54 protein-coding genes, 2 pseudogenes and 5 other annotated features (1 of these 61 only partly in view) are annotated in these 57,671 nt (G+C 36.4%); of the genes and pseudogenes, 11 read left to right on the top strand and 45 right to left on the bottom strand.

Annotation, left to right across the window (positions count from 1 at the left end; translation table 11 throughout):
- The 9 genes from ACYVEC_RS19805 to zapA all read right to left on the bottom strand — a co-directional run.
- The coding region (locus ACYVEC_RS19805) for an NEAT domain-containing protein (protein ID WP_460507998.1) at nt 1-1,418 on the bottom strand (1,418 nt) is incomplete at its 3' end.
- A gap of 24 nt (nt 1,419-1,442) precedes the next feature.
- Complete coding sequence (locus ACYVEC_RS19810; RefSeq protein ID WP_460508001.1) at nt 1,443-1,901, bottom strand: NEAT domain-containing protein; 459 nt, start codon at nt 1,899-1,901, stop codon at nt 1,443-1,445.
- A gap of 23 nt (nt 1,902-1,924) precedes the next feature.
- Nucleotides 1,925-2,635 (bottom strand): heme uptake protein IsdC, encoded by a 711-nt coding sequence (gene isdC, locus ACYVEC_RS19815; protein WP_063224754.1) that lies wholly within the window; start codon nt 2,633-2,635, stop codon nt 1,925-1,927.
- Nucleotides 2,636-3,136: 501 nt separating this feature from the next.
- Nucleotides 3,137-4,462 (bottom strand): branched-chain amino acid transport system II carrier protein BrnQ6, encoded by a 1,326-nt coding sequence (brnQ6, locus tag ACYVEC_RS19820; RefSeq protein WP_460508004.1) that lies wholly within the window; start codon nt 4,460-4,462, stop codon nt 3,137-3,139.
- A gap of 114 nt (nt 4,463-4,576) precedes the next feature.
- Nucleotides 4,577-4,832 (bottom strand) — a binding site (T-box leader).
- Nucleotides 4,833-4,940: 108 nt separating this feature from the next.
- A complete protein-coding gene (locus ACYVEC_RS19825; protein WP_460508007.1) occupies nt 4,941-5,630 on the bottom strand; it encodes a 23S rRNA pseudouridine(2604) synthase RluF in 690 nt (229 codons plus the stop codon).
- Between the two features lie 195 nt (nt 5,631-5,825).
- Nucleotides 5,826-8,186, bottom strand: a complete 2,361-nt coding sequence (locus tag ACYVEC_RS19830; protein ID WP_063224751.1) for an endonuclease MutS2 — start codon at nt 8,184-8,186, stop codon at nt 5,826-5,828.
- 19 nt (nt 8,187-8,205) lie between these two features.
- On the bottom strand, nt 8,206-9,924 hold the full coding sequence (gene polX / locus ACYVEC_RS19835) for a DNA polymerase/3'-5' exonuclease PolX (protein ID WP_063224750.1): 1,719 nt from the start codon (nt 9,922-9,924) through the stop codon (nt 8,206-8,208).
- 55 nt (nt 9,925-9,979) lie between these two features.
- A complete protein-coding gene (locus ACYVEC_RS19840) occupies nt 9,980-10,519 on the bottom strand; it encodes a CvpA family protein (RefSeq protein WP_000565409.1) in 540 nt (179 codons plus the stop codon).
- 1 nt (nt 10,520) lies between these two features.
- A complete protein-coding gene (gene zapA, locus ACYVEC_RS19845; RefSeq protein WP_000082701.1) occupies nt 10,521-10,790 on the bottom strand; it encodes a cell division protein ZapA in 270 nt (89 codons plus the stop codon).
- 124 nt (nt 10,791-10,914) lie between these two features.
- Here zapA and rnhC point away from each other — a divergent pair, with 124 nt between their 5' ends.
- The 3 genes from rnhC (at nt 10,915) to ACYVEC_RS19860 (ending at nt 12,485) form a co-directional block, all read left to right on the top strand.
- Entirely contained in the window at nt 10,915-11,850 is a 936-nt protein-coding gene (gene rnhC / locus ACYVEC_RS19850) for a ribonuclease HIII (protein WP_063224748.1), read from the top strand.
- A gap of 117 nt (nt 11,851-11,967) precedes the next feature.
- Entirely contained in the window at nt 11,968-12,237 is a 270-nt protein-coding gene (locus ACYVEC_RS19855) for a hypothetical protein (protein WP_063224747.1), read from the top strand.
- Nucleotides 12,234-12,485, top strand: a complete 252-nt coding sequence (locus tag ACYVEC_RS19860) for a hypothetical protein (RefSeq protein WP_063224746.1) — start codon at nt 12,234-12,236, stop codon at nt 12,483-12,485. The genes ACYVEC_RS19855 and ACYVEC_RS19860 overlap by 4 nt, the downstream gene beginning before the upstream one ends.
- Nucleotides 12,486-12,525: 40 nt before the next feature.
- Here ACYVEC_RS19860 and ACYVEC_RS19865 read toward each other — a convergent pair whose 3' ends face one another.
- The 5 genes from ACYVEC_RS19865 to ACYVEC_RS19885 form a co-directional block, all read right to left on the bottom strand.
- Nucleotides 12,526-12,660, bottom strand: a complete 135-nt coding sequence (locus ACYVEC_RS19865) for a YuzL family protein (protein WP_000039590.1) — start codon at nt 12,658-12,660, stop codon at nt 12,526-12,528.
- A 92-nt stretch (nt 12,661-12,752) separates the two neighbouring features.
- A complete protein-coding gene (gene asnS, locus ACYVEC_RS19870; protein ID WP_063224745.1) occupies nt 12,753-14,144 on the bottom strand; it encodes an asparagine--tRNA ligase in 1,392 nt (463 codons plus the stop codon).
- A gap of 52 nt (nt 14,145-14,196) precedes the next feature.
- Nucleotides 14,197-14,448, bottom strand: a binding site (T-box leader).
- Between the two features lie 153 nt (nt 14,449-14,601).
- Nucleotides 14,602-17,022 (bottom strand): phenylalanine--tRNA ligase subunit beta, encoded by a 2,421-nt coding sequence (gene pheT, locus ACYVEC_RS19875; protein WP_063224744.1) that lies wholly within the window; start codon nt 17,020-17,022, stop codon nt 14,602-14,604.
- 18 nt (nt 17,023-17,040) lie between these two features.
- The gene (gene pheS, locus ACYVEC_RS19880) at nt 17,041-18,075 is read right to left on the bottom strand and encodes a phenylalanine--tRNA ligase subunit alpha (protein ID WP_000388220.1); all 1,035 of its coding nucleotides are present in this window, start codon (nt 18,073-18,075) and stop codon (nt 17,041-17,043) included.
- Nucleotides 18,076-18,119: 44 nt separating this feature from the next.
- Nucleotides 18,120-18,348 (bottom strand) — a binding site (T-box leader).
- Nucleotides 18,349-18,410: 62 nt separating this feature from the next.
- Nucleotides 18,411-19,208, bottom strand: coding sequence for a TrmH family RNA methyltransferase (locus ACYVEC_RS19885; RefSeq protein ID WP_142332792.1), 798 nt, complete (start codon nt 19,206-19,208; stop codon nt 18,411-18,413).
- An 82-nt stretch (nt 19,209-19,290) separates the two neighbouring features.
- Between ACYVEC_RS19885 and sspI the strand changes: the two genes are divergently transcribed.
- The 3 genes from sspI (at nt 19,291) to ACYVEC_RS19900 (ending at nt 21,086) form a co-directional block, all read left to right on the top strand.
- Complete coding sequence (gene sspI, locus ACYVEC_RS19890) at nt 19,291-19,500, top strand: small acid-soluble spore protein SspI (protein WP_000009509.1); 210 nt, start codon at nt 19,291-19,293, stop codon at nt 19,498-19,500.
- A gap of 175 nt (nt 19,501-19,675) precedes the next feature.
- Nucleotides 19,676-20,233: an HD domain-containing protein gene (locus ACYVEC_RS19895; protein ID WP_000554798.1), complete on the top strand. Its 558-nt coding sequence runs from the start codon at nt 19,676-19,678 to the stop codon at nt 20,231-20,233.
- A 139-nt stretch (nt 20,234-20,372) separates the two neighbouring features.
- The gene (locus tag ACYVEC_RS19900; protein ID WP_063224742.1) at nt 20,373-21,086 is read left to right on the top strand and encodes a CPBP family intramembrane glutamic endopeptidase; all 714 of its coding nucleotides are present in this window, start codon (nt 20,373-20,375) and stop codon (nt 21,084-21,086) included.
- Between the two features lie 27 nt (nt 21,087-21,113).
- On the opposite strand, the gene ACYVEC_RS19905 is transcribed toward ACYVEC_RS19900, so the two are convergent.
- Together ACYVEC_RS19905 and ACYVEC_RS19910 are read right to left on the bottom strand one after the other, a co-directional pair.
- Nucleotides 21,114-22,139 (bottom strand): DUF4179 domain-containing protein, encoded by a 1,026-nt coding sequence (locus tag ACYVEC_RS19905; RefSeq protein WP_063224741.1) that lies wholly within the window; start codon nt 22,137-22,139, stop codon nt 21,114-21,116.
- A 21-nt stretch (nt 22,140-22,160) separates the two neighbouring features.
- Nucleotides 22,161-22,704, bottom strand: a pseudogene (locus ACYVEC_RS19910) (sigma-70 family RNA polymerase sigma factor).
- A 146-nt stretch (nt 22,705-22,850) separates the two neighbouring features.
- Here ACYVEC_RS19910 and ACYVEC_RS19915 point away from each other — a divergent pair.
- Nucleotides 22,851-23,221, top strand: a pseudogene (locus tag ACYVEC_RS19915) (DNA-binding protein).
- Nucleotides 23,222-23,259: 38 nt separating this feature from the next.
- A complete protein-coding gene (locus tag ACYVEC_RS19920; RefSeq protein ID WP_063224740.1) occupies nt 23,260-23,616 on the top strand; it encodes a hypothetical protein in 357 nt (118 codons plus the stop codon).
- A gap of 22 nt (nt 23,617-23,638) precedes the next feature.
- Here the strand turns inward: ACYVEC_RS19920 and ACYVEC_RS19925 are convergent, their stop codons facing one another.
- Nucleotides 23,639-25,438 (bottom strand): DHA2 family efflux MFS transporter permease subunit, encoded by a 1,800-nt coding sequence (locus ACYVEC_RS19925; protein ID WP_063224739.1) that lies wholly within the window; start codon nt 25,436-25,438, stop codon nt 23,639-23,641.
- A gap of 12 nt (nt 25,439-25,450) precedes the next feature.
- Nucleotides 25,451-26,104 (bottom strand): HlyD family secretion protein, encoded by a 654-nt coding sequence (locus ACYVEC_RS19930; protein WP_063224738.1) that lies wholly within the window; start codon nt 26,102-26,104, stop codon nt 25,451-25,453.
- A 295-nt stretch (nt 26,105-26,399) separates the two neighbouring features.
- Here ACYVEC_RS19930 and ACYVEC_RS19935 point away from each other — a divergent pair, with 295 nt between their 5' ends.
- A complete protein-coding gene (locus tag ACYVEC_RS19935) occupies nt 26,400-27,017 on the top strand; it encodes a TetR/AcrR family transcriptional regulator (protein WP_063224737.1) in 618 nt (205 codons plus the stop codon).
- A 39-nt stretch (nt 27,018-27,056) separates the two neighbouring features.
- On the opposite strand, the gene ACYVEC_RS19940 is transcribed toward ACYVEC_RS19935, so the two are convergent.
- The 19 genes from ACYVEC_RS19940 to ACYVEC_RS20030 form a co-directional block, all read right to left on the bottom strand.
- Complete coding sequence (locus ACYVEC_RS19940) at nt 27,057-28,142, bottom strand: M42 family metallopeptidase (RefSeq protein WP_063224736.1); 1,086 nt, start codon at nt 28,140-28,142, stop codon at nt 27,057-27,059.
- 69 nt (nt 28,143-28,211) lie between these two features.
- The gene (locus tag ACYVEC_RS19945) at nt 28,212-28,703 is read right to left on the bottom strand and encodes a dUTP diphosphatase (protein ID WP_000365050.1); all 492 of its coding nucleotides are present in this window, start codon (nt 28,701-28,703) and stop codon (nt 28,212-28,214) included.
- Between the two features lie 473 nt (nt 28,704-29,176).
- On the bottom strand, nt 29,177-29,533 hold the full coding sequence (gene rplT / locus ACYVEC_RS19950) for a 50S ribosomal protein L20 (RefSeq protein WP_001138362.1): 357 nt from the start codon (nt 29,531-29,533) through the stop codon (nt 29,177-29,179).
- Between the two features lie 37 nt (nt 29,534-29,570).
- The gene (gene rpmI / locus ACYVEC_RS19955; protein WP_001125945.1) at nt 29,571-29,771 is read right to left on the bottom strand and encodes a 50S ribosomal protein L35; all 201 of its coding nucleotides are present in this window, start codon (nt 29,769-29,771) and stop codon (nt 29,571-29,573) included.
- Between the two features lie 21 nt (nt 29,772-29,792).
- A complete protein-coding gene (infC, locus tag ACYVEC_RS19960; protein ID WP_000973215.1) occupies nt 29,793-30,296 on the bottom strand; it encodes a translation initiation factor IF-3 in 504 nt (167 codons plus the stop codon).
- 62 nt (nt 30,297-30,358) lie between these two features.
- Nucleotides 30,359-30,479: a sequence feature (ribosomal protein L20 leader region), on the bottom strand.
- A gap of 210 nt (nt 30,480-30,689) precedes the next feature.
- Nucleotides 30,690-32,627 (bottom strand): threonine--tRNA ligase, encoded by a 1,938-nt coding sequence (thrS, locus tag ACYVEC_RS19965; protein ID WP_060632485.1) that lies wholly within the window; start codon nt 32,625-32,627, stop codon nt 30,690-30,692.
- Between the two features lie 47 nt (nt 32,628-32,674).
- Nucleotides 32,675-32,903, bottom strand: a binding site (T-box leader).
- A 31-nt stretch (nt 32,904-32,934) separates the two neighbouring features.
- Complete coding sequence (gene ytxC / locus ACYVEC_RS19970) at nt 32,935-33,816, bottom strand: putative sporulation protein YtxC (RefSeq protein WP_063224735.1); 882 nt, start codon at nt 33,814-33,816, stop codon at nt 32,935-32,937.
- 276 nt (nt 33,817-34,092) lie between these two features.
- Nucleotides 34,093-35,031: a primosomal protein DnaI gene (gene dnaI, locus ACYVEC_RS19975; RefSeq protein ID WP_063224734.1), complete on the bottom strand. Its 939-nt coding sequence runs from the start codon at nt 35,029-35,031 to the stop codon at nt 34,093-34,095.
- A gap of 33 nt (nt 35,032-35,064) precedes the next feature.
- Nucleotides 35,065-36,477 (bottom strand): replication initiation and membrane attachment family protein, encoded by a 1,413-nt coding sequence (locus ACYVEC_RS19980; protein WP_063224733.1) that lies wholly within the window; start codon nt 36,475-36,477, stop codon nt 35,065-35,067.
- Nucleotides 36,478-36,629: 152 nt separating this feature from the next.
- Nucleotides 36,630-37,091, bottom strand: a complete 462-nt coding sequence (gene nrdR / locus ACYVEC_RS19985) for a transcriptional regulator NrdR (protein WP_001203687.1) — start codon at nt 37,089-37,091, stop codon at nt 36,630-36,632.
- Between the two features lie 285 nt (nt 37,092-37,376).
- On the bottom strand, nt 37,377-37,760 hold the full coding sequence (speD, locus tag ACYVEC_RS19990) for an adenosylmethionine decarboxylase (protein ID WP_002003660.1): 384 nt from the start codon (nt 37,758-37,760) through the stop codon (nt 37,377-37,379).
- A 387-nt stretch (nt 37,761-38,147) separates the two neighbouring features.
- A complete protein-coding gene (locus ACYVEC_RS19995) occupies nt 38,148-39,176 on the bottom strand; it encodes a glyceraldehyde-3-phosphate dehydrogenase (RefSeq protein ID WP_000198973.1) in 1,029 nt (342 codons plus the stop codon).
- Between the two features lie 109 nt (nt 39,177-39,285).
- Nucleotides 39,286-39,888 carry a dephospho-CoA kinase gene (coaE, locus tag ACYVEC_RS20000; RefSeq protein ID WP_063224732.1) on the bottom strand — a complete coding sequence of 201 codons (603 nt, stop codon included), beginning with the start codon at nt 39,886-39,888 and terminating at the stop codon, nt 39,286-39,288.
- Nucleotides 39,889-39,941: 53 nt separating this feature from the next.
- On the bottom strand, nt 39,942-40,574 hold the full coding sequence (gene ytaF, locus ACYVEC_RS20005; protein WP_000281740.1) for a sporulation membrane protein YtaF: 633 nt from the start codon (nt 40,572-40,574) through the stop codon (nt 39,942-39,944).
- A gap of 72 nt (nt 40,575-40,646) precedes the next feature.
- Nucleotides 40,647-41,477: a DNA-formamidopyrimidine glycosylase gene (gene mutM / locus ACYVEC_RS20010; protein ID WP_063224731.1), complete on the bottom strand. Its 831-nt coding sequence runs from the start codon at nt 41,475-41,477 to the stop codon at nt 40,647-40,649.
- A 12-nt stretch (nt 41,478-41,489) separates the two neighbouring features.
- Nucleotides 41,490-44,123, bottom strand: coding sequence for a DNA polymerase I (gene polA, locus ACYVEC_RS20015; protein WP_063224730.1), 2,634 nt, complete (start codon nt 44,121-44,123; stop codon nt 41,490-41,492).
- Nucleotides 44,124-44,406: 283 nt separating this feature from the next.
- Entirely contained in the window at nt 44,407-46,170 is a 1,764-nt protein-coding gene (gene phoR / locus ACYVEC_RS20020; protein WP_063224729.1) for a sensory box histidine kinase PhoR, read from the bottom strand.
- Complete coding sequence (phoP, locus tag ACYVEC_RS20025; protein ID WP_063224728.1) at nt 46,163-46,882, bottom strand: two-component system response regulator PhoP; 720 nt, start codon at nt 46,880-46,882, stop codon at nt 46,163-46,165. The genes phoR and phoP overlap by 8 nt, the downstream gene beginning before the upstream one ends.
- A gap of 148 nt (nt 46,883-47,030) precedes the next feature.
- Complete coding sequence (locus ACYVEC_RS20030) at nt 47,031-47,267, bottom strand: hypothetical protein (RefSeq protein ID WP_063224727.1); 237 nt, start codon at nt 47,265-47,267, stop codon at nt 47,031-47,033.
- A 90-nt stretch (nt 47,268-47,357) separates the two neighbouring features.
- Here ACYVEC_RS20030 and ACYVEC_RS20035 point away from each other — a divergent pair, with 90 nt between their 5' ends.
- Nucleotides 47,358-47,489 carry a hypothetical protein gene (locus tag ACYVEC_RS20035; RefSeq protein ID WP_001241581.1) on the top strand — a complete coding sequence of 44 codons (132 nt, stop codon included), beginning with the start codon at nt 47,358-47,360 and terminating at the stop codon, nt 47,487-47,489.
- A gap of 56 nt (nt 47,490-47,545) precedes the next feature.
- On the opposite strand, the gene ACYVEC_RS20040 is transcribed toward ACYVEC_RS20035, so the two are convergent.
- From ACYVEC_RS20040 to ACYVEC_RS20060, 5 genes are all read right to left on the bottom strand, one after another.
- Nucleotides 47,546-48,019, bottom strand: a complete 474-nt coding sequence (locus tag ACYVEC_RS20040) for a MaoC/PaaZ C-terminal domain-containing protein (protein ID WP_063224726.1) — start codon at nt 48,017-48,019, stop codon at nt 47,546-47,548.
- A 216-nt stretch (nt 48,020-48,235) separates the two neighbouring features.
- Entirely contained in the window at nt 48,236-49,174 is a 939-nt protein-coding gene (gene mdh, locus ACYVEC_RS20045) for a malate dehydrogenase (RefSeq protein ID WP_000153242.1), read from the bottom strand.
- Nucleotides 49,175-49,193: 19 nt separating this feature from the next.
- Nucleotides 49,194-50,486: an NADP-dependent isocitrate dehydrogenase gene (icd, locus tag ACYVEC_RS20050; protein ID WP_000206898.1), complete on the bottom strand. Its 1,293-nt coding sequence runs from the start codon at nt 50,484-50,486 to the stop codon at nt 49,194-49,196.
- A gap of 160 nt (nt 50,487-50,646) precedes the next feature.
- Nucleotides 50,647-51,795 carry a citrate synthase gene (citZ, locus tag ACYVEC_RS20055; RefSeq protein WP_142332791.1) on the bottom strand — a complete coding sequence of 383 codons (1,149 nt, stop codon included), beginning with the start codon at nt 51,793-51,795 and terminating at the stop codon, nt 50,647-50,649.
- Between the two features lie 387 nt (nt 51,796-52,182).
- The gene (locus ACYVEC_RS20060; protein WP_063224725.1) at nt 52,183-52,644 is read right to left on the bottom strand and encodes a DUF441 domain-containing protein; all 462 of its coding nucleotides are present in this window, start codon (nt 52,642-52,644) and stop codon (nt 52,183-52,185) included.
- Between the two features lie 422 nt (nt 52,645-53,066).
- On the opposite strand from ACYVEC_RS20060, the gene ytvI reads away from it, so the two are divergent.
- Nucleotides 53,067-54,185, top strand: a complete 1,119-nt coding sequence (gene ytvI, locus ACYVEC_RS20065; RefSeq protein ID WP_063224724.1) for a sporulation integral membrane protein YtvI — start codon at nt 53,067-53,069, stop codon at nt 54,183-54,185.
- Nucleotides 54,186-54,695: 510 nt separating this feature from the next.
- Here ytvI and ACYVEC_RS20070 read toward each other — a convergent pair.
- From ACYVEC_RS20070 to pfkA, 3 genes are all read right to left on the bottom strand, one after another.
- Nucleotides 54,696-55,085, bottom strand: a complete 390-nt coding sequence (locus ACYVEC_RS20070) for an FxsA family protein (RefSeq protein WP_063224723.1) — start codon at nt 55,083-55,085, stop codon at nt 54,696-54,698.
- A gap of 202 nt (nt 55,086-55,287) precedes the next feature.
- Nucleotides 55,288-57,045: a pyruvate kinase gene (pyk, locus tag ACYVEC_RS20075; protein WP_063224722.1), complete on the bottom strand. Its 1,758-nt coding sequence runs from the start codon at nt 57,043-57,045 to the stop codon at nt 55,288-55,290.
- 53 nt (nt 57,046-57,098) lie between these two features.
- Nucleotides 57,099-57,671, bottom strand: the 3' portion of a protein-coding gene (gene pfkA / locus ACYVEC_RS20080) for a 6-phosphofructokinase (RefSeq protein ID WP_000821156.1). Its footprint extends 387 nt past the window's final position; the window shows 573 of its 960 coding nt (coding positions 388-960); the start codon falls outside the window, past its right edge; the stop codon is at nt 57,099-57,101.

The raw sequence follows: 57,671 nt of genomic DNA on the forward strand, positions 1-57,671 counted from the left end.
TCGTTTCCGCCTTGGTTATCTAATGGTTTAATGCTACCTTTATCAAATGCAAATTGAATGTCATAGAAATGGTGATAATTCATTGAATCGATATCTACTTTTACTTTTGCATTTAACTTTTTCGATAAATTTGGTACTTCTACTTCCACTACGCGTGTATCAGCTTTTTTATCTTCACTTATTACATTTGCATCAACAAACGAACCATTTTTCTCAAATTCAAATTTTGTAATCCAAGAACTGTTCGTTAACGTAAATGATACATACTTCTTACCATCTTTTACTTTTAGCACACCTGGACTTTTTGTATATGTGTTCATCATTGAAATTTCGTCTGTTTGATCTTTTAATGCTTTAAAATTGATGCTGTATTCACCATCTTTAATTGTTTCAGCATCTGGTTTTTTATTTTCATCTGGTTTTTCTACTTCCGGTTTTTCTACTTCTGGTTGTTTCTCTTCATTTTTAATTTGTTCAAGTTTATCTTGTTCAAATAAAAGTTGTACATCATGCGTTTGCTTATAATTTCTTGATGCCATTTCGATAAATACTTTTGTATTTAGTTTTTTAGATAAATCGTTTACTTCAAACTCTACTACTCTTGTATCTTTTTCCTTATCCTCACTCACTACTTTTGCATCAACAAATGCGCCATCTTTTTCCGTTTGGAAATTTTTAATTAATGAACTACTTTTTAATGTTACAATTGCTTTTTTCTTACCGTTTTCTACTTTTAATACTCCTGGATTTACCATGTAAGTATTCATCTTAGATTCTTCATCTGTTTGATCTTTTAACACTTTAAATGGAATGCTGTACGCACCATCTGTAATTGTGTTAGAATTTGGTTGTTGATCTGGGTCAGGCTTTTGGTCGGGCTTCTGACCTGGATCGGTAGTTTCATTTGGATCTGGCTTATTAGCTGGGTCCTCTTTTTCATTTGGTTTTTCTACATGAATTGGTGTAATGCTATTTTGATCAAATGCAATACGAACGTCGTACTCATGATGATAATTTAAAAAATCAATATCTACTTTTACTTTTGCATTTAATACCTTCTCTACATCTTCTACATCAAATTCTACTACTCTTGTATCTTTTTCTTTATCTTCACTAATTACATTTGTTGCAACTAGCTTACCTGCTTTTTCTGTTTCAAACTTCGTAATCCATGAACTATTCGTTAATGTAAAGGATACTTTCTTTTTCCCATCCTTCACTTTTAAAGTTCCCGGGCTTACTGAATATTGATTCATCATCGATTCTTCATCTGATGTATCTTTTAAAACTTTGAAGCCAATTGAATATTCACCGTCAGCCAACTTGGTAGCTGCTTGAACTGCAAGTGGTTGTAATGTTGATACGAATGTAAATATCATTAAAAACATAGCAACAATAATTTTTGTATACCTGTTCAATGGAACGACTCTCCCTTTTGAAAATTATTTAATACTGTTCCCATCAAATACAAAGCGAATATCATACGAAGCATTATAATTAATAATTGGAATATTAATTTTCACCTTTCCATTTAGTTTTTTTGACAAGTCAGCAACTTCAAATTCTACAACTCTAGTATTATCTTTTTTGTTTTCACTTAACACTGTTGTTTCTACAAATTGACCATCTTTTTCTACTTGGAAACTTTTAATAGAAGCACTATCTTTCACTTTAAATGAAACATATTGTTTTCCATTTTTAACTGTTAATGTTGCTGGGCTTTCAAAATAACTATTCATTCTAGACGATTCATCTTTATTGCCTTTCCATACAGTAAAAGTAATATTATATTTTCCATCAGCTAGTTTTGTAGCAGCCTTTGCATCTTGTAAACCTAGTGTTGCGATAAACGTAAATAAAACAGCAAATACGGCAATAATCATTTTAAATTGTTTAAACATATATTCATCACCCTTCAAAAGATTTATTTACTCAACTTCACTTTACGAATTAAGAAAGCACCTGAAATAAGGATTAACGCTGCAAATAATCCGATGCGTGCTTCATCGCCTGTTTTTGGGTTATCTGTTTTTTCAGTTTTACCACTTTCATTTGTTCCTTTGTTCGCCTCTTTATTTGCTTCTTTACTCTCTTCTTTTTTCACTTCTTCTTTTACTTTTGTATCTGTTTTTGTTTGATCATTATTCTTTGTTACAGCAGTTGCCTTATTTTCTCCACCTACCGCTTTTACATTTGCATCAAACGCAAAGCGAATTGTATAGTTATGGTCATAATTTACGTTTGGTACAACAACATGAATTTTTGCAGCTGCTGGTTTAGATAAATCGTCTATTTTAAACTCTACAGTTCTTTTATCTGCTGATTCGTCTTTACTAACAACTTTTGCATCAACAAAATTCCCGTTCTCAGGTGCTTTAAATTCTGTAATCCAAGCACTATGGTTCATCGGAATTTGTACTCTCATCTCACCATTTTTTACAACTAACTTAGCTGGTTTTTCAAAATAATCATTTGCCATTGAAGCTGAATCGTTTTCCGCTTTTTGAATGACGTAGTTAATATCATAAGTACCGTCAGCTAGTTGTGCTGAAGCTTTCCCATATGGCATAACAAGAAAAGCTAGCATACATACGAACGTTATAATAAAAGCGGGTAATACAGAAATCTTTCTCATTTGGCTTACTTCCTCCTTGTTTATCTTTCATCCATACTTTTTTTGAAAATGATAATTATTCTCAATTTATAAGAAAAAAATAATAATCCTCTACCATTATTTAATTGTAATTTATTTATGTACTGTAGATATTATTGATTATCATTCTCACTTCATGTTAAAAATAATATCCCTCTCTATTCCGTATAAAGAGCGATTCACATTTTAACATAAGTCCCTATCTCTTTCGTTGATTATCATTCTCAATGAATCTCAAAAAAAATAAAACTATCCATTTTCCTACTCTATCACCTCTATTTACAAAAATGATATCGTTATAGAAAACTTTATACCTTTCACTCCTCACTTTCCTTCCAATATTTCCACAACTAAGTCAATCTTAGCCTACTCATAATTTTTTTGTCAACTATATTACGTATAAAATTTCAAATATCTAAATCTCTCCATATGCGGCTTTTTCTACAAAAAAAGAGGCTTTCTTTCATAGAAAGCCTCTTTACTTTATTTTTCTACAGCAATTTCCTGCTTTTGAAACTTAGAAACTATATAACCAAATCCTATACCGATTATGCCTGGAACTAACCAACCAATGCCTACACTATATAATGGAATCTTATCTAAAATAGGGGCTAGCGCTGCAATTTGAAGGTTTGCATTGTGTAATCCATCAAAGAAACTTATTGCAAATGCTCCTACAATACCGCCTACATACATCGCTAATGGAAGACGAACGTAGTTTTCAACAAGTGATAATACAATGAGCACAATACCAATTGGGTAAATTGCAATTAAAATTGGTAATGCCAATGCATTTAACTGAGTTAACCCAAGATTCGCTACCATAAATGCTAATACACAGAAAATGAAAACAACTTTTTGATAAGAAAGCTTCGGTAATAAAGAAGAGAAATATTCTCCGCAAGCTGCGACAATCCCTACAGAAGTTGTTAAACATGCTGCTGTAATTGCGATTCCTAATAATAAAGTCCCGTAACTACCAAATAAATGATTTACAACGTTTGTTAAAATAATTCCTCCGTTTGCTCCCATTCCAAGAGATACACTAGAAGCTCCAAGATAAGCAAGCGCCAAGTAAACTAGTAGTAAACCAAGTGCTGCAATAAATCCTGCAAAAATTGTTACTTTTGCAATGCTATTCTTATTTGTAATACCTTTTCCTTTTAAAGCATTAATAACAACATTTCCGAAAACAAGTGCTGCAAGTCCATCTAAAGTTAAATATCCGTCAATAAAACCTTTAAAGAGCGGAGCATTATATGCTTCTGTCGGTGCACCAAATTCACCCATTGGTGTAATAATTGCTTTCACTACAATAATTGCAATAACAGCTAATAAAATCGGAGTTAATACTTTACCAATACGGCCCACTAATTTTGATGGGTTTAAAGCTAAATAGAAAGTTACGGCAAAGAAAATGAATGTAAAGATAACAAGTGGATACGATTGACCCGCTATCTCACTTGGTAAAAACGGTGCAACACTCATTTCATAAGCAACAGTTCCTGTACGTGGCACACTTACGAATACGCCTAAACATAAATAAATTGCAGTGATAAAAACTAGAGCGAATATAGGGTGTACACGTCCTGCTAGCTTATTAATATCTCCCTTTAGAGCTATAACGATAACTCCTAATAAAGGCAATCCAACGCCTGTTACGATAAAACCAAATAACGCGATCCATACATCTGTTCCAGCACCTTGTCCTAATGCTGGTGGGAAAATCATATTACCCGCACCGAAAAATAGTGCAAATAACATTAAACTTATTGCAAACATCTCAGAAAACTTTAAAGATGATTTCATTTCTACTAACCTCCTAATTTTTTATTTAACAAAATATTCTGAATTAAAATCCGTCATATATCCTCTTTCAAGCATACTTCCCCGTAAAAGAACGCAAAAAACACCCGTCCCTAACAAAGGGACGAGTGTTGAAATCGTGGTTCCACCCTTATTCTAATAAAATGAATTTATAACGAAATAAGCTCATTTTATAGCTCGTGTAAATTGATAACGGTTTTATCCGCCAAGAATTACAATGCATCATGCATGCAGTTCACTCTTGAAGTTTAGAGGTGGTAAGCTTGTCTTTTCGTATTAGGAAGCTCACAGCCTAAGGCTTCCCTCTCTGAGAATCGTAGAAAACAACTCATGTCCTCATCATTACTTTTATAAAATATCTTGTCGAAACTTGTTGTTTTTTATTATATGGGCTATTTTTTAAAAAATCAATAGTTTTATTTTTTCTGACAAAAAAATATAGGGAGAAAATTTTTCCTCCCTATAACTGTCCTATTAATAATTTTAATTCTTCAGCTGTAATGTCTCGCCACTTTCCTACCTCAAGATCATTTAGCTCTATATTCATAATGCGTTCTCGCTTTAGTTTTGTCACAGTAAACCCGAAAGCACGGCTCATTCTACGAATTTGTCTGTTCATCCCTTGCGTTAAAACGATACGAAATGTAGACTGATCCACTCTCGTCACTTTACATGGCTTCGTCATGCCATCTTTAATCTTTACACCGCTGGACATCTCATCAATAAACCAATCTGTAAAAGGTTTATCGACTGTGACAACATATTCTTTCTCGTGCTCATGATCACCATGTAAAATTTGATTCGCAATCGCACCATCATTCGTTAATAAAATAAGTCCTTCTGACGCTTTATCCAATCGCCCAACAGGAAAGATACGCTCTGGATAATTGATATAATCAATAATATTATCTTCAATGTGATCGGCTGCTGTACAAGTAATGCCAACTGGTTTATGAAAGGCGATATACACCTTTTCTTTCTCTTCTTTTGCAATAACCTGTCCATCAATCGTTACTACATCACCATCGCTCACGAGTGCACCGTGCGTACATATTTCACCGTTAATTGCCACGCATCCTGTTTTAATGAGACGGTCTGTTTCGCGTCTTGAACAGGATTTTGCTTCGCTTATGTATTGGTTGATTTTCATGTTTTATTCCTTTTCATATATATTAAAAGCGTCAATCTATGGCAATATCACTCTGCCACGATTGACGCTCGTTTACTTCGCAAAAACAACTAAATAAATAACCCCAATCACCAAAAATATTCCGCAACAAGCTAACAATACTTTTGCAAGTTTGTCCATAAACATATAATGGTTTCCCCTTTGTTTCGTTGTTTTCTATTTTAATTCGACAACTGTTACGCCTAGGCCTCCCTCGCCCATGTCACCGTAGCGGTAGTTTTTCACGCCGCGATGTTTCTTCAAGTAATCTTGTACACCTTGGCGAAGCGCTCCTGTTCCTTTACCGTGAATAATTGACACGCGCGGATAGCTTGCAAGCTGTGCATCGTCTAAATATTTTTCAACGCGCATCATTGCATCTTCATAACGTTCACCACGAAGGTCAAGCTCTAATGAAACGTGATAATCTCTACCCTTCACACTTGCGACTGCTTTTTTCTCGGTTTGCTTCGGTGTATTAATGTATTCCATATTGGATTCTTTCACTTTCATCTTCAGAATACCAATTTGTACGCTCCACTCTGTATCACTTACTTTTTCAAGTAGTTGACCTTTTTGACCGAACGTTAACACTTTTACTTCATCGCCTGCTCGTAATTGTTGTTTCGGCGCAGTGTTTTTCACGTTTACTTTTTGTTTCTTCACAAGCTCTGGCGCTGCCCCTTCTAGACGGCTCTTCGCTTCAATAAGCTCATGGTCTTTCACGTTTACAAGCTGTGCTTTACGCAATTGACGAAGTTCTTGAATAATGCCTTCTGCTTCTTTCTTTGCAGCTTCGACTTTTTCTTCTCCTTCTTTTTGCGCTTTTAATAATTTTTCATCGCGCTCATCGTTAAATTCAATAATTTGACGCTGTAATTCGCGATGCAGTTTTTCAGATTGCTTGCGAAGTGCTTCTGCTTCGTTCCAGTCACGCTCTGCGTTCTTTTGACTTTCTTCTAACTTCGCAATCATATTTTCAATTTTGTTTGTATCCGTACTAATGTGGTTACGTGCTTGATTAATCACGCGATCAGATAATCCAAGGCGTTTCGAAATTTCAAAGGCATTACTACGTCCTGGTACACCAATTAATAATTTGTACGTTGGGCTTAACGTGTTCACATCAAACTCAACACTCGCATTAATAACTTGCTCACGGTTATATCCGTATGCTTTTAATTCTGGGTAATGCGTCGTTGCAACAACACGAGCACCACGATTACATACTTCATCTAAAATTGAAATGGCAAGTGCAGCCCCTTCTTGCGGGTCTGTTCCAGCACCTAATTCATCGAATAAAACTAAGCTTTCAAAATCAGCTTTTTCTAAAATATCTACAATGTTCACCATATGTGAGGAGAACGTACTTAAACTTTGTTCAATCGATTGCTCATCACCAATATCAGCAAAAATATTTTTGAATACACAAATCTCTGACTCATCCATTACTGGAATATGAAGACCAGACTGCGCCATTAATACACAAATACCAACTGTTTTCAGCGTAACTGTTTTACCACCTGTATTCGGTCCTGTAATAACAATTGTCGTGAAATCTTTACCTAACATAATGTTATTTGGCACGATAATTTCTGGATCAATAAGCGGATGACGTGCTTGTCTTAAATCCATATAACGCTCGTTATTTACGATTGGTTTCGTTGCTTTAATACGCTTCGCGTAAAAAGCTTTCGCAAAGATGAAGTCAAGATTTGCAACTACTTCTACGTTTGATAAAACGATATCCGCTTCTACTGCCACTTCTTCTGTTAACATCAATAAGATACGTTCTACTTCTTGTTTTTCCTTCACGCGTGCTTCTTGAAGTGCGTTATTTAATTCTACAATGACTTGTGGTTCAATAAATAACGTTTGTCCAGAAGCAGATTGATCGTGAACAATACCGCCATATACGCCGCGGTATTCTTGTTTTACTGGGATTACATAACGTTCGTTACGAATCGTTACAATCGAGTCAGATAGCATCTTTTGCGCGTTTGAAGAACGGGTCATATTTTCTAGCTTTTCACGAATACGACTTTCCGCAGTACGAATTTGAGTACGAATGCCACGCAGTTTATCACTTGCGCTATCGACTACTTCCCCGCCGTCACCGATGCAATTTGTAATTTTCTTTTCTAAATCATATAAAGATACAATTTGAGCGACATGAGTTTCTAAAATGGGAAGCTCGACACCATTATCAACCATATCTTCAATGAAACGTTTCATATTGCGACTACCGTACATCGTATTGGCAATATCAAGTAGTTCATTTGGGCTTAACATACTTCCAATCTTTGCACGCTTCACATTTGAGCGAATATCCGTAATACCCCCTAATGGTGCACTACCTTTTAAACGAATGACTTTCGCTGCTTCATCCGTTGTATCTTGCATCTCTACAATTTCTTCAAAATCAGTGCTCGGCACTAAGTTCTTCACTTTGTCACGGCCAAGTGAAGAGGCTGTATGTTCAAGTAATTGTTCTTTTACTTTATTATATTCTAATACACGCAACGTTCTTTCTAACATGTTGCAGGTCCCCCTTGTGTTACTTATTACGTTTAATATAGTCTAATAAACGTTCGATATCCCACGTGTTAATCACGTTATCTTTTTGAATCCAACCTTTACGTGCTGCCGCTACACCTGTTTCCATATCTTCTAACATTTCAAGTGTATGAGCATCCGTATTAATCGCTACTTTTACACCAGCATCTTGTGCTTGCTTTAATAATTTTGCGCTTAAATCTAGACGATTTGGATTCGCATTTAATTCTAAAACTGTATTTGTCTCTTTTGCGAGTTCAATTAATAAATCTGTATCTACATCATAACCCTCACGGCGTCCAAGAAGACGTCCTGTCGGATGAGCAATCATTGTGACATGTTTATTCTCAAGTGCTGTACGAAGACGTTTCATAATCGTTTCACGGTCTTGTGAGAAGCTAGAGTGAATCGCTCCAATGACATAATCTAATTCCGCTAATACTTCATCATCAAAATCAAGTGTTGCATCCGGTAAAATGTCCATTTCAATCCCGCGTAAGATTGTAATGTCTGGATACTTTTCGTTCATACGTTCAATTTCTTTCGCCTGTTCACGAAGGCGCTCTTTCGTTAAACCGTTTGCTACTTTTAAGTATTGTGAATGGTCGGTAATTGCCATAAATTTATAACCACGAGCACGACATGCCTGTACCATTTCCTCAATTGAAAAGGCACCGTCGCTCCACGTTGTATGCATATGTAAATCACCTTGTATATCAGAGAACTGAATTAAGTTTGGATACTCTTTAATTAATTCAATTTCCTTTCCATCTTCACGCACTTCTGGCGGGATAAATGGAAGACCGAAATGAGCGAAGAATTCTTCTTCAGTCTCAAATGTTTTCACTTCACCTGTCTCTAAGTTTTCCACACCGTACTCACTAATTTTCTCGCCTTTATCTTTTGCAATTTGACGCATTTTCACGTTATGGTCTTTTGAGCCTGTGAAATGATGAAGCGTTGTAATAAACTCTTCTGGTTTTACTAAGCGGAAATCGATTGAAATATCGTATTCATATTGAAGACGAACAGAAACTTTCGTATCACCGCTCGCGATTACTTCAATCATATTATCAAACTGTAATAAATGCTCACGCACTGCTGCCGGCTCTGTCGTTGCAATAATGAAGTCTAAATCCTTCACTGTCTCACGAACTCGGCGCAAGCTACCAGCGCGCGAGAAACGAATTACTTCAGCAATATTCGACAATTTCTCCTCTATTTCCCCGGCAATAGGCAATACCATCGCGATTGGTAAACGCTCTGGACGAGACCCTACTTGATCGATTGCTTCTAATATTTTTTCTTCTGTCTTCTTACCAAAACCTGCTAAAGCTTGTACTTTATTTTCCTCACAAACAGCTTTTAGCGATTCCAGATCAACAACACCAAGTTCTTTATATAACTTGGCTACCTTCTTACCACCAAGACCTGGTAGTTTTAATAACGGTAATAAGCTACTTGGCACTTCTTGTTCAAGCTCTTGTAATACTTCAGATGTTCCCGATTCTATATATTCTTGAATAACTGCTGCTGTCCCTTTTCCAATGCCCGGAATCTTCGTGAAATCTTCAATCTCAGAAAGACTACGATCATCACTTTCTAATGCTGCTGCCGCTTTACGAAATGCAGATATTTTAAATGGATTCGCGCCCTTTAATTCCATAAAAAGCCCGATTGTCTCCAATAATTTAATAACTTGTTTTTTATTTACTTTCATCATTACCCCGCCTTTCTTTCATAGAAAAAAACTCCTCTTTCCGAAAAAAGAGAAGTTATACTCTGCTACCTGTCTGCCATAGTTCCTTCACCTTTTCAGAGAGAATCGGTGTATCGTCTACAATTATTTTGCTAATTGATGATTTTTGTAATGGTGTTTGTACTTGTTCAATCGGAAGAATGTTTCCAATAATAATTAAGACAAACAAAATAATATATACTTCTAAAAATCCGAGGATTGCCCCCGCAAACGCATTTACTTGCTTTAAAACCGGTATTTCTGCAAACATATTTAACAAATTACCAAGTAATGAAAGTGCAATTTTTGTAATAATAAACAATATGATAAACGCAAGTGCTTGATAAAATACTGTCTCAATATTATTTGCATCAATCCATTCTGGAACAGATACGTTTTTATCAAATGGATACGGAATAAATTTCGCAAGTGCTGGCGCTAAATCTTTACAGTACCAGTATGCAACAAGGTATGCGATAATAAAGCTTGTTAACTTTACAAGTTGCAGAATAAACCCTCTGCGTAAGCCGAGGAAAAATCCCATAACAAGCAGTAAAATGATAATAATATCAATCATGTTATTCCATTCCTTTTTTTGTCATACTTTCTTTCAATTTCTCATGTTCTTCTTTTAATTTTATGTAATCGTGTATGACGTTTACCGCCGTCAATACCGCTAGTCTACTCGTGTCAAGCGAAGGATTCTTGGCATTGAGTTCGCGCATTTTATCATCCACAATCGCTGCTACCATGCGGATATGACTTGTACTTTCATCGCCAACAACTGAATATTGTTGACCATAGATTTCTACATTAATTCGACTTTTCTTTCCCTTTTGTTGTGACAACTCACCGGCCTCCAATCACGTACAGAATCCTAAAGTTTATCATACCATGAACCATCATATTATGGAAACAGAAAGAACAATCCGATATGATAAAAATAACAATATAAAAAAAGGGGTGACTCTTATGTCAAATTCTATCGTAATTCAAACAAATTCTACAGTAATTGAAGACATGAAACAACAATATAAACATTCGCTTAGCCCGAAAATTCCACAAGGCGGAATCTTCATGGCAAAGGTGCCCTCTTGCACAATTACAGCGTATAAATCTGGAAAAGTAATGTTCCAAGGTGGACGTGCTGAAGCAGAAGCTTCCCGTTGGCAAACTGTCTCTCAAACACCGAAAACAGCTGTAAAAAAATCTGTCGATTCACACCGTTATGCACCGCCTACTTCCATCAGTACAATGTCTATCGTAGGATCAGATGAAGTTGGTACTGGTGATTTCTTCGGACCGATGACAGTAGTTGCTGTATATGTGGATGCGAAGCAAATTCCACTACTAAAAGAACTTGGTGTAAAAGACTCTAAAAACTTAAATGACGATCAAATTACTGCCATTGCGAAACAACTTCTACACGTTGTTCCTTATAGCTCTCTTGTCCTTCATAACGAAAAATATAACGAGCTATTTGATAAAGGAAACAACCAAGGTAAGTTAAAAGCTTTACTACACAATAAAGCTATTACAAACTTATTAGCTAAAATTGCACCTACAAAACCTGAAGGTGTCTTAATCGATCAATTCACACAACCTGATACATACTACAAATATTTAGCAAAACAAAAACAGGTACAGCGTGAAAATGTTTACTTCGCAACGAAAGGTGAAAGCGTTCATTTAGCAGTAGCCGCTGCTTCTATTTTAGCTCGTTACTCATTCGTAAAACAGTTTGACGAGCTAAGCAAAAAAGCTGGTATGCCACTTCCAAAAGGTGCTGGTAAACAAGTTGATATCGCTGCTGCTAAATTAATTCAAAGGCTTGGTAAAGAACGATTACCTGAGTTTGTGAAACTGCATTTTGCTAATACGGAGAAGGCGCTTCGCTTACTAAAATAGTATCGACAAAAACAGGAGCCTACAAACTCCTGTTTTTTGCTTCACCCTACTATCGCCCTTATATTTTTGTTACAATATAAATATACAGATTATTCAAATTAAAGGAAGGGATTCCCATTGCTACTTCTACAAATGATTCTAAATATTTTACTAGGTGATCCACACGAAAGACAGTTTGAAATTAGAGAAAACCTTCAGCTACTAAGTGAACAACCAGCGTTCAACGATTTAATAGAGCGCTATGGTCGATCTTTCTTATTAAACTTTCGGATCCGCAGATTTATCGGAAAACACGATGCCCACTTGTTAATACATAATCCAGCAAAACTACAACACTTCTGTGAAGAACTTGAATGTATGATTAGAAAAAGGAGGTATTTCATATGAACGCTGTAAAAGTTAAAAAGTTATTATATGTTTTCGTACACCTCGTAGGTCCACTTTCTTACCTCACTATTTCTACTATTTGGGGCGCTTTTTTCACTACTAAATCCATATTCGAAAATATATCTGATAACCTCGGCGTTATGGCCATCTATTACGTGTTCATGAGTTTACTGTGGTTTTTCTATTTAGATCGATTAGACAAAGATGTAGATAAAATTACAAAAGAAATTAACGATAATAAGATGTAATACATAAAAAAGGAGAGTCGCCAAGACTCTCCTTTTTATGTTAGCTTCTTTTCTGCTTCTTATTAGATGAAGATACTTTATGAGAACCTGTTTCATGTGTCGTCGTTCCTTGTCCTTCTACTTCCGGAGAACCTAGGCCCGATCTTGAATGATCTTTTTTCACTTTTTTACTCATTTATATTCACCCCTTCGCGTTACTTTTTGCTATGAGGTAATAAACTATACAAAATAAAAAGCGAGAGGAAATCCTCTCGCTTTTTTCATATTTTAGAATTCAGAAGAACCTGGAGTTCTTGGGAATGGAATTACGTCACGGATGTTAGCCATACCAGTGATGTACATTAGGAAGCGCTCGAAACCTAGACCGAATCCAGCATGTTTTGTACCGCCGTATTTTCTAAGTTCTAAGTACCACCAGTAGTCCTCTTCGTTCATACCTAATTCTTTAATTCTGTCTACTAAAACGTCCATTCTTTCTTCACGTTGACTTCCGCCGATTAATTCGCCGATGCCAGGAACTAGAAGGTCAGTAGCAGCTACTGTTTTACCGTCTTCATTCATACGCATGTAGAACGCTTTAATGTCTTTCGGATAGTCAGTTACGAATACAGGGCGTTTGAAGATTTCTTCTGATAAATATCTTTCGTGCTCTGTTTGTAAATCAATACCCCATTCTACTGGGTATTTGAAGTCAGCACCTGATTCTTGAAGTACTTTAATTGCTTCTGTATATGTGATACGACCGAAGTCAGAGTTAATTACGTTGTTCATGCGCTCTAGAACTGTTTTATCAACGAAGCTGTTGAAGAAGTCCATTTCTTCTGGTGCATGCTCTAGTACGTATTTCATTGCATATTTCAGCATATCTTCTGTAAGATCCATTACATCGCCTAACTCAGCGAATGCAATCTCAGGCTCAACCATCCAGAACTCAGCAGCATGGCGAGTTGTGTTTGAGTTTTCCGCACGGAATGTAGGTCCGAATGTGTATACATCACGGAATGCTAATGCATAAGCTTCAGCGTTCAGCTGTCCACTTACTGTTAAGTTTGTTTCTTTGCCGAAGAAATCTTTTGCTTCATCAACTTGTCCGTCTTCACCTTTTGGTACGTTGTTTAAATCTTGCGTTGTTACGCGGAACATTTCGCCAGCACCTTCTGTATCACTACCAGTGATGATTGGTGTGTGAACATGTACGAATCCACGCTCTTGGAAGAATTGGTGAATCGCAAATGCTGCGATAGAACGCACACGGAACGTTGCAGAGAATGCATTTGTTCTTGGACGTAAGTGAGCGATTGTACGTAAGTATTCAAACGTATGACGCTTCTTTTGAAGTGGGTAATCAGAATCTGATAGGCCCTCGATATCAATTTTTTCTGCTTTAATTTCAAATGGTTGCTTCGCTCCAGGCGTTGCAATTACTTTTCCTTCTACTTTCACTGAAGAGCTAAGTGGAAGTTTTGCAATTTCTTTAAAGTTCTCTAATTCTGTATCGAAAACGATTTGAACGCTTTTGAAGAAGCTACCGTCGTTTAATTCGATGAAACCGAATGCTTTTGAATCACGTAAGTTACGAATCCACCCTGATACTTGTACTGTTTGACCTGCATACTTTTCTGTATCTCTATACAGACTTTTTACTAATGTGTTTTCCATAGTGAAATTCTCCTTTGCTGATATATTTAAATACAAAAAAACCTTTCATCCATAAAGGGACGAAAGGTTAAACTTCGCGGTACCACCCAATTTGTCATAAAGACCAACTTTAACTCGTATGTAATACATACTTCCCGGTTTGTAACAGGCCGGATTCCCGTCTAAGTCTACTCTTGAATACAAAATTCAATTTCGGTTAGCAACTCCAAGGTGTTCTTCACATATACCGCCTCATCAGGCTCTCACCATCCCTGACTCGCTTTGGATTATAGTATATACTACTTTTCCTTATCATCGTCTTTCGTTTTGTTAAACTAAAATTAATGTACTACATTCGAGAGAAAGATGCAAGATGCCAGAAAATATATAAGCGATTTTTATAATATATCGACTTACCGACATCTTTTGACGATTGTGCAATAAAAAAATTGCCGGAATGAATCCGGCAATTTTCTAATTACTTACGTAACTCCGCACCAAATTTCTCTTCTACCGTTGTTAATACACGGTTATGTGCTTCTGTTACTTCTTCGTCTGTTAACGTACGTTCTGCATCGAAGTAGGTCATAGAGAATGCAAGTGATTTCTTGCCTTCTTCCATTTTTTCACCTTCGTATAAATCAAATAGCGTTACGTCTTTCAGAAGTTCTCCGCCAGCCTCAGCAATGACTTGCTTCATTTCACCAGCTTTTGTTTCTTTTGTTACTACAACAGCCATATCACGTGTCATAGATGGGAAACGTGGAATTGCTGAGTAATACGTTTCTTCTGCGTCTGCACCGAATACTTTTACAAGAGATAGTTCAAATACGAATGTATTTTTCACATCTAATTGTTTTTCTGCTTCCGGATGCAATTGACCGATGAAACCAATTACTTCGCCATCTAATACGATGTCAGCTGTACGGCCTGGGTGCATACCTTCACGTTTTGCTGGTGCATATGTGATTTGGTTTGAAACGCCAAGTACGTCGAATAGTCCTTCTAGTACACCTTTCATAACGAAGAAGTCTACTACTTTCTTCTCACCTTGCCATGCATGGTGAAGAGCAAGACCTGTCATCACACCTGCAAGATGTTGTTCTTCTTTCGGAAGTTCTCCTGCTTCTGTCGGTAAGAAGATAGAACCTACTTCGTATAAAGCAACACTGTCGTTTTTACGAGCGACATTGTATGAAACTGCTTCTAACAATTGTGGCACTAAGCTTAAACGAAGTTGGCTACGCTCTTCACTCATTGGAAGTGCAAGGTTTACAGGAGCTTTTTCGTTTGGCTCAACCATATATTGCTTCGCTTTGTCAGCGCTTGTTAATGAATATGTGATTGCTTCATATAAACCAGCACCTTCTAGGAAGCGACGTACTTTACGACGTTTCGTTTGTGCTGATGTTAATTTACCACGAGTCATTGTTCCAGAAGGTAATGTAACTGGAATGTGGTCATAACCGTATAGACGGCCCACTTCTTCTACTAAGTCTTCTGAAATTGTAATATCAGGACGACGTGCTGGTACATTCACATGGAATGTTCCTTCTACTTCTGTAAATGGGAATTTTAAGTTTGTGAACATTGTACCCATTTCACTTGCAGAAATATCTGTACCTAATACACGGTTTACTTTTTCAGCAGTAACAGATACTGTACGCTCTTGTACTTGTAAGTTATCAGCTTCTACTACACCTTCAAGTGCTTCTCCGCCAGCGTATTTCGCCATTAATGCAGCTGCATGTTGAATTGCTTCAAATGTACGTGTTGGGTCGATTCCTTTTTCGAAACGTGCACTTGATTCACTGCGAAGACCTAAGTCTTTTGATGTACGGCGCACCGTTTGACCTGCAAAGTATGCAGACTCAATTAGAACGTTTACTGTCTCATTTGTAACTTCTGAATCCGCTCCGCCCATTACACCTGCAACAGCTAAAGCTTTTGTTCCGTTTGTAATTACAAGGTGGTGGCTTTGTAATGTACGTTCTTGATCATCTAACGTTTCAATTTTTTCGCCTTCTTTTGCAAGACGAACAACGATTTCTTTTGAACCTAATTTATCGTAATCAAATGCATGTAACGGTTGACCGTATTCCATTAAAATGTAGTTTGTAATATCAACTACATTGCTAATTGGACGAATGCCAGCTGCCATAAGACGAGTTTGCATCCACATTGGTGATGGACCAATTTTTACGTTCTTCACCATTTTTGCAATATATAATGGGTTTTCTTCTTTCGCTTCTACACTTACAGAAATGTAATCAGCAGTTTTTTCTTTTGTTTCTTGTAAGTTAATAGCTGGAAGTTTTACTTCACGGCCATAAATAGCAGCTACTTCATACGCAACACCTAACATGTTTAAGCAATCTGCACGGTTTGGTGTTAAACCAAGCTCAAGTACTTCATCATGTAAGTTTAAAATTTCAAGTGCATCTGCACCAACTTCAGCGTCACTTGGGAAGATAAAGATACCATCTGCATATTCTTTTGAAACTAACTTTCCATCAATACCAAGCTCTTGAAGAGCACAAACCATACCGTGAGAAGCTTCACCGCGTAGTTTTGCTTTTTTAATTTTGAAGTTACCAGGAAGTACAGCTCCAACTTTTGCAACTGGTACTTTTAAATCTTTTGCAATGTTAGCAGCTCCACAAATAATTTGAACTGGCTCTTCTTCACCGATATCAATTAAGCATTTGCTTAATTTATCAGCTTCTGGGTGTTTTTCACATTCTAATACGTGACCAACTACAACACCTTTTACACCTTTATTTAATACTTCAACACCTTCTACTTCAATACCACTTTTCGTGATTTTGTCTGCTAGTTCTTGTGCTGTTACATCTTTAATATCTACATACTCTTGTAACCAACGATATGATACGAACATATTTATCCTCTCCTTCCCTTACGCTCGTTTGAATTGTTGTAAGAAACGTACATCATTTGTATAGAAATGACGAATGTCATCAACGCCGTATTTCAACATTGCGATACGCTCTGCGCCCATACCGAATGCGAAACCTTGATATTCTTTTGAATCATAACCAGCCATTTCAAGTACGTTCGGGTGAACCATACCTGCGCCTAAAATTTCGATCCAGCCAGTTCCTTTACAAGTGCCGCAACCTTTTCCGTGACACATCATACAAGAAATATCCATCTCTACAGATGGCTCTGTGAATGGGAAGAAACTTGGACGAAGGCGGATTTCACGATCTTCCCCAAACATCTTCTTCACGAATACTTGTAGTGTACCTTTTAAATCACTCATGCGAATGTTTTTATCAATTACAAGACCTTCAATTTGCATGAACTGGTGTGAATGCGTCGCATCATCGTCATCGCGGCGATACACTTTACCAGGACAAATAATTTTAATTGGGCCTTTTTCTTTATTATTTTCCATCGTACGTGCTTGCACAGAAGATGTATGTGTACGTAGTAACGTTTCTTCTGTAATGTAGAATGTATCTTGCATATCACGTGCTGGGTGATCTTTCGGTAAGTTTAATGCTTCGAAGTTGTAGTAGTCTTTTTCTACTTCTGTTCCTTCAGCTACTTCATAACCCATACCGATGAATACATCTTCAATTTGTTCAACAACAGCTGTTAACGGATGGTGACAACCTGTTTCAACAGGACGACCTGGCAGTGTAACATCAATTGTTTCAGTAGCTAATTTCGCTTCAATTACTGCTTTTTCTAAGTTACCAATTTTGTCTTCTAGACGCGTTTGAATCGCTTCACGTACTTCATTTACTAACGCTCCCATACGTGGACGCTCTTCTGCTGATAATTTTCCCATGCCGCGTAATACTTCTGTAATTGGACCTTTTTTTCCTAAATACGCTACGCGTACGTCGTTTAAGCCTTTTAGCTCTTTCGCTTCTTCAATCAGCTCTAACGCTTTTTGCTTTAGCTCTTTTAAACGTGCTTCCATTTTGGAACCCTCCTAATTTTAAAAATAAAAAAACCTCGCTCCCAAAAAGGGACGAGGTAAATTCGCGGTACCACCCTAAATTGACAGAACATGTCTGCCCACTCATTAGTTATAACGATCAATTCTGACCGGAACGCCTTTACACTTACATGGTCCTGGCGTCAACTCCAGAGGTGAATTCACTTTCGTCTACCATAAGAATGCTTTCAGTCTACGGCATTCTCTCCCTATATGGCGATTTTGTAAGCTACTCTTCTCTATCAACGTTTTTCGTTATTTAACTTTTATTATATGTTCATTACGAACATGTACTTCAACTTATTATAAGAAGTTTTTTATTTGTTCGCAACTGGGCTTTGTAAATAATACGTTAAAATCCCTGCTGCAACCGCAACATTTAATGATTCTGCCCCGCCATAAATCGGAATATACAAGTTTTGATCTGTTTTTGCAAGAATTTCTTGGCGTACGCCATTTCCTTCATTTCCTACAATTAATGCAAAACTTCCGGCCGGCGTTACTTCACCATAAGGAACTCCATTTTCAAGAGCTGTTCCATATACAGGAACGTTATTTTCTTTTAGCTTGTCTACCCATTCTTCTAAGTTCCCTTTTACAATTGGTAAGTGGAAAATAGAACCTTGTGTAGAGCGGAGTACTTTACTATTGTAGACATCAACACAACCTTCTCCAAGCACAACGGCATGAATACCAGCTGCATCAGCTGTACGAATAATCGTTCCTAAATTACCTGGGTCTTGCAGGCCATCTAATAGAAGAAATTTCCCATCAGTAAGAACTACTTCTTTCTCATGCTTCTCACAAACAGCAAATACACCTTGCGTCGTTTCTGTTTCACGAAGTACTTTTACGATTGCTTCAGGCACAATATACATTTCCACATCATTAACTGTCCAATCTTTCGGAAGATCTGTCTGATCTGAAACGATAAGTTCTGTTACAACTCCTGCCTTTAAAGCTTCCTCCACTAAATGGAATCCTTCTACAAAGAACAACCCTTGTTTATCGCGTTCTTTTTTCGTTTGCAGCTTTTTCCACTGCTTTACACGCGGATTTTGTAATGAATCAATGTTTTTCATAATATGTATTTCCCTCTCTTCTTGTCTTATCATTATAGCCTATTTTTCATACATATTTACATAAAAAAGAACAAAAACTAACGTCAGTTTCAATTCTGAAGAAGAGGTGAAAGCAATGAGTTTTAATTTACGCGGTGCTGTATTAGCAAATGTATCTGGAAATTCACAAGACCAATTACAAGAAACAATTGTAGATGCAATTCAAAGCGGTGAAGAAAAAATGCTTCCAGGTCTTGGTGTTTTATTCGAAGTCATTTGGAAAAACGCTGATGAAAATGAAAAGCACGAAATGTTAGAAACGTTAGAGCAAGGATTAAAAAAATAAACAATTTGAAAATCACCTTTGCATAAGCTAAGGTGATTTTTTGCCGAAAATTTTTTTCTTTCCCTAAACATTTCTACTTTACTAACGCTACTCGATGGAGTACAATGTTCAAAATACATTTAAACCGATCGATTTTTCTTCATATACACCATTAGATAAAAGGAGTGAATGTTTTATGCACCGTATTACGCTTGAACAAATTTTTAAACACCATATTACACAAAAATACGTAAATCGTTCTGGGATGGTCCACGCGATTGCTGTCGCTTACCATGCGTTTCACTTAGCTAAAAAGCATCACGCCTCAGTCGATGCTGCGACAAAAGCTGGTTTCCTTCATGATATCGGACATCATACGTGGTACACAGGCGGCGAATGGGACTATGACTTATATAAAAAGAATGATATCCATGCAATTAAAGGAGCGGAACGAGCTCATAAGTTATTAATCCGATTAGGCGAACATCCAAAGCAAGCAAAAGAAATTTCTGTTGCAATTCTATTGCATACTGATTCTTTCCTAGTAGAACAATCACTTGAAAGAACACCTCTACAAAACATTATTAAGTGGGCAGATGAAGCAGATGAAGAACCGGGAGGAGCGCACCATTACCGGACTATTTCTTATGAAAAAGCACTAAAAGCAATTCAGCAGTTAGATCGATTGGTAGAGCGTGAATTGCAAATAGAGCAATCAAAATCGAATAACAAAGCAGAACATAGTTATCAATAAGAAAGAGGCATCACTATAGGGTGATACCTCTTTTATTATTTTATGGAAAATAAACCTTTATATGTAATATTTAAATGTTACATTCAAAAATGAAATACTTTATAATTAAATATACAAATATAAAGAGGTGATTTTACAAATGCAATCCGCTACACAACTTTCTAATGAACAGAAATACTCTATGTCATGGGGACAATTTATTAGCTCCGTTTTATTCGCTTTTTTCGGAACCGGACTTATTACTGTGTTCCTCGCAATGCCCTTAACAATTTATACAGCAGGTCTTACAGATAAAAAACAAATTGCCCTGTACGAATCTATTGCCAATACTGCAAGTACCGTATTACAACTAACCGTGTTGTTATTCTTCATTTTTAAATTCGAACCCGCAAAAAATTTACTATTAAAATCTTTTAACTTTAAAGCACTGAAAGAATGGCGCACATACGTATACTTACTTCTTTTCTTCGTTATAAACATCATACTCAATTACATACTGTTAAATTATGTGTTCCAAGACGCAACAAAGCAGCAATCTTCCGCACTAAATTTAGACATTTTTAAGCAGTATCAAATATTACTACTTCTCAGCTTTGCGATACTCACACCAATTTTTGAAGAGCTTATTTTCCGTGGTTTTTTACTTCACTTCTTCTCTGAACGCTTTCCATTTTGGATTGCAGCCATCGTAACAAGTTTCTTCTTCGGGATCGCTCATACATACTCACTTGGGGTAATGGTAATTACTTTCTTCTTGGGATTATTAATGGCTATTTTATGTAAAAAAACAAAATCCATTATTCCAGCTATGTTACTTCATATTATGAATAATATGTTGGCATTCTTAAGTTAAAAAGAGGTATCATCGCGATACCTCTTTTTACTCTTTTATAACAACTTCAAACTCTTCTTCCGTTAGCACTTTTCGATAATTCGTTTTCTTTTCTCCTTCTTCACCAGAAGTTAGGACAGGCGTCAGTATAATTTTCGTTACACGATCTTCTAGCTTTTCAAATCGCCAATAACTATTTTTTGATAATGTAAGGCCTGAATGTGGTATTAGCTCGTTTCCATCTTGATCTTTCGCGATAAATTTCACCTCTAATTTTGTTCCATTCAACATTTTATAGTTCAACTTCGTAGATATAGGAGAAACTTTTAAATCTTCCACTTCTATTTTTTGACCATTTTCTAATTTAAAATGTTTATGGATTGGGATTGTTTTCGTTTCAGCTTTTAATTTGTCTCCAGATGCTTTAAAGGAAAAGCCCCATTCTCCTTTCCATGTTGAATTCTCTTCTTTTAAAGAGATATCTCTATATACAACTTGTATATCACATTCTCCATGAATTTCTAGAGGGTTCATTTCACCATCTTTTAAATCTATATTTGAGAAAAATGTATACGTGTATTCATTTATTTTCTTGTCCCCGCCGCTACCGCTACCATTTAACTGTTTTCCATTTATATAAATATCAGGGCTAGGATAAGAGCCCTCTAAATTGATACGACTAGACTTAAACGTACTATTAACAATAATCTGTCCCTCATCTATTATCACTTCATCTAACCGCACTTCTACACCGTTATCATAAACTGTTTGTCCTATTGTCGTTTTATATTCTTTTAAAGGTTCGCCTCTACTGTTCACGTAGTCTTCCATTTTACTTCCGATTAACGGTATATCTGCAATCATCCTTCTCATATCTACAGTCATCATCATGATAAATAATGCCGCAGCCATTGTTACAATAGCTACATTCCGTTTCGTATGAGCTTTGTTCGTTTTTATTTTTTTACGAATTCGCTTTTTTATTTTCTTTTTCTCTATGTGCGTTAAGTTAATCTCTTCATATTCATTCTCATCCATTCTTATATCATTTAACATTTCATATGGATCTTTCATTTCCTTCACCTCTTTTCTTATTTATTTCATCCGGTTATGTAAAAATAATGCCCTTAACTTCTTTCGACCTCTTGATAGACGATTGTATATAAAAGAAGTTTTCACCCCCATTTTCTCCGCAATATCTTCCACACTATCTTCTTCCACGTAATGCTTCATAAAGATTTCTTTATCGTTCTTCTTTAAATGATTTAATATATGTTCCATATCATTACTAATTTCTCTTTTAGTAGTATCGGTATGTACCGCTATTTCACCTATTTGATCTAATCCTTTTTTCATTTACTGTCTTCGCATATTTCCTCGCATAATCGATAGATTTATATTTTGTAATAGCTGCAATCCAATTTTTTAACGTATTTTTCTCTTCATCATACTTTTCAATATGATTCCAAATCGCCAACAACACATCATCCATACATTCCTCTTGCACATCTTGAAAAGAAGCTAAATGCTTCTGAACAATACTTTTTATAAGTCCGCCGTACTGGTCGATAATAAAATATAATGCTTTTTCATTCCTTTTCCTTAGCTGTATTGCAACGTTCTCTTCTGTAATTTTCATATGCCCCCTCCTCTCTAACATGCTCTATATCTATTAATTCGTATCGGTACTACTCATTTCTATCAATTTATACATATTTATTAATAATATCCAAAATAAACCTCATGTAGTAAAATATAACTTAATTCACATAAAGGAGTTTACATATGTTCAGTATTATTTGGATGCTTTTTACGCCACTTCTCTTACTATGCGGGATTGCTGGTGCTATTTTTTAATAGTAACAGGAATTAAATATCGGAATTTACTCGTTGGTTTAATGGGGCTACTTAGCCTATCCTTTGTCACACTACCTTTTGTTCTTTTAAGTGTAGGGATTCATATCGATACAATTTTCCCGATCCCAACTGCTCTTTACTGGACCCTATTTTCTTTAACTGGATTATTAGCAGGGGTAAGTGGAGTACAAGCAAAAATTAAAAGTATACGTAATATGGGATTCATTATTTTTACCACTGGAATATTAGGTGTTATCTTCTGGGAGCTCATGTCTGTAGGTGATTCATTCTATATATAATATTTTTTAGCAACTTACAAATCGGAGGTAATACAGAAGTGTTCGGAATATTAACTTGGATGATTTTAGCTCTTACTTTGATGTTATGCGCATTTATCGTTGGTATTTTTTTAATTATTGCTGGTATGAAATGTCGTAAATCACTTACTATTATAGCTGGTTTAATTAGCATATTACTTATCGTTGTTCCTATCATTTGTATAGGCTCTGGAATAGATTTAGAGGGGATGGTTCCAATTTCGGGAACTTTATATTGGTGTTTCTTCTCTTTAGCTGGACTATTAGCTATTATAAGCGGAAGACAAATATCGAGTATTCGTTCTATGGGGACGATTTTGGTTATAACAGGATTGTGCTCTGTAACTGGTTATCATCTTTTATATCTAACTGCATAAAAAACACAAAAAAGCAGGGAAATTAATTCCCTGCTTTTCTATTTGGCTTATTGCCTGATGGTAAGAAGAACGATAACACCCAAGCAACACCTGCGAGTATTGTTGCAATTAAGAAGGCATCGTTAATACCATTAATTGCAGATAGCTTTGAAATTTGTCCATATAATAGTTGCGTGCCCATCGCATCTCCTGCTTGCGCTGATCCGGCTAAGGCCGCTAAGCTTTGCCCCATACCGTGTACTTTATCAACTAAAATTGGATTTGACGTTGTTAACATATTGCCGTAATCTGCTACGTGAGCAGTTGTTTGTTGCGTCATAAGTGTAATTAAAATCGCTGTCCCAATTGAACCCGCTACTTGTCTTGACGTATTTTGCGTTGCTGTACCGTGAGAAATTAATTTCATCGGCAGTGCGTTCATACCAGCTGTCATAATTGGCATCATAATGAATGACATACCAATTGAACGTATAATATAATCCGTCATAATAACGCTATACGGTGTATCCATCGATAATTTTGTAAATTCATATGTCGCATACGTCGTAATTGCCAATCCAATTATTGCTAATGGACGAATGCCATATTTATCGAATAATTTACCCGCTACTGGTCCCATGATTCCCATAATTAATGATCCTGGAAGAAGTAGTAAACCAGATTCAATTGGCGTAAAGCCACGAATATTTTGTAGATATACTGGAAGTAATAGCATACCTCCGAATAATGCCATCGTTACGATTGCGTTAATTACTAAAGTGAAAGTAAATACTGGATATTTAAACACTTGTAAATCAAGCATTTTATTGTCCGTTGTTAACTCTCTCCAAATAAATAACGCTAAACCAATTACACCGATAACAAGTGAAATAATGACTTCTGCACTAGTCCAACTATTATTTCCAGCTTCACTAAATCCATACAATAAGCTTCCTAGTCCAATACTTGAACTAACCACACCAAATATATCTAATTTCGTTTTAGACACTGGCTGAGCTAGTGTAAAGAATTTTAAAGATAGGAACGTAATAATTAAACCAATAATAAACATCGCATAGAACATTAAGTTCCAGCTGTAATTTTCAATCACCCAACCTGTTACAGTTGGTCCGATAGCTGGTGCTAAAATCATCGCTACACCTAGTAATCCCATCGCTGCTCCGCGCTTATGAGGCGGGAATAATGTCATGAAGATATTCATACCAACCGGCATTAAAATACCCGCACCAACCGCTTGAATAACGCGGCCCGTCATCATCATTGTAAAGTTTCCTGAAATAGCACAAATGATAGATCCTACAGTGAAGAATAACATTGCTGCTACGAATAATTTACGATACGTAAATCGCGAAACTAAAAAGGCACTAATCGGTACTAAAATACCATTTACAAGCATGAAACCTGTAATTAACCATTGTGCTGTTGAAGTTGAAACGTTAAATTCATTCATTAACGGTGGCAATGCAACGTTAATGATTGTTTGGTTTAAAATAGAAACGAACATGCCGAGAATTAATACAGCTACAACTGCTTTTACGTTCACATTCTCTACAGGCATAGACATTTGTTTTTTCGGCACTTCTTTTTCTTGTTTTACTTCTTCTTGCTGTCCTGTTTCTAACTCAACTACATTAGAGATTTCCGATTCTTGCTTCCGTTCAATTTCTGTCTCTTCTGTTTCTACTTTACTTACTTCTATTTTATTTACGGCTGGGACTTGTTCTTCTCCCACATTCGTTTTTTTCTTTCGTAAAAGACGATTTACAAGGAAGAAGACGATTATACAAAATAGTGCATATCCTGCAATTATGATTGAGGACATCTCATCTCCCCCTTACTTATGAATACGAACTGTCACATTCATGCCAGGAACAATATTTACTGATTTACTATGATCTAAAGAAATTTTAACTGGTACTACTTGTGTTACTTTCGTATAGTTCGCTGTTGCGTTGCTTGATGGTAACATAGAGAATGTGTTCGCTGTTGTTAAGCCCACTTGCTCTACTTTTCCTGATAATGTTGTATCTGGGTATGCATCTACATACACATCTACATCTTGACCTTTTTGAACATCATCAACATCTGTTTCTTCAATGTTTGCTGTTACCCATAAATCGTTCATGTCAAATGCGTAAGCGATCGGGCTACCTGCTCCAACGAAAGCATTTGTTGTTGCGTTTGATTGTACAACTGTTGCATTTTGCGGAATTGTTACATCTACTGTTTGTTCTCCATTAGCTGCTGCTACAGTGACAGCACCTAATTTATCATTCTCATTGTAATTCTTACCTACTTCAGCTTTCCAGTCCGTTAATTTACCCGCTACTGGTGATGCAATCGGAATTACCTTTCCATCAATTTTTGCATTGTCTGTTTTCAAGTAATTTTCCGCTTGATTGTAATAGTAATAACCGCCAATACCGCCGCCAACTAGTACAATTAATGTGATAATGTTGATAATCACCATTCTTCGAAACTGATTCATTGCATTCCTCTCCTTATATCGCATATAATTTTTTTCTAAACTATTTACGTCCTTATTGTTTAGAGTGTTTAATTGTTAATTATGTTAACCTTTAAACAAAAAAATCACACCATCTGCGGTGTAAATCGAATTTATCTACCTGCGAGCGGTGCTGATTTCTGAAGGACTATCGTTTATAATTATAAATAATTATTTTGAAACTACAACCAACAATTAACGTATGAAATGTCGCTTAAACAACAATATAATACCAATATGTTGTTTAAGTACAGAAAATTAAACGGGGAGAAGTAAAATGTCTATTAAAAATACAAATGATCCACGTGTTAAGCGGACGAGACAACTCATACAGGATGCTTTTGTCGCTTTAGTAGGCGAAAAAGGTTTTGAAAATGTAACTGTTCAACATATCGCCGAACGTGCTCCTGTAAACCGCGCTACATTTTATAGCCATTACCATGATAAATATGACCTATTAGACAAAAGCATTGAAGAAATGTTAGAGAAGCTAACAGAAGTAATTAAACCGAAGAATAGAAATAAAGAAGATTTTCAACTAACATTTGATTCACCTCATCCGACCTTTTTAGCTTTATTTGAACACATCGCAGAAAATGTGAATTTCTATAATGTTATGCTTGGAGATAAAGCTGCCGGAAACTACTCTTATAAAATGATGAAAACGATACAAGTACATTTAACATTAAGCTTATCTATTTCACAACCAGATGATAAAGATCTTATGGTTCCTCGTGATATTTTGATTAGCTATGTAACAGGAGCTCATATCGGGATGATTATGTCATGGTTAAAAAGAGGGATGATATATACCCCGCATTTCATGGCTATGCAATTAACTCGTTTAATTATTTTAGGAGCTCATACTGCTGCAGGATTAGAAAGACCTTTTTAAAACATAAAAAGCGAAGGAGAGGCTCCTTCGCTTTTTCTATTAATTAAATGTAATGTTATGTACAGCCTCTTTATCAAGACGTTTAATAACTTCTACAATTAACTTCACTGCATTTTCATAGTCATCACGGTGCAACATTGCCGCATGAGAATGAATGTAGCGCGTTGCAATCGTAATTGCCATAGACGGAATACCATTTACAGCAATATGAATTGCACCTGCATCCGTTCCTCCGCCAGCTACTGAATCATATTGATACGGAATTTGTAATTCGTCAGCAACATCAACTACAAAGTCACGTAAACCTGTATGTCCAATAACAGAAGCATCATATAAAATGATCTGTGGTCCATCACCCATTTTACTTTGCGCTTCTTTTGCCGTTACACCTGGCGTATCTCCAGCGATACCAACATCTACTGCGAATGCGATATCTGGTTTAATATAGTTTGCAGATGTTTTCGCACCACGAAGACCGACTTCTTCTTGTACAGTCCCTACGCCGTATACAACGTTTGGATGCTTTTCATCTTTTAATTGCTTTAATACGTCAATTGCGATTGCACAACCAATTCGGTTATCCCATGCTTTTGCAAGTAACATTTTTTCATTCTTCATCACTTGGAATTCAAAGTAAGGTACAACTTGATCTCCTGGTCGTACGCCCCACTCCATCGCTTCTTCTTGGCTAGAAGCACCAATATCGATGAACATGTCTTTAATTTCAACCGGCTTCTTACGCGCTTCTGGAGGTAAGATGTGCGGTGGTTTTGAACCAATTACACCTGTTATATCTCCTTTACGCGTTACAATTGTCACGCGTTGTGCAAGCATAACTTGTGACCACCAGCCACCAACAGTTTGGAAACGAAGGAAGCCTTTGTCATCAATTTGCGTAATCATAAAGCCAACTTCATCTAAATGACCAGCAACCATAATTTTCGGGCCGTGTTCTTCCCCTACTTTTTTCGCAACTAAACTTCCTAAATTATCAGTAGAAAGTTCGTCCGCAAACGGCTCAATATATTTCTTCATTACTTCGCGTGGTTCACGCTCGTTACCCGCAATACCACGTGCATCTGTTAATTCTTTTAGCATTGTCAATGTCGCGTCTAATTTTGTCATTGCCAACACCCTCCTTTTTCTTCAGTCACTTCATTATACAAAACGAAATTGAAATATTCAAAAATTAAATTAGTATCCTTGTGTTTGACGCTGATGATTTACTTCGTTTTTATCTAAATATGCCTTTTCAATCTCTTCTTGTTCAAACTCAAGCGCTTGTCCAAGTCGAAGATAGCTTGTAAATAATTCAATATAGTTCGTAATAGATGGTTGATCTGTAAAACGAATTACCTTCGCATATGTGTCTAAGAAAATTTCTACTTGTGTTTTATTCGTTTGTGCACACTTATAGAATAGGAAGTTTTTATCAATACCTAAATCAATTCCGATTGATAAAATAAAATGCAAACCATCTACATATTCTTCTAATATTACTTCACGTTCTGATGCTGGTTTGTTGCTCCAATATTTAAAACAACGTGTTTCGTTTGCTAGTTCTCCAATTTCTACAAGAAGAGCTAACATTTTTTCTTTTAACAACTTTTTCGGTTGTAAGTCATGTTCTTTCGCAATACGGTCATCTAATTCTTTTTGTAATTTAAATAGTTGTAGTAAGTCCATTCTATTGTCCTCCTCCAACATCGCATTTTACGCAACAATGTTGTTTCATCTCAAAGTTCATTATTATTTTTCGTTTCTTATTAATAAGTCAGCCATTTACCTCTTTACAAAATAGCTTGTCCTTAATTTACAAATACGTTTCAATCATCACGATTAGATTGTTCACTCCGATTGGTGATAGTTAATAATTATCCCGGGATTGCCCACTGATAAAAAATTTATTTTATCTGATGAAAGTTCCATATCATCTTTCCATTATAGCAGTGTCGTTTCACCTAGGAAAGATACTCTTCTTTCCAAAGGGGTATAATAAAAAAAAGCCAGGAGGATTCTCCTGACTTCATATGTATATTCTTCTATATCGCTATTACTTTTATATTCTTTTTGTCATATCGATAACAACATACTTCTTCTCTTTGCATACAAATAAAAAAACCTTAGAAGAAAAATCTTCTAAGGTTTCAACTAATTAATTAGTTAATGTTGTTTTTTGCAACTGTTGCTAATTCAGCGAAAGCTTTTTCGTCATGAACAGCTAAGTCAGCAAGCATCTTGCGGTTAACTTCGATGCCAGCATTTTTAAGACCGTGCATTAAGCGGCTGTAAGAAAGACCATTCATACGAGCTGCTGCGTTGATACGTGTAATCCATAATTTACGGAAGTCACGTTTCTTTTGACGGCGGTCACGGAATGCATACATTAGAGATTTCATAACCTGTTGGTTAGCAACCTTGAATAATGTATTTTTTGAACCGTAGTAACCTTTTGCTAATTTAATTACTTTTTTACGACGTTGACGAGTAACTGTACCACCTTTTACTCTTGGCATAATATTACCTCCTAATTGTTCTATATATCAGCCGAACTTATTTTAAGTTGTCAAGCATTTGACGAATGCGTTTGAAGTCACCAGCGCTTACTACACCAGCTTTACGTAGTTTACGTTTAGCTTTTGTAGATTTGTTAGCGAATAAATGGCTTGTGTAAGCGTGAGAACGTTTCAGTTTACCTGATCCAGTCTTTTTGAAACGCTTTGCAGCGCCGCGATGAGTTTTTTGTTTAGGCATAGGTATTTCCTCCTCTATCTATTACTTATCGTTTTTCGGTGCTAAAACTAAGAACATACTGCGTCCTTCCATTTTAGGCTTAGATTCAACTGTACTAACTTCAGCACAAGCTTCTGAGAAGCGATCTAAAACACGTTGACCGATTTCTTTATGAGTAATGGCACGTCCTTTAAAGCGAATTGACGCTTTAACCTTGTCGCCTTTCTCTAAAAACTTGATAGCATTACGAAGTTTTGTGTTAAAGTCGTGTTCATCAATTGTTGGACTTAAACGAACTTCTTTCATGCTAATTACTTTTTGATTTTTGCGCTGCTCTTTTTCTTTTTTCTGTTGCTCAAAGCGGAATTTACCGTAGTCCATAATGCGGCATACTGGCGGTTTCGCATTTGGAGCAACTAATACTAAATCAAGATTAAGATTTGCAGCTAAGTCTAAAGCGTCATTACGAGACTTGATTCCAAGTTGATCGCCATTTGCGCCAACTAAACGTACTTCACGTGCACGAATTTGCTCGTTAATCATCATATCCTTGCTAATAGTAAGCCACCTCCAAGGTTTTCTCAGAACATATTTTGTAGTCATAGAACCCGACAAAAAAAGTGCGGGCATACGACACCCACACTTGTAAAATCTTAAGTAAGAAATACATTTACCTGTTAACTGCGAATGCGTCCATCAGGTGAGAAGCGGGTGCTTCTACTTGTTCCACAAAACAATATTCTATTATCCTTGATGAGTTTATCATAGGACATAACGTCTGTCAAGAAGACGCGATGTGTTTTACTAACAACAAGAAATATTGTAACAAACAACTAACATACTTGCAATACTTTTTTATGATAAGTGTTACATAGTTATTTTTTCCAATTCATCTAGCTTATATTACATAGAAAAGCCGCGGTATACCGCGGCTCTTTCTTATCGTTTACCTTCTACTTTAATCATGTCAACAAAAGCATCTAATGCGATTGTTTCTGATTTTTGTTCACCATATTTACGTACGTTTACGCCATTTTCAGTTACTTCATTGTCGCCTACTACAAGCATGTACGGAATTTTTTGCATTTGTGCTTCACGGATTTTGTAACCAATTTTCTCTTCACGAGTATCTAATTCAACACGGATACCAGCACGGCGTAATTCATCTTGTACTTTCTTCGCATAGTCTAAATGTACTTGCGGAGAAACTGGAATTACTTGTGCTTGAACTGGAGCTAACCAAGTTGGAAATGCACCTTTGTATTCTTCAATTAAGAAGGCTACGAAACGTTCCATAGTTGATACAACACCACGGTGAATTACAACTGGACGGTGTTGTTTACCGTCTTCACCAACGTAAGATAGTTCAAAGCGTTCTGGAAGTAAGAAGTCTAATTGTACAGTTGAAAGTGTTTCGTCTTTTCCAAGAGCAGTACGAACTTGAACGTCAAGTTTTGGACCGTAGAATGCCGCTTCACCTTCAGCTTCGTAGTAATCAAGACCCATTTCATCCATAGCTTCTTTTAACATACCTTGTGCTTTTTCCCACATCTCATCATCAGCATAGTACTTTTTAGTATCTGCTGGGTCGCGATAAGATAGACGGAATGAGTAGTTCTCTAAACCGAAATCTTTGTACACTTCTAGCGTTAAGTTTACAACACGTTTTAACTCTTCTTTAATTTGATCTGGGCGTACGAAAATGTGCGCATCGTTTAAAGTCATTCCGCGTACACGTTGTAATCCAGATAACGCACCTGACATTTCATAGCGGTGCATTGTTCCAAGTTCCGCAATACGGATTGGTAATTCACGGTAGCTGTGAATATCGTTTTTATAAACCATCATGTGGTGAGGGCAGTTCATTGGACGAAGAACTAACTCTTCATTATCCATTTCCATTGATGGGAACATACCATCACGGTAGTGATTCCAGTGACCAGAAGTTTCATAAAGCTCTCTGCTTCCTAATACTGGAGTGTATACGTGATCATAGCCTAAGCTCGCTTCTTTATCAACAATGTAACGCTCGATAATGCGGCGGATTGTTGCACCCTTTGGTAACCAAAGTGGTAAACCTTGTCCTACTTTTTGGCTATTAGTAAATAGCTTTAATTCTTTACCTAATTTACGGTGATCGCGCTCTTTTGCTTCTTCAAGCATACGTAAGTGCTCATCTAATTCTGCTTTCTTAACGAATGCAGTACCGTAAATACGTTGTAGCATTTTATTATTGCTATCGCCGCGCCAGTAAGCACCCGCAACGCTTAATAATTTAAATACTTTAATTTTCCCTGTAGATGGAAGGTGAACACCACGGCAAAGGTCGAAGAATTCGCCTTGCTCATAGATTGAAATAATCGCATCTTCTGGAAGATCGTTAATTAAATCTAATTTTAACTCATCGCCGATTTCTTCAAAGCGACGAAGTGCTTCTGCACGTGGTACTTCATGGCGAACGATTTCTAAGTTCTCGTTCACAATTTTTTGCATTTCTTTTTCGATTTTCTTGAAGTCTTCAACTGTAATTGCTTCTTCCATATCAATATCGTAGTAGAAGCCGTTTTCGATTACTGGGCCAATGCCAAGCTCAAGCTTAACATCTTTATATAAACGTTTTAACGCTTGTGCTAAAAGGTGGGCTGTTGAATGGCGTAAAATGTATAAGCCATCTTCAGAATCTAATGTAATAATAGAAACTGCACCATCTTCTTCAATTGGTGTAACAAGATCGATCATCTCATCGTTTAATTTTCCAGCCACAGCTTTTTTCTTTAAGCCTGGGCTAATAGAAGCTGCGATTTCTTCAGTTGTTACGCCTTTTGGAAACTCCTTCACAGCTCCATCAGGGAAAGTAATTTTAACTACATCTGCCATCACTGGTCACTCCTCTTTTTCTCAAAATAAAAAACACTCATCCCGTAAAAAGGGACGAGTGTTAAATTCGTGGTTCCACCCTTGTTCCAATTAACCTTATTGTTAATTGCTCAAGTTCAACATAACGGTGTTGTCCGTTAGCAATTACTAGAAAAACCGTTCACTGCTAAAGTTTAGAGGTGGTAAGTAATAATCCCGTACTAGGAAGCTCACACCCTAAGGCTTCCCTCTCTGAAAATCGTAGAAAACTACTCATGTCCTCATCATGACATTTCAATATATTTCATTTATGTAGGTAATTATATGCTCAAAAACTTAGAAAATCAAGGGCGTTACCTTTATTTTTTAAATTTTTCACATTGCGCTCAAACTCATGTAATCCATGTAATTGGACCCGTTCTTGAAATACATTTCGCAAAGTAATAATCATATTATGATCTTGTTCTTTCGTATATAAATAAATTTTTTTTGGCGAAATAGAAAGAAGTGGTGCAATTACTTTCGTGTCAATATATACATCCTTTTGCTTCAATAATTCCTCATCTATATATTGGACCAATTTCTCCTGTTTTAAACGTCTACCTTTATCATCATAGAAAATAAAACTTTCATCAAAAATAAGATGCACACAGGACAAACGTGATTTCCGGCTACGTACTTGTTGCCGGAGCGTCTCAATAAACATTTGATATTCTTGCTCCAACTTATACTCATCAATCGCCACTTCAGCAAGCTTAGCTACCATTTCCCTATATGTACGAAGACGAAAACGAACATATGATGAAAACGAGAATGAGAGCGGATCACAAAGCCAATTATTTAAAGAAGACTTAATATATGATTCAAATGTGTGACGTGTTAATTCACGAGCAATCCCTTTTCTTCTTCCCTTTAAAATCTCTTGTGCCATATGCAATATTTGATGACACTCTTCTTGTTCTTCATAAAAAAACTTTTCTTTTAAAATTGTATAAATCCACTCATTTTGCTTTACATTCACAATGAAATACACCATTACTGGCAATAAAATCTTTTCAATATAATTCGATTCACCTACCGGTATGTGAATTACAATCTTTTGTTCCTGTAAATACACACTCGTTTCCTTATATAACAGTTCCGCTCTTTTCAGTAGTTGTCTGTATACATGCATAGCATCATTTTTTTCTTCGAAGCAAATTTCAATCACTCTTGTCCCCCCTTTTATCCCCGCTCTAAAGGATTGTATCTATACGTTACAAATCCTATAAGAGTCCGACCTGTGGAAGTTCACTCTTAGTAGAATTACATTTCCTATCGTTAGAAAATCCACTCGATATGGCTTGCTAATTTTATATATATTAAGGGAGGGAGAAAAAAATGATACAAGCTACAATGAATTTTCCATAAGAACTTTTCGTTTTACAATTCATCTAGTCTGAAAAGTGTTCAAAACGAAAAAAGAGCAAGCTTTTCAGCTTACTCTTTACTTATGACGTCGGTTTTTCCCGCCAATTGTAATTGGCTTCGCTAAATATTTAATTCGTTCCATAATACGCGCTGCTTTCATTTGTTCTGCTTCACCACGCTGTGTATACGTTAAATGATGTTCCAATTCCTTGAAATCAAAGTTAGACGTAAAGAACGTCGGTAAGTTTTCTAACATACGGAATTGCAAAATTGCACCAAGCACATCATCACGCACAAAGCTTGACATCGCTTCCGCTCCAATATCATCTAACATTAAAACTTGTACGCGTTTCACCGCATCAATCTTTTCCCCAATCGAATTATCTTGAATCGAACTTTTAATTTCACGTAGAAATTCAGGGAAATATACGAGCATCGAACTAATTTTCTTTCGAGCAAGCTCATTCGCAATTGCTCCTAATAAATACGTTTTCCCTACACCAAATTTACCGTACAAATATAAACCTTGTACTTTTTTACCAGGTTCATATGTACTTAAAAATTCATTGGCTGCACCAATTGCATCAATACGCGCATCTAAATCAGACGGATCTAAGTTTTCCATCGTTGCCTGTAAAATGTCAGTTGGCATATATACACTTTGAACGAGTTTTTCATATTTCTTTCTCTCGTCATATGCTACTTTTCTAACGCAACGATCGTATTGAATATCAATCATCTTCCCTTGGATAACAAGCTTTGGCTCATATCCTTGCAGCATGTTTTTACACGAACCTAGATCTGGACAATCTGCGCAACCTACACTTTGTCCAATATATTCGTATAATTTTACAAGACTGCGCTCAATCATAGAAGTTGTTACTTCACCTTTATGTTCGTCTATAAATTCTTTCACACGCGGATGTGCCATTACTTCCGCCTTTAATACTTCATATCTATTTTTAAAATTTTTATTTTCCATTAACTTTGCAAATGAATTTTGAATATGCTCCATTTTCTCACCTCAAAGAGCGTTCATTCTCTTCTATTAATCACGCTTATATTTTTTTAACACTTCTTCTAGTCGTTTTCGTTCATCATCTAACGTATTTGCATCTTTTTTCTTACTTACATCTTTCTTCACTGTTTCTGTTTCTTTCTCTTGTTCTTTCGGCTCTTCTTTCAGCCAATCTGGTACCATTTCTTTTCGGACCGTTTTCTTCGACGTACGGCCTTTCTTCTTCGTCTCAGCCCATTCTTGATATTGACGGTTTTCTTCTTTCGCTAACGCCATTGCTTCAGCTACTGTACCGACCTTTTTGCGTGCCCAATGCCCTGCAATCTTCTCCACATACGTTTTCGCAAGTTTCATATCTGAGCGTAGCATAACGTAATAAATAAGTACATTCACAACACCTGGCGTTAACTTTTGATTGATCATTACATCTTCAACGATTTGCAAGTCAGCCTTCGTCGCCTCTGCACCACCAGAAATTTCTTTCAATAGTTGTTTTGGTGAGATTTCCTCTAACTGTTTTATTAACATCTCTTCTTGCGTAGAGGGCTCTTTCTCTTTCATCATACGTGCAGCGTGAGGCTGTACTCTTTCACTTAATACAGGTAACGCTTGACCATTTTCGAACTGATACCAATCACGTGCTCCTTTTCTAAGCCTTTCAATATCAATTGTCTGCATCTCTGTCACCGCACCAAGAACGATATTTTGCATCGATAACACATCTACACCGTATACGTAAGCAAGCGTAATGACACATTCCCGCACTTGATCTGTAATCGCCTTTTTAGGAACAAGAGCGGACAAGCCATCTACAAATAAGGAGAAATCAAAGAAGTCATTCCAAACTTTCGGAGCGTCCCCCTTCTCGTTACTTGGCATAGCTGTCGTTTTTGGAATACGAAGATCTTCTTGCGCATGCTCAAGCTGACCTGGATTAAACGAACCAAACACATCATTGAAAGAACGTGTAACATTTTCATAAGATACAAAATCAAATTCTTCTTCTAAGAAATATTGCTTTACTTGATTATATTTTGTCCGACTCAATCGATTGTATAAAAAGATACTTAAAACAATATCATCAAAAAACTGTTTCGGCGATAAAGGTGGTTGCAGCTCGTATATAAACATTCGAATATCTTTTTCTTTCTTAATATATACTTTCAAAAGCCCAATTGCCTCTAACTTTACCCGTTCCTCATATATTTCGGGAAGCTGCATTTGCATAGTCACCATAAGGGAATGATGCGTATTCTCTTTTCCAAACACACGATCTTGCTCTAACTCTCCCCATAGCGTCATGTACAAGCTAAACGCTCTACTACCTATTAACGGCTGATACAACATCGTTAACACTTTTCGGTCGTAATTATGCAGTAACCCTTTCGCACTTACTTTATAACGATCAATTGGCAATAGCTCCATCCATGACTGTTTTTCCATTCTTGCTTTTCCTTTCTCTCATCCAATCTATCCTCTACTTCATTCGTTCTATCTTCATTATATAATTTCTTAGCGAAAAAGAGCTATTAGCTTTCGCTTCTAGCTCTCTTATCTCATTACTTACGGTATGTAAAGAGAATACAATACAGATTCTACTCTCTTTCTTTTTGCAGTATATCTTTTAATTCTTCAATAAATACATTTAAATCTTTAAATTGGCGATATACAGATGCAAAACGTACGTAAGCAACATCATCAATATCACGCAGTTCTTCCATAACAATTTCGCCTATCATATCACTTTTCACTTCTGATATACCTAAATTACGAAGTTCACGTTCCACACTTTGAGTTACTTCTTCTAATTGCCTTAAAGATACTGGTCTTTTTTCGCACGCTTTAATTAAGCCACGTAAAATCTTTTCTTTATTAAACTCTTCTCGTGTGCCTTCTTTTTTTACAACGATAAGAGGTGACTCTTCTACTCTTTCGAATGTCGTAAAGCGGCTTAAACAACTTTCACACTCTCTCCTTCTTCGAATAGAGCGCCCCTCGTCTACCGGACGCGAATCTAACACTCTTGTACCATTATGAGAACAGGATGGACAACGCAATATATTCACTCCTTTACACTATACTCTTTATTTTTTCTCAACTTACTTCATCTGACAATATATATACAATATTATATAACTCATTCTAACTCTCTTACCACTTTAAGTTTAAGCGCATTATTTTATCATCCCGTTTTCAAAAATAAGATGGTAGATAGGGTGCTAACTTATTCGTAAGAGCTCAGTTTATCTAACTAACAAGTACGTTATATTTTTCCTTTTTTATAAACTAAAAAAGAGGTGCATTATACACCTCTTTACATTTTAAATCAATTATGTTCTTTTTTAAAGAGCTTTTGTTTCTCTCTGCTTAATTTCGAAGCTACCAGTGCCTCGAGGAAGCTCGATGCTCTCACGCGTTTTCGCGTTTAAACCTTCTGCAATATATTCTGCAGCAACATTTGGATCAATACGATCCCCACAAGTATAAACATCAATACTTGCGTAACCGTGCTCCGGAAAGCTATGAATTGTTAAATGTGATTCCGAGATAATTACTACTCCACTTACACCTTGTGGTGCAAATTTATGGAAAGCAACCTCACGCACTTCAGCACCAGCTCTTAGTGCTGCATCCACAAATAATTGTTCAATATACGGCATGTCATTAAGCTTGTCGAAATCGCAATCCCAAAGTTCAGCGATTACGTGACGACCCATCGTATCCATAGTATCCATTCTACAGTTCCCCCTTGTAAATTTATTCTAACTGTTCGAATTGAAAACTAATTTGCAATTTGGCTTGCTCCACTACCACGGGGGAAAGTTAGTCCAGAGAGGTCCTAACCCTTTAAGTAGTGACTACGTACCTCAGCTCTTAAGTTTACGAGTGTTAGTATACTTTGTTTATTTTCATTTTGCAACAACAGTTTTTTCGATTTTCTGTCATATTTTCCTCTTTACTTTTCCCTAAAAAAAAGAAATGATTCACAAATACAGTAATAACAACGCTTCGTGGTATGTCCACTTTCCAAAATATACTCATATAATTTTTTCCTTTTCAGAAAAAATTAAAAAAAGAGAGGGCAATATTCACTTGCCCTCTCCCTTATTCACTTAAATATGTTGCACATTTTTTTGTTTCGCTAATTCGTCAACAACTAACGTTACAAGATCTACAACACGACGAGAGTAGCCCCACTCGTTATCATACCAAGCAAGTACTTTTACTTTACGATCACCCATTACCATTGTAGATAAACCATCAATAATAGCTGAGTGTGTATTTGTATTAAAGTCAATAGATACTAAAGGCTCTTCACTGAATTCTACAATGCCTTTTAACGCACCGTTTGCAACAGTTTTGAATGCATCGTTAATAGCTTCAACTGTCACATCACGTTTCACATCTACTACTAAGTCAACAAGAGACACGTTTGGTGTTGGTACACGAAGTGCCATACCATGAAGTTTTCCGTTTAAATGTGGAAGAACTTTTGCTAGCGCTTTCGCAGCACCTGTCGTTGTCGGAATGATTGATTGTCCGCAAGCACGTGCTCTTCTTAAATCTTTATGTGGGTTATCAATATTTTTTTGATCATTTGTATAAGCGTGAACAGTCGTCATTAAACCGTTTTCAATTCCAAACTGCTCATCTAACACCTTCACAACAGGCGCTAAACAGTTTGTTGTACAAGATGCATTTGAAATAACGGTATGTTTTGTAATATCTAATTGGTCTTCGTTCACACCAACTACAATTGTTACATCTTCATTTTTACCAGGCGCTGTTAAAATAACTTTTTTCGCTCCAGCTTCAACATGAAGAATTGCTTTTTCTTTTGAATTAAATTTACCAGTTGCTTCAATTACAACTTCAACACCTAAATCTGTCCAAGGCAATTCCTTTGGATCGCGGTTGTTTAAAAGGCGAATCATTTTCCCATCAACTAATAAGTGATCTTCAAATGCTTCTACTGTTCCGTCAAACTTACCGTGAACTGTATCATATTTAATTAAATGTGCTAACGTTTCAGATGGATAGCTTGCATTGATTGCTACAATTTCGAATGCGCTTTCTTTTATTGCCTGACGAAATACCATTCTCCCAATACGTCCAAATCCATTAATTGCCACACGAGTCATAATATGTTATCCCCCTTGAATGCGTTATACTATTTATCTCCAATCCCAATAATAGTATAACACAAAAAGGGGATATGTCACTAAGCATTTTCATTAATTTCACAATTTTTTAGTCAATAATGTTCCAATTCTTTAAAATAACCTGCAATTGTGTTTTCGTTCCCATAATTGTGCCATCATTATTTATCACTTCATCTGCATTCTTCACCTTTTCTTCTAATGGCATTTGAGATTGAATGCGAGCTGTTGCTTCTTCTTCTGAAAAATTATTTCGCTTCATTAAACGTTCTAATTGCGTTTGTGGCTTAACTGCTACAACTAAAACGCGGTCAACAAGACTTGTTAATTTGCTTTCAAATAAGAGAGGAATATCTAACACAACCGCTTGCATACCTTCTTTTATGTACATTTCTTTTTGCCTATTCATTTCCTCACGCACTGCAGGATGAACAATTTTATTTAACTGCAATCGTTTTTCTTCATTATAGAAAACGACACTTCCTAGTTTTGGACGATCTAATTCTCCATCTTCTTGTAACACTTCCGTTCCAAATACCTCTACAATTTTGTTATATGCAGGTTTTCCTTGTTCTACAACTTCTCGCGCAATAATATCTGCATCAATAACTGGTATACTCAGTTCACGAAACATTTGAGACACTGTACTTTTTCCACTTGCAATGCCTCCCGTTAATCCAATTACTACTGTCATCATAATCCTCCTCACAATATAAAAGGCGCGAAACTAATGTTCCACGCCCATACTTACATTTTCCAAATTCCAATAATAATGAGTAATACCCCAGGCAGGAATGTAAATTTTTGCAACCATTTCATATTTGATAAAACTGTTCCAAGTTTCATTCCAATAAATAAAAACAAAGAACTCATCACTGCAACTAATATCGCCATCATAGCCGGTGCATATCCTAATAAAGATGCACCAATTCCAGCACCGAACGAATCTACAGATAGAGCAATACCAAGAAGCAATGCTTCTCCTGCAGAAATGGTGCCTGATTTATCGAAATCTGCTACAGTCGGTTTCCGTAAAATTTGAATCACTAACCCAAGCGAGGCAATCTCTAATTTCCAGACCTTCTCCTCTTGCTTCGGCTCTTCTTTTTTCTCACTTCGAAAAAATTGATATAATACCCAAATTCCTATTCCAATAAGAACAAGCCCACCGATACGCGTTGCGATAACAGGTGAAAATATTTTCGCGATCATATGTCCAATCCCCATTGAAACAAGCATAACAGCCGCTGAACACATTCCGATAATTATAATTGATCTTAGTGGAATTCTTACACTTCTTAAACCATATGTTAGCCCTACACTACAGCTATCTAAGCTTAATGTAAAAGCTAATAAAATAAGAGATAAATAAAGGTACATCGGTAAGCTCCTCCCTTATACATAGCTCTGCTGTATGTATATGACAAATGCCTATCCGATGTTATCTCTTTTCTATATTCTCGGCTGACAAATTGGGCAGTAATGCGTTCCTCTTCCGCCAACAACTGTTTTTTCTAATATCGTACCGCAAGTTACACACGGTTCTCCTTTTTTTCCATATACATTTAGAAGTTCTTGGAACGAACCAATTTGCCCTTGTGAGTTGATATATGTTCGAATTGTACTTCCGCCTCGCTTTACCGCTTCGCCTAGCGTTGTAACAGTCGCCTCGTAAATTCGTTCGATTTCTTCTGCTGTTAAAGACGACGCTTCTCGTTCTGGGTGAATTTGAGAACGGAATAGAACTTCATCTACATATATATTTCCAAGCCCCACTAAAAGACGCTGGTCTAATAATACAACTTTTATTTTGCGATTTGTCTTTTGCAATCTTTCTTGTAAATACTGCGGTGTCAATTCAGCATCAAATGGCTCCGGACCTAAGTCAGCAAGAGGCATTTGATTCAACTCTTCACCTTTCTTAAAGAGATGCATCGTACCAAACTTTCTCACATCTTTATAATGTAATTCAGTTCCATCTGTAAATAAGAAACGGACGTGCGTATGCTTATCAATTGGCTCATCCTCTTGATGCAGTAAAAACTTACCTTCCATACGCAAATGTGAAACAATAACATAATTCGTTACATATAAAAGCAAAAACTTTCCTCTTCGCTTTATATTTTCAATCTTCTCGCCTCTTAGCATTTCTTTAAAGATTTCTGCATCATCCGGTCGTTTTACTATTTTCGGATAGGTAACAATAACATCTTCAATCGTTTTTCCTGTTACAAGATTTTCAAGTGTCCGTCTGACGTTTTCAACCTCTGGTAATTCAGGCATTTCATCACTTCCTTATTTTGCGTCGTACCAAGTTGGACCGTACGAATAATCAACTTTCAGCGGAACTGCAAGTTCAATTGCATGCTCCATCACTTCTGGTACAAGCTTCTCTAATTTTTCAATTTCTTCTTTTGGTGCTTCAAATATCAATTCATCGTGTACTTGCAGAAGAAGACGCGCTTGTAATCCTTCTTCTTCTAAACGATCTGCCATAATAATCATCGCTTTTTTAATAATATCTGCTGCAGTACCTTGAATTGGTGTATTCATAGCTGTACGCTCAGCAAAGCTACGTAAATTGAAATTACGACTCGTAATTTCCGGAATGTAACGGCGGCGATTTAATAATGTAGCCACATATCCTTTTTGCTTCGCATCTTTTACGATGTCATTCATGTATTCTTGTACACCAGGGAAACTTTCTAAATACCTTTCAATAAATTCCGCTGCTGCTTTTCTTGTAATTCCTAAGTTTTGTGAAAGACCATAATCACTAATACCATATACAATTCCGAAGTTAACAGCTTTCGCTTGTCGTCTCATATTCGAATTTACTTCATCTTTTTCAACGCCAAATACATCCATAGCTGTTTTCGTATGAATATCCATGTCATTTTGGAAAGCTTCAACTAGCCCTTTATCGTTTGCAATATGAGCTAATACACGAAGTTCGATTTGTGAATAATCTGCCGCATACATAATCCATCCTTCTTCTGATGGAACGAATGCCTGACGAATCTTTCTTCCTTCTTCTAATCGAATCGGGATATTTTGCAAGTTTGGATCCGTTGAACTTAATCGACCTGTTTGCGTTAATACTTGATTGAAACGAGTATGGATTTTAGATGAATCTTCATGTACAACTTTTAATAAACCTTCAATATAAGTTGAGTTTAGTTTCCCTAATTGACGATAATGTAAAATGTTTGGAATAATTTCATGGTGATCCATAAGCTTGTCTAGTACATCAGCTGACGTAGAATAACCTGTTTTCGTCTTTTTAATAACCGGTAAGTTTAAATTCTCAAACAGAATAACACCAAGCTGCTTCGGTGAATTAATATTAAATTCTGTTCCTGCAAGCTTATAAATTTCCTGTTCCATTTCCTTTAATCTGCCTGCAAGTTCTTCTCCCATATTACGAAGACGCTCTGTATCAACTTTTACACCTTTTACTTCCATATCAGCTAATACGCGCGCAAGTGGTAATTCTAACTCTGTAAACAGTTCATATTGCTCATTCTTTTCTAACTCTTCAATGAATGTTTGCTTTACATCATATAATACATGCACTTTACGAGCTACATGCTCCGCTACTACTTCTAACTCTGGAACAGCACGCTTCGCGCCTTTTCCGTAAACTTCTTCATCAGATTTCACAGCATGCGTTTCTTTCATTTTCGCTACAGTACGGAAATCTTTATCTGTGTCAGCCGGGTCAAGTAAATAAGCAGCGATTAATAGATCAAAATCAATCCCTTGTATATCTATACCGTTCCATTTCAGTGCAACGATTGCACGCTTCGCATCAAATGTATGCTTTCTCATCTCTCCATCTGCAAGCCAGTCTTTAAATGCATCTGACTTAAGAGCAATGTCTGTCTGAATAAAGTAGCAACCATTTTCATTTTGAATACCAAAACCTTGAATGTCTGCTTTATGATAGTTATCTTCTTGTACTTCAACAATAAGCGCACTATCTTGCTGAAGCATTTCTTCTGTAACTTCTTCTACAATATCAAATGTAATATCATCTAATTCAGCTGGAGCCGTTTCTTCTGGCGTAACACCTAATTTATTTAAAAGAGATGTAAATCCTAAATTCTCGAACATTGGAATGACATCGCTCGGTTCATACCCTTTATATTCCATATCATCTACATGCACAGTAATCGGCGCATCTATAATAATAGTAGCAAGATCTTTACTCATAAGAGCTTGATCCTTATTCGCTTCCAGTTTCTCTTTTAATTTCTTCCCGCTTACTTGATCTAGATTTTCATACACTTCTTCAACCGTTCCAAACTGTGTTAACAATTTAATCGCAGTTTTTTCACCAACTCCTGGTACACCTGGAATATTATCTGATTGGTCTCCCATTAAACCTTTCATATCGATAATTTGCTTTGGTGATAAGCTGTATTTCTCAAATAAAGCTTCTTTCGTATATTCATCTACTTCCGTAATCCCTTTTCGAGGAATACATACAAGCGTGTTATCAGAAACAAGTTGCAGTAAATCTTTATCTCCTGAAATAACTTTTACACTTGCTCCTTGTTCACTCGCTTCTTTTGCTAGCGTTCCCATAATGTCATCCGCTTCATAATTTTCTAATTCATAACGCGGTACGTTGAATGCATCAAGCATCTCACGAATAAACGGGAATTGTTCTGATAATTCAGGTGGAGTCTTTTGACGCCCTCCTTTATACTCACTATATGTTTTATGACGGAATGTCGTTTTACCCGCATCAAACGCTACTAACATATGCGTCGGTTTTTCTTCCTCTAATATTCTCATTAACATCATTGTAAAACCGTAAATTGCGTTCGTATGTATACCTTTGTCGTTATTTAAAAGCGGTAGTGCAAAGAAAGCACGATACGCGATATTATTACCATCTACTAATACGACTTTTTTTTCCAAATCAGAAACCTCCCCATACAAATTTGAAATGATTTTTTTCACAGAAAAAAACCGTTCCTTTCCTCTCTCTATATTAACATGACTAATAGAGAGAAGAAAAATAACGGCTATTTTCTATTATATATACAAACGTTTACTAACATAAAAGGGAAGTGACGAGAACAGCGTAACTATTCTCGTCCAAAATTACTCCTTGGATGAAGGGGTTTTCATGTATTATATTAACAGAGCTTTATTAATATTTAATTAAGCCATTGTTAATATATTGTAAACATCCTTCATCCTATTTTTCAGTTGCTGATTTTGGTAAAACAACTGTAAATGTTGTCCCTTTCCCAACTTCACTATCCACTGTAATTGTACCGTGATGTGCTTCTACTAAATGCTTTACAATTGATAATCCAAGGCCTGTACCACCAGTATTTCTACTTCTCGCTTTATCCACTCGGTAAAAGCGTTCAAAAATACGCGGAATTTCATCTTTACTAATACCAATTCCAGTATCGGATACTTTTATATAAGCATTATATTTATCTTCTGCTAATTCTACAGAAACAACGCCTCCAGCCGGCGTATATACGATTGCGTTATTCATTAAATTAATAAAGATTTGCTGCAAACGACTTGGATCTCCAATGACAGAGACACGTTTTATCGTATTTACTTGTAAGGAGATTTCTTTTTCTCCTGCTTTATTATCAAGCACCATATGAATGTCTTCAAGAAGTCCCTTCATATCAACGGTCCCCATACTTAATTTAAATCCTTGTTGCTCAATCTTTGATAAATCTAATAAATCTTCAATTAATCCTTGCATACGTTCACTTTCTTTTAAAATAATGTGCAAGAAATGTGCGCAGAATTTTTTATTATCCATAGCACCGTCTAAGAGTGTTTCTGAAAAACCTTTAATAGAAGTAATCGGCGTTTTTAGTTCATGAGAAACATTCGCTAAAAAGTCTTTTCTCATTTGTTCTAACTTTTTCAGCTCAGTAATGTCATGGAATACAAGGACAATCCCTTTCCATTCATGGTTCGTCCCGATAATCGGTGCTCCGTATACCTCGAAATGCTTTCGCTCAATTCCAAGTGGCAATAACATTTGTTTACGCACTTTCACTTCTGTCATAAAGATTTCTTCTACAAGCTCTATAATTTCCGGGTGATGAAACGACTCATAATATAATCGATCTAAATATTCTTCATCTGTTACATGGAAGGTCTCCTTATACGAACGGTTTACAAGGTTTATATAACCGCGGCTATCAATTAAAATCATTCCACTTCCCATATTTTCAATTAACGTATGCAGACGATCTTGTTGCATTTCTTGCTCAAGTGTCATCTCTTGTAAATTACGGGCTAAAATATTAATCGCTTTACTTAACATTCCCGTTTCATCCGAATGACTTTCATAAGCGCGCGCTTTATAATTCCCTTTCGCTAATTCAATAGCAACTTTCGTAACAGATTCAATTGGCCTAATATATTGCCCTGTAATTTTCATACCTAAAAATACAACTACGAGACAAGCGATAACAAATCCGATAATTAATAATCCCCACGTTTTTTGATGAACAGCTTTCAAAGGCTCAATTGTACTTTTCACCAAAATGTACCCTTGTTTCCCTGCTATATCTTGAACGAATACCGCATGGTAAAATTCGTTATTCTGATCTGTTTCTTTCGTAATGACTTTATTTCTTTGCTTTGTTGTTTCAGAGGAGAGTTCTTTAATTATTCCTTGGCTAAACGCAGACTGTTCTCCCCCGCTATATTGAACTTTCTTTTTTTCATCTACAAATGCAATAGAAGCCTGTATTTTTTCTTCTAACTTTTCAAATACATATGGATTTTTTAAAACATCATCAAAACCTTGTTCTTCTGCTAATACCGCAACATACTCTGTCTCTTTTACCATTCTCTCTTTGGCATGATCTATATAGTAGTTTTCAAACACGGTTTCTAGCAATAAACCTAGTCCGACTAATATAAAAACAATAAGAGAAACAAATGTAAAAAGAAGCCTGGAACGAAATTTATTCATCCCCTTTTGGCTCCTCTAATTTATATCCTAAACCACGTATCGTTTTAATGTACGCCGGTTTTTTCGTATTTTTTTCAATTTTATCGCGCAAATGGCTAATATGAACGTCCACAATTCGTGTATCACCAGCAAAATCATAGTTCCATACAGCACTTAATAATTGATCACGCGTCAACACGCGGCTCTTATTTTTCGCAAGATAAACAAGTAGTTCAAACTCTTTTGGTGTTAATTCAAGCTTTCTTCCTTGGAAATAAGCCTCATAAAACTCTGGTAAAATTTTAAGCTCAGCAATTGTGATACTCTCTTCATCTGATGATTCTGTAACTTGCTCTTCTTGTTGCAATTTCGTACGGCGTAAAATCGCCTTCACACGTGCAACAACTTCCCTTGGGCTAAATGGCTTCGTCATATAATCATCCGCCCCAAGTTCAAGACCTAGCACCTTATCAAATTCATCATCTTTTGCTGTTAACATTAAAATCGGCGTCATAACACGCTGCAATCGTAATTCTTTACACACTTCCATACCATCCATTTTTGGAAGCATTAAATCTAATATAATTAAATCTGGGCGTTCTGTTGTCGCTTTTTGAAGCGCCATTTCTCCATCCATCGCTGTTATCACTTCAAACCCAGCTTGTTGTAAATTAAATTCAATTAAAGTTAAGATAAACTCCTCATCATCAACTACTAAAATACGATTGTTCATTCTTTTCCTCCAAGTTATAGACTTGAAACCTTCTTCATCCTAGTATTTTCCCCGTTATTCTCATCATACTAGAAAACAAGGTCCCTCTCAATATAATTGTCTATTCATGGAATCAGATTGTGCCATTGTTATCACTCATTCACTTCCATTAACGTGTTGTTATCCATACTTTATACACATCTATCTTTTCATTCCATTCTACTTCCGTATGAATATTGAATTCTCGATTTTGCGCTAGAAAAAACGAAAGAGCATACGCTATTTTATAGTCTAGTGTTTCATATCCATCAAATAGTCTTCCATACATTTCATTCGCGACCCCGTCCGCCCACACTTCAGCTTCTCTCATCGTTTCAAAGGTAACGTCTTCTCTTTTCCATCTCACCTTAAAAAACCACTCCTTTCATTGACTTACATTTCCAACGATTATATTATTAATTTAAATATACAAATATAAATTATATGGAGGTCTATTATGCGACTAGTGTTACCTATTCTATCTTTAATAGTAACGTGCATTCTTACATTCAACGCCCCAAGCTGGGATACGATTAAAACAGGTTGCTCCGATTTTGCCGAGGGATTTACACAAGGATTCTTCAACTAAAAATAGCGCTAGCACCCTTATAAAAGGTATGCTAGCGCTATTCATATTTTCATGTTTTAAAAATTATCTAATGCTTTTTCCATAATAGAGACTGATTTATAAGGTGGCGTTACTGTTAATGAGCCTTTCACAACAGTATTCCCTTTTTCGTCATGAGCAGATACAAGCATATCAATTGTATGTTCCTCCTCAGAAACAGCCACAACTTCAAAGTGGATTTGTAACGTTTCATAATGGTGAACATGCTTCACGAATGTAAGGTCCTTTCTCGTAATATGACTACCTGGACCTGGTAAATATTTCGTAACTGCCGTTGTAATCATTCCAGTTAGCATAATGCTTGGTACAATCGGCTTTTCATACGGAGTTTGGGATGCGTAATCATGCTGAATATATAATGGATTGGCATCATTCGTTAACCCTAAGTACAATAACAAATCTTTATCCTCAATTTTTTCAGTGATAGATAATTTCTCTCCTACTGTAATTTCATCCATTTTACGACCAATTTGAACTTTTTTCTTTAACATGTTACAACCCCCTCCGATTTTTTCACCTTATTATCCTACTAAAAGCGATACCTTATCCGAAATTTACTATGATGAGGGCAATGTATAGTATAAATCTATAGTTTCATTATAGGATATTACAAATGATAGCGTTTTCATATTATTTCAAAAAAACATTTCAATAAATAGTAGAAAAAGATTCGGGACCCCGAATCTTTTTCCGCTTATATTTAATTATTAAACAAGAACCTTCATAACATTACGTACAGATTCTACAGAGCGATCTAACGCTTCTTTTTCATCTGCAAGAAGTTCTAATTCAATAATTTTTTCAATTCCGTTACCACCTAGAATTACTGGTACCCCTAAGTAAAGGTCACTATAACCATATTCACCTTCAAGGTACGCAATAGCCGGTAATACACGGCGTTGATCTTTTAAGATTGCTTCTGTCATTTCAACTAAAGAAGCAGCTGGTGCGTAATATGCACTACCGTTTCCTAATAAGCCTACAATCTCGCCGCCACCTTTACGGGTACGTTCTACGATTGCTTCTAAACGCTCTTTCGGAATTAACGTTTCTAACGGAATGCCACCTGCATAAGAATAACGTACAAGAGGTACCATATCGTCACCGTGTCCTCCAAGAACAAATCCTGTAATGTCTTTCACAGAAAGATTTAATTCTTGCGCGATGAATGTACGGAAACGAGCTGTATCTAATACGCCCGATTGACCAATAACACGCTCTTTCGGGAATCCTGCTTCTTTAAATACAGAATATGTCATTGCATCAACTGGATTTGTTAATACAACAATAATCGCATTTGGTGAATGTTTTGCAATGTCGCGCGTAATACTTTTCATAATTTTAGAGTTTGTTGCTACTAAGTCATCACGGCTCATACCAGGCTTACGTGCAATACCTGCTGTAATAACGACAACGTCAGAATCAGCAGTATCTTCGTAATCAGATGTTCCAATAATGTTAGCATCAAAACCTTGTACTGGGCTCGCTTCTAACATATCTAACGCTTTCCCTTTTGTTGGATTTTCCAGTTGTGGAATGTCCACTAATACAACATCTGCAAGTTCTTTTTGTGCTAATAAGAATGCTGTTGTTGCTCCTGTAAATCCTGCACCGATGACTGAAACTTTCTTGCGTTTGATTGTCATAATTTACCCCCCGCTTTAATTATGCGTTTTTGATTATCGCTACATCCATGTTTTTAATAAGTTCATTAGCGAACTCAGAACATTTCACTTCTGTTGCACCTTCCATTAAGCGTGCGAAATCATAAGTTACTACTTTTGAAGCAATTGTCTTCTCAACTGAAGCAGTTACTAATTTCGCAGCTTCGTTCCATCCTAAGTGCTCTAATAATAATACACCAGAAAGAAGAACCGAAGATGGGTTTACTTTATCTAAACCTGCATATTTTGGAGCTGTACCGTGTGTAGCTTCAAAGATAGCATGTCCAGTCACATAGTTAATATTTGCACCAGGTGCAATACCAATTCCACCTACTTGTGCAGCAAGTGCATCAGAGATGTAGTCTCCGTTTAAGTTCATTGTTGCAACAACATCGAACTCACGTGGACGCGTTAAAATTTGTTGTAAGAAGATGTCTGCAATAGAATCTTTTACGATGATTTTTCCAGCCACTTCAGCGTCTGCCATCGCTTTATTCGCTGCATCTTTACCATCTTTCTCAACGATGCGATCATATTCAGCCCAAGTAAATACTTTGTCGCCGAATTCTTGTTCCGCTACTTCGTAACCCCAGTTTTTGAAAGCACCTTCTGTAAATTTCATAATGTTTCCTTTATGAACTAATGTAACAGAAGAGCGTTTTTCGTTAATTGCATATTGAATTGCAGCACGAACAAGACGCTTTGTCCCTTCTTCCGAGATTGGTTTAATACCAATACCAGATGTTTCTGGGAAGCGGATTTTATTAACACCCATTGCTTCTTTTAAGAAAGCAAGAACTTTTTCTGCTTCTGGAGATCCTTGTGCATATTCAATTCCAGCATAAATGTCTTCTGTATTTTCACGGAAAATAACCATATCAGTATCTTCCGGACGTTTTACAGGTGAAGGAACACCTTCAAAATAACGAACTGGACGTAGACATACATATAAATCTAATTCTTGACGAAGTGCTACGTTTAGAGAACGAATACCACCGCCAACTGGAGTTGTAAGTGGACCTTTAATCGCGATTAAATATTCACGGATTAAATTTAAAGTTTCTTCTGGTAACCACTCGCCTGTTTGGTTGAATGCTTTTTCCCCTGCAAGCACTTCTTTCCAAACGATTTTCTTCTCACCATCATAAGCTTTTTCAACTGCTGCTTCTAGTACACGAGATGCAGCTGCCCAAATATCAGGACCAATTCCATCTCCTTCGATAAATGGAATAATCGGATTGTTTGGTACATTCATAACACCATTAGTTACAGTAATTTTTTCACCTGTCGTCAATGTGATAACCCCCATGTTTGAAATTTCATATGTATGAAACTGAGGGAATAACCCCTCAGTTCAAACCGTTAGTCAAATTAAAATATTCTAATCATTACATCTTTCCGAAAAAATCAGACTTTTGAAAGCGTATTTTCACTATCAAAATAGTGTTATTCGCTTATCGTTGTGCAATTGGAACATACACTTGATGTGTTGGTCCATTATAATCTGCACGCGGACGGATTAAACGGTTGTTTTCATATTGTTCTAGAATATGAGCTAACCAGCCTGACATACGGCTAATTGCAAAAATAGGTGTAAATAAGTCATGGTCAATTCCTAAACAATGGTATACAGAAGCTGAATAGAAATCAACATTTGGTGGAAGACCTTTTTCTTTTGTTACGATGTCTTCAATTTTGATAGACATATTATACCATTTCTCTTCTCCTAAAAGCACGCATAATCTCTTAGACATTTCGCGTAAATGTTTTGCACGCGGATCACCCTGCTCATATACACGGTGGCCAAAGCCCATGATTTTCACTTTATTTTGAAGAGCATTATGAATATATGATTCTACATTTTCTTCTTCACCAATTTCAGTTAACATCTTCATTACATTTTCATTTGCCCCGCCGTGAAGAGGACCTTTTAATGCACCGATTGCTGCTGTAATACCAGAATACACATCTGAAAGTGTAGCTACACAAACGCGTGCAGTAAATGTAGAAGCGTTTAACTCATGATCTGCGTGAAGTACAAGCGCCTTATCAAAAGCTTCAATTTCAACTTCATTTGGCTCGCGATCATTTAACATGTACAAGAAGTTTGCAGCTAATGATAAATCGTTTCTAGGCTCAACAATATCTAAACCTTTACGAATTCTTGCATAAGCAGCAACTAAAGTTCCCACTTGCGCCTGCAATTTAACCGCTTTCAAATAATTGGACTTTTCATCCATAATTTCAGCGCTCTCATCGTATAATGATAGCATGGAAATTGCAGTTCGTAAAACAGACATCGGATGTGCGATTTTTAAATCTACTTGTTTCAAATATGTTAAAATCTCACCTGGAACTTTATAGTATTCACATACAATTTCATTAAATTCCGCTAGTTCTTTTTCATTAGGAAGCTTGCGGTGCCATAATAAGTACACTACTTCTTCAAACGTAGCATTCTCAGCTAAATCATCAATATTATACCCAACATAAGTTAATGTATCATCAATAATAGAGCTCACAGATGATGTTGTTGCTACTACCCCTTCTAAACCTCGAATAACAGTCATGACATTCTCTCCTTTTCCTGAAAATTCTCCCAACCTTGCTCCTTATATCTATTTGCTCCCCTTTTGAATTATGAACGCCCGTTCACTCTTTAGGCAAGCAAAATGCACGATCATGCAAATTTGTTGCGATGTTCCCCTCTTATTGTCCATTGTCTACATGGAAAGCATGAGCGTGAATGTCTCCCCGAATCCTCACGCTCAAAACAACAAGTTAGTGAGGAAAATTAATTCCGAAGAGTTTTATGATAAAAACAACATAAAACAATATCATTATAAAATTGTTTTATGTTGTTTTTATTTTATCTGGTGTAAAGTCTCTGCTGTTATGTAACTTTTCAAAGTTTCTAATCCTATTATAAACAATTATCTGACTTTTGTGAACAGAAAGAATTCAAAATTTTTATATTACTATAAAATTCCTTATTTAAACATCTGTATAATACTCATAACTGCATAGGCAATTCCAGCCCCAATTAATGGCCCTACAGCAACCCCATTAAATAAAGCAACTGCTATAATTGTCCCGAAAACGAGCGCAGTTGTAATATGAGGATCCGTTGTCAATAATTGTACGCCGCCTTTCGCTAGCAAAGCAACCGCTACCCCTGAAGCTAAAGCAATCCATGCATAATACGACTTCGCTGCTTCTCCAAGTTGTTTAAAACCTATTTCCCCCGTTGCAATCGGTACGAGTACCGCTATTGTAATAACCGTAACACCGAGGTTAATCCCTTTCGTTTGTAGATAAGGAAAGACTTTATCTCCTAGAAACGTAAATTTCAATAAAAATAACACACCAATAGCTAAAGTAAGCGATTGGTTTTTCGCAATAAGTCCTATAATAAGTAGTATGAATAAAAATAACGTTGACTGACTAATCATGTTTGCACTTCCTTTCTGAAAATAATGAACTCATTTCCAAACAAAAATACCTTTAAACCGATCGTTATACATGATATACGGATGCCTATTTATCAATAACACCTTCAATTTTTTATGCATTTTAAAATTGAAAAACGAGACTTTCACCAAAAAAATTCAAGCATGTATACATGTTTGAAAACGATCGTCTCTTCTTTCTTTTCTAATAAGAAACAGGTAAAATAAAAAGAAGAGAAAATGAAGTTTTTACCATATAGTAGAAGCATCAACATCAAGCTTTTACAGTCACTCATGCACTGAAAAAGCAGGAAAAAAATCCATCATTCCACTATAACATAACGTGAAACTTTAATCAGTGCATTACACTCGTTATAAGTTGAACGAATCAAGATAATCCAAATTGGAATGGGAGGTATACATCTTTGAATCGAAACTTACTATATATGATATTGCGACTCATATTTGTCATCGTAGCGACGGTAGTCGGGTTCTATGCATTACTATATATGTCAGGACTTATCTATCCTTTTATTATCGCTTTCGCATTTGCTTATTTGATTAACCCTGTCGTCAATTTCCTTAATCAAAAACTACAATTTCCTCGTGCACTAGCTGTACTCGTTAGCTTAATTCTCGTGTTCGGAGCTATCGTCGGACTCGTTACATACCTTGTAACGGAAGCCATATCTGCCACAACATACTTACTACAACTTGTTACAGTAAAGTTTCCGGATATCGTTACCTTCGCTCAGCAGTTTGCACTTAATCATATTATGCCTCTCTATGATGATTTAATTTCTAAATTTAATCATCTTGGGGAACCACAGCGCTATACGATTACACAAAACATTCAAAACTTAGGAACCGAAGCAACGACGCAAATGAAAGATCTTTTATCAGCTATTATAAGCGGGTTAACAAATTTCATTAGTGCACTACCAACAACGTTAACTGTCCTTGTATTCGTTTTATTAGCCACTTTCTTCATTAGTTACGATTGGCATCTTCTTGCTCAAAAAGTAAGAAAATTTTTACCCACCCGTGTTCACGGCTATGGAAAAACTATTTTTGTCGATTTAAGAAAAGCTTTATTTGGTTTTGTTAAAGCACAACTAACGCTCGTATCTATGACAACTGTTATTGTACTAATCGGCCTTCTAATATTACGCGTACCATACGCCATTACTATCGCGATTATTACAGGAGTTGTAGATTTACTCCCGTATTTAGGAACAGGAGCTGTCTTCGTTCCTTGGGTTATATATGTATTTTTCACTGGCGACACTGCTTTCGCCATCGGTCTTCTCATTTTATACATCGTCGTGATTGTCCAAAGACAAATTATGGAGCCTAAAGTGCTTTCATCTAATATCGGCCTCGATCCATTAGCAACACTGATCGCTCTATTTGTCGGCTTTAAACTCTTCGGCTTTTTAGGATTAATCATCGGTCCAGTCATCTTAGTACTACTTAATACATTGCACAAAGCTCGTGTATTCCATGATTTGTGGAAATATATTAAAGGCTCACCTTCAAAATAATAGTTTCTAATTCATATACAACAAAAAACTTACATGTAATCAGTGGGAATTTCCCACTGATTATTCCTTGTACTTATTTTTCACACTCATTACATACAACAAGAGGATTTACCGAACAAAAGGATAATCCTCTTGTTTTTTTGCATAAAAACACATATTTTGAGGTATTTTTACATATTTATTCTATTTATTTTATAATTATTACTTACATTTATTACTTTTTATGTAAATGAATAAATATACAAAATAGCGTGGAATGAGACTTAAACTAACAATCCCCTACTCTTATCTAACTTTTTTCCATACCAATTGATTCATTTTATACTCAAAAATAAACTTTAGTTCAGAAGGATCTTCCTACAACACACTCATTACGAGCCACCAAACCCTTAAATCACATAAATACACAGTACATATAATAAATTAAAACTTTAATTAACAGAACTTTGACCAGCCTCTCATCCTTTTGCAGGCAAAAAAAATAGTACTTAGATCGCTATAATCTAAGTACTATTTCTGCACAATAATAGTAGAGTTCTTTCTAAACTTCCATTCCATCCACTTCATAACAAACGGTTTCAACAAAGCCCTCGTCACAGGAATAACAAAGATAAAACCCATTATATCCGTTACATATCCAGGAAGCACTAAAAGAATACCTCCTACAAAGATAAAAATACCATCTAGCACTGCCCCTCCTGGCATTTCTCCTCTATTCAGCTTAGATTGAATCTCTCCAAGCACTTTAAACCCTTGCCTTTTCGCTAAATAGACACCTACAACACCCGTAAATACAATCATAGCGAACGTAGACCATAAACCTATTACATGACTTGATCCAATTAAGACTATAATCTCAATCGCCGGTATTAAAATAAACAAGAATAGTAACCATTTCACAGTTCTACACTCCTTCCATATATCATCACTTTAAACACCCTCACAACACCCGTATACACCATGTAAAAACCTAATACATTTTTCTGGTATCAAACTCATAGTAAACAGCTTTTAAAAGCAATTTCAGGCGTTTCAAGCTAGTTCTAACTTATTTTTTGTGTAAAAAAAAAGAGAAGGACTCCGATCCTTCTCTTCGTATTACTTATAGCACTTCCGCATGTCCATTATAAACAATTCCGCGCGCTGCATCAACTGTTACTTCTTGGCCATTTTTTAAAGTTGCTGTTACGCCGTTTACACCAACGATAACAGGAATACCGATTGATACGCCTACAACAGCAGCATGGCTTGTTAGACCGCCTTCTTCTACAACTAGAGCAGCAGCTTTTTCGATTGCAGGAATCATATCTTTATCAGTACTTGTTGTAACAAGGATATCACCTTCGTTTACGTTCACTACAGCTTCAGCAGCTGTTTTTGCTACAACTACTTTACCTTTTGCAGCTTTACGTCCGATTCCTTGTCCTTTAGCAACTTCTTCACCCACAACGTGGATTTTCATTAAGTTTGTTGTACCAGTTTCAGCAACCGGAACACCAGCAGTGATTACAACAGTGTCTCCAAGTCCGATTAGACCTGCATCCATACCTGTTTGAATTGCTGTATCTAACATTTCGTCAGTAGAAGCTGCGCGCTTCTCAGCCATAAATGCTTGTACACCCCAAACAAGTGCAAGACGACGTCCTACTTGCTCGTCAGATGTTACAGCAACGATTGGAGATTTCGGACGGTATTTAGAGATCATTTTCGCAGTATATCCACTTTCTGTTGGAGCTACGATTGCAGCTACATCAAGAGCAAGTGCTGTATGCGCAACAGATTGGCTAATTGCATCTGTAATTGTTGGAGTGAACTCTTTAATACGTTTTTTGAACATATCTTCATATTGTAATGATTTTTCAACACGCACTGCAATGTTAGCCATCATAGTTACTGCTTCTACTGGGTATTGTCCAGCAGCTGTTTCACCTGAAAGCATGATTGCATCTGTACCATCGAAGATTGCGTTAGCTACGTCACTTGCTTCCGCACGAGTTGGACGTGGGTTACGTTGCATAGAATCTAACATTTGTGTCGCAGTAATAACTGGTTTACCTAACACGTTACATTTTTTGATTAGACGTTTTTGTACTAATGGTACTTCTTCTGGTGGAATTTCTACACCCATGTCACCACGAGCTACCATTAAACCGTCAGAAACTTCTAAGATTGAATCGATGTTGTCGATACCCTCTTGGTTTTCAATTTTTGGTACGATTTGGATGTATTGAGCGTTATGCTCTTCTAATAATTCACGGATTTCTAATACGTCAGATGCTTTACGAACGAAAGATGCTGCGATGAAATCAACTTTTTGCTCGATACCGAAGATGATATCTTTTACGTCTTTTTCAGTGATACCAGGAAGCTTAATGCTTACGTTTGGTACGTTAACACCTTTTTTATTTTTTACAGTTCCGCTGTTAAGAACTTTTGTACGGATGTTTCCGTCAGCTTTTTCGATTACTTCTAGTTCGATAAGACCGTCATCGATTAGAATACGAGAACCTGGGTCTACATCGTCATAAAGACCAGCATAAGATACAGAGAACTTCTCTGCAGTACCTAATACTTGCTCAGTAGAAAGAACTACTTCTGCACCTGTTACAAGCTCAGCTTGTCCGTCTACGAAGTCATGAGTACGAATTTCTGGACCTTTTGTATCAAGTAAGATACCAACTGTTTTACCAGTTTTCTTTGAAGCTTCACGGATGTTTTTAATACGAGCGCCGTGCTCTTCATGGCTACCATGAGAGAAGTTTAAACGAGCAACGTTCATACCCGCTTCCATTAATTGTTCTAATTTCTCAATACTTTCACTAGCAGGACCTATAGTACATACAATTTTAGTTTTACGCATATTGCACCTCCGAAAATTATGAAACCGTTCCCAAATATCCGACATTAAGCCGATTAGATGGATAATTCTTTAGATAATTGATACATATCTTTATCGATTGTATGCTTTTGAGCTAACGCTTCGATAATATCATGATCAACAAGTTTGTTATCTTGAATACCTACACAACGTCCACCTTTACCAGCAATTAATAATTCAACTGCTCTTGCGCCAAGACGACTTGCTAATACACGGTCTTGTGCACTTGGTGATCCACCACGTTGTACGTGACCTAATACAGTTACGCGAGTATCAAAGTTTGTTGCTTCTTCAATGTGCTTACCGATGTCAATTGCACTTCCAACACCTTCAGCCACAATGATAATACTGTGTTTTTTACCACGTTCGCTACCGCGCTTCAGACGAGCGATAACATCATCCATGTCATACTCTTCTTCTGGAATTAAGATTGTTTCTGCACCATCAGCTAAACCAGCCCATAATGCGATATCACCAGCGTGACGTCCCATTACTTCGATAACATATGTACGTTCATGAGATGTAGCTGTGTCACGGATTTTATCAATTGCATCAATAACAGTGTTTAGAGCTGTATCGAAACCAATTGTGAAGTCTGTTCCAGGGAT

This window comes from Bacillus sp. MN7755, assembly GCF_054771475.1.

Excerpts from the sequence above, each read along its gene's own strand:
- ACYVEC_RS19810 (WP_460508001.1), bottom strand. The coding sequence starts at position 1,901 with ATGTTTAAACAATTTAAAATGATTATTGCCGTATTTGCTGTTTTATTT.
- isdC (WP_063224754.1), bottom strand. The coding sequence starts at position 2,635 with ATGAGAAAGATTTCTGTATTACCCGCTTTTATTATAACGTTCGTATGT.
- brnQ6 (WP_460508004.1), bottom strand. The coding sequence starts at position 4,462 with ATGAAATCATCTTTAAAGTTTTCTGAGATGTTTGCAATAAGTTTAATG.
- ACYVEC_RS19825 (WP_460508007.1), bottom strand. The coding sequence starts at position 5,630 with ATGAAAATCAACCAATACATAAGCGAAGCAAAATCCTGTTCAAGACGC.
- ACYVEC_RS19830 (WP_063224751.1), bottom strand. The coding sequence starts at position 8,186 with ATGTTAGAAAGAACGTTGCGTGTATTAGAATATAATAAAGTAAAAGAA.
- polX (WP_063224750.1), bottom strand. The coding sequence starts at position 9,924 with ATGAAAGTAAATAAAAAACAAGTTATTAAATTATTGGAGACAATCGGG.
- ACYVEC_RS19840 (WP_000565409.1), bottom strand. The coding sequence starts at position 10,519 with ATGATTGATATTATTATCATTTTACTGCTTGTTATGGGATTTTTCCTC.
- rnhC (WP_063224748.1), top strand. The coding sequence starts at position 10,915 with ATGTCAAATTCTATCGTAATTCAAACAAATTCTACAGTAATTGAAGAC.
- ACYVEC_RS19860 (WP_063224746.1), top strand. The coding sequence starts at position 12,234 with ATGAACGCTGTAAAAGTTAAAAAGTTATTATATGTTTTCGTACACCTC.
- ACYVEC_RS19865 (WP_000039590.1), bottom strand. The coding sequence starts at position 12,660 with ATGAGTAAAAAAGTGAAAAAAGATCATTCAAGATCGGGCCTAGGTTCT.
- asnS (WP_063224745.1), bottom strand. The coding sequence starts at position 14,144 with ATGGAAAACACATTAGTAAAAAGTCTGTATAGAGATACAGAAAAGTAT.
- pheT (WP_063224744.1), bottom strand. The coding sequence starts at position 17,022 with ATGTTCGTATCATATCGTTGGTTACAAGAGTATGTAGATATTAAAGAT.
- pheS (WP_000388220.1), bottom strand. The coding sequence starts at position 18,075 with ATGGAAGCACGTTTAAAAGAGCTAAAGCAAAAAGCGTTAGAGCTGATT.
- ACYVEC_RS19885 (WP_142332792.1), bottom strand. The coding sequence starts at position 19,208 with ATGATAAGACAAGAAGAGAGGGAAATACATATTATGAAAAACATTGAT.
- sspI (WP_000009509.1), top strand. The coding sequence starts at position 19,291 with ATGAGTTTTAATTTACGCGGTGCTGTATTAGCAAATGTATCTGGAAAT.
- ACYVEC_RS19895 (WP_000554798.1), top strand. The coding sequence starts at position 19,676 with ATGCACCGTATTACGCTTGAACAAATTTTTAAACACCATATTACACAA.
- ACYVEC_RS19900 (WP_063224742.1), top strand. The coding sequence starts at position 20,373 with ATGCAATCCGCTACACAACTTTCTAATGAACAGAAATACTCTATGTCA.
- ACYVEC_RS19905 (WP_063224741.1), bottom strand. The coding sequence starts at position 22,139 with ATGAAAGATCCATATGAAATGTTAAATGATATAAGAATGGATGAGAAT.
- ACYVEC_RS19925 (WP_063224739.1), bottom strand. The coding sequence starts at position 25,438 with ATGTCCTCAATCATAATTGCAGGATATGCACTATTTTGTATAATCGTC.
- ACYVEC_RS19930 (WP_063224738.1), bottom strand. The coding sequence starts at position 26,104 with ATGAATCAGTTTCGAAGAATGGTGATTATCAACATTATCACATTAATT.
- ACYVEC_RS19935 (WP_063224737.1), top strand. The coding sequence starts at position 26,400 with ATGTCTATTAAAAATACAAATGATCCACGTGTTAAGCGGACGAGACAA.
- ACYVEC_RS19940 (WP_063224736.1), bottom strand. The coding sequence starts at position 28,142 with ATGACAAAATTAGACGCGACATTGACAATGCTAAAAGAATTAACAGAT.
- ACYVEC_RS19945 (WP_000365050.1), bottom strand. The coding sequence starts at position 28,703 with ATGGACTTACTACAACTATTTAAATTACAAAAAGAATTAGATGACCGT.
- rplT (WP_001138362.1), bottom strand. The coding sequence starts at position 29,533 with ATGCCAAGAGTAAAAGGTGGTACAGTTACTCGTCAACGTCGTAAAAAA.
- rpmI (WP_001125945.1), bottom strand. The coding sequence starts at position 29,771 with ATGCCTAAACAAAAAACTCATCGCGGCGCTGCAAAGCGTTTCAAAAAG.
- infC (WP_000973215.1), bottom strand. The coding sequence starts at position 30,296 with ATGATGATTAACGAGCAAATTCGTGCACGTGAAGTACGTTTAGTTGGC.
- thrS (WP_060632485.1), bottom strand. The coding sequence starts at position 32,627 with ATGGCAGATGTAGTTAAAATTACTTTCCCTGATGGAGCTGTGAAGGAG.
- dnaI (WP_063224734.1), bottom strand. The coding sequence starts at position 35,031 with ATGGAGCATATTCAAAATTCATTTGCAAAGTTAATGGAAAATAAAAAT.
- ACYVEC_RS19980 (WP_063224733.1), bottom strand. The coding sequence starts at position 36,477 with ATGGAAAAACAGTCATGGATGGAGCTATTGCCAATTGATCGTTATAAA.
- speD (WP_002003660.1), bottom strand. The coding sequence starts at position 37,760 with ATGGATACGATGGGTCGTCACGTAATCGCTGAACTTTGGGATTGCGAT.
- ACYVEC_RS19995 (WP_000198973.1), bottom strand. The coding sequence starts at position 39,176 with ATGACTCGTGTGGCAATTAATGGATTTGGACGTATTGGGAGAATGGTA.
- coaE (WP_063224732.1), bottom strand. The coding sequence starts at position 39,888 with ATGACAGTAGTAATTGGATTAACGGGAGGCATTGCAAGTGGAAAAAGT.
- ytaF (WP_000281740.1), bottom strand. The coding sequence starts at position 40,574 with ATGTACCTTTATTTATCTCTTATTTTATTAGCTTTTACATTAAGCTTA.
- mutM (WP_063224731.1), bottom strand. The coding sequence starts at position 41,477 with ATGCCTGAATTACCAGAGGTTGAAAACGTCAGACGGACACTTGAAAAT.
- phoR (WP_063224729.1), bottom strand. The coding sequence starts at position 46,170 with ATGAATAAATTTCGTTCCAGGCTTCTTTTTACATTTGTTTCTCTTATT.
- phoP (WP_063224728.1), bottom strand. The coding sequence starts at position 46,882 with ATGAACAATCGTATTTTAGTAGTTGATGATGAGGAGTTTATCTTAACT.
- ACYVEC_RS20035 (WP_001241581.1), top strand. The coding sequence starts at position 47,358 with ATGCGACTAGTGTTACCTATTCTATCTTTAATAGTAACGTGCATTCTT.
- ACYVEC_RS20040 (WP_063224726.1), bottom strand. The coding sequence starts at position 48,019 with ATGTTAAAGAAAAAAGTTCAAATTGGTCGTAAAATGGATGAAATTACA.
- mdh (WP_000153242.1), bottom strand. The coding sequence starts at position 49,174 with ATGACAATCAAACGCAAGAAAGTTTCAGTCATCGGTGCAGGATTTACA.
- ACYVEC_RS20060 (WP_063224725.1), bottom strand. The coding sequence starts at position 52,644 with ATGATTAGTCAGTCAACGTTATTTTTATTCATACTACTTATTATAGGA.
- pyk (WP_063224722.1), bottom strand. The coding sequence starts at position 57,045 with ATGCGTAAAACTAAAATTGTATGTACTATAGGTCCTGCTAGTGAAAGT.